The sequence below is a fragment of the Microbacterium oleivorans genome, assembly GCF_001691565.1.
Lineage (GTDB): Bacteria > Actinomycetota > Actinomycetes > Actinomycetales > Microbacteriaceae > Microbacterium > Microbacterium oleivorans_B.
Map to the genome: position 1 here is coordinate 2,147,952 of NZ_MAYO01000003.1, position 56,325 is coordinate 2,204,276.

Annotated in this window: 58 protein-coding genes, 1 tRNA gene and 1 pseudogene (2 of these 60 running past the window's edge); 24 read left to right on the forward strand and 36 right to left on the reverse strand. The window is 68.8% G+C overall.

The genetic code is table 11. From position 1 onward, the window contains the following. Together BBA86_RS13060 and BBA86_RS13065 are read left to right on the forward strand one after the other, a co-directional pair. On the forward strand, positions 1–209 hold the 3' portion of the coding sequence (locus BBA86_RS13060; protein WP_065571949.1) for a hypothetical protein. It extends 487 nt beyond the left edge of the window; 209 of the gene's 696 nt are visible here — the last part of the coding sequence; its start codon lies beyond the left edge, outside the window; its stop codon occupies positions 207–209. Between the two features lie 88 nt (positions 210–297). Then, positions 298–2,193: an amylosucrase gene (locus BBA86_RS13065; protein ID WP_065571950.1), complete on the forward strand. Its 1,896-nt coding sequence runs from the start codon at positions 298–300 to the stop codon at positions 2,191–2,193. 355 nt (positions 2,194–2,548) lie between these two features. Here the strand turns inward: BBA86_RS13065 and BBA86_RS13070 are convergent, their stop codons facing one another. The 11 genes from BBA86_RS13070 to BBA86_RS13120 all read right to left on the reverse strand — a co-directional run bounded on the left by BBA86_RS13070 (position 2,549) and on the right by BBA86_RS13120 (position 12,372). Next, entirely contained in the window at positions 2,549–2,839 is a 291-nt protein-coding gene (locus tag BBA86_RS13070) for a chorismate mutase (RefSeq protein ID WP_065572319.1), read from the reverse strand. A 38-nt stretch (positions 2,840–2,877) separates the two neighbouring features. Then, positions 2,878–4,419: an alpha-L-fucosidase gene (locus tag BBA86_RS13075; protein ID WP_065571951.1), complete on the reverse strand. Its 1,542-nt coding sequence runs from the start codon at positions 4,417–4,419 to the stop codon at positions 2,878–2,880. A 74-nt stretch (positions 4,420–4,493) separates the two neighbouring features. After that, positions 4,494–5,255, reverse strand: coding sequence for a ComEA family DNA-binding protein (locus BBA86_RS13080; RefSeq protein ID WP_065571952.1), 762 nt, complete (start codon positions 5,253–5,255; stop codon positions 4,494–4,496). Next, entirely contained in the window at positions 5,252–5,761 is a 510-nt protein-coding gene (locus tag BBA86_RS13085) for a hypothetical protein (RefSeq protein ID WP_065571953.1), read from the reverse strand. The genes BBA86_RS13080 and BBA86_RS13085 overlap by 4 nt, the downstream gene beginning before the upstream one ends. Then, positions 5,758–6,495 (reverse strand): 4Fe-4S single cluster domain-containing protein, encoded by a 738-nt coding sequence (locus tag BBA86_RS13090; RefSeq protein WP_065571954.1) that lies wholly within the window; start codon positions 6,493–6,495, stop codon positions 5,758–5,760. Before BBA86_RS13090 ends, BBA86_RS13085 begins: the two co-directional genes overlap by 4 nt. Then, positions 6,495–6,698: a DUF2997 domain-containing protein gene (locus BBA86_RS13095; protein WP_065571955.1), complete on the reverse strand. Its 204-nt coding sequence runs from the start codon at positions 6,696–6,698 to the stop codon at positions 6,495–6,497. The genes BBA86_RS13090 and BBA86_RS13095 overlap by 1 nt, the downstream gene beginning before the upstream one ends. A gap of 26 nt (positions 6,699–6,724) precedes the next feature. Beyond that, positions 6,725–8,371 (reverse strand): AAA family ATPase, encoded by a 1,647-nt coding sequence (locus BBA86_RS13100; protein ID WP_223247102.1) that lies wholly within the window; start codon positions 8,369–8,371, stop codon positions 6,725–6,727. Next, complete coding sequence (locus BBA86_RS13105) at positions 8,368–9,132, reverse strand: hypothetical protein (RefSeq protein ID WP_065572321.1); 765 nt, start codon at positions 9,130–9,132, stop codon at positions 8,368–8,370. Before BBA86_RS13105 ends, BBA86_RS13100 begins: the two co-directional genes overlap by 4 nt. Continuing rightward, entirely contained in the window at positions 9,129–9,863 is a 735-nt protein-coding gene (locus BBA86_RS13110; protein WP_223247103.1) for a hypothetical protein, read from the reverse strand. Before BBA86_RS13110 ends, BBA86_RS13105 begins: the two co-directional genes overlap by 4 nt. A gap of 100 nt (positions 9,864–9,963) precedes the next feature. Beyond that, positions 9,964–11,082 carry a lactonase family protein gene (locus BBA86_RS13115; protein ID WP_065571957.1) on the reverse strand — a complete coding sequence of 373 codons (1,119 nt, stop codon included), beginning with the start codon at positions 11,080–11,082 and terminating at the stop codon, positions 9,964–9,966. Between the two features lie 3 nt (positions 11,083–11,085). Then, entirely contained in the window at positions 11,086–12,372 is a 1,287-nt protein-coding gene (locus BBA86_RS13120) for an adenylosuccinate synthase (protein ID WP_065571958.1), read from the reverse strand. A 106-nt stretch (positions 12,373–12,478) separates the two neighbouring features. Here BBA86_RS13120 and BBA86_RS13125 point away from each other — a divergent pair, with 106 nt between their 5' ends. From BBA86_RS13125 to BBA86_RS13135, 3 genes are read left to right on the forward strand one after another with little or no spacing between them, the layout of a single operon-like run. Then, positions 12,479–12,826 carry a PadR family transcriptional regulator gene (locus BBA86_RS13125; RefSeq protein WP_065571959.1) on the forward strand — a complete coding sequence of 116 codons (348 nt, stop codon included), beginning with the start codon at positions 12,479–12,481 and terminating at the stop codon, positions 12,824–12,826. Beyond that, the gene (locus tag BBA86_RS13130; protein WP_065571960.1) at positions 12,823–13,764 is read left to right on the forward strand and encodes a hypothetical protein; all 942 of its coding nucleotides are present in this window, start codon (positions 12,823–12,825) and stop codon (positions 13,762–13,764) included. The genes BBA86_RS13125 and BBA86_RS13130 overlap by 4 nt, the downstream gene beginning before the upstream one ends. A 29-nt stretch (positions 13,765–13,793) precedes the next feature. Then, on the forward strand, positions 13,794–14,501 hold the full coding sequence (locus BBA86_RS13135) for a Pr6Pr family membrane protein (protein WP_065571961.1): 708 nt from the start codon (positions 13,794–13,796) through the stop codon (positions 14,499–14,501). Here BBA86_RS13135 and BBA86_RS13140 read toward each other — a convergent pair. The 6 genes from BBA86_RS13140 to BBA86_RS13165 all read right to left on the reverse strand — a co-directional run bounded on the left by BBA86_RS13140 (position 14,491) and on the right by BBA86_RS13165 (position 21,818). Then, positions 14,491–15,507, reverse strand: coding sequence for a LacI family DNA-binding transcriptional regulator (locus BBA86_RS13140; RefSeq protein WP_065571962.1), 1,017 nt, complete (start codon positions 15,505–15,507; stop codon positions 14,491–14,493). The two genes, BBA86_RS13135 and BBA86_RS13140, sit on opposite strands and share 11 nt — an antisense overlap. Further along, positions 15,504–17,027 carry a sugar ABC transporter ATP-binding protein gene (locus BBA86_RS13145; protein ID WP_065571963.1) on the reverse strand — a complete coding sequence of 508 codons (1,524 nt, stop codon included), beginning with the start codon at positions 17,025–17,027 and terminating at the stop codon, positions 15,504–15,506. Before BBA86_RS13145 ends, BBA86_RS13140 begins: the two co-directional genes overlap by 4 nt. Positions 17,028–17,076: 49 nt before the next feature. Then, the gene (locus BBA86_RS13150; protein ID WP_065571964.1) at positions 17,077–18,105 is read right to left on the reverse strand and encodes an ABC transporter permease subunit; all 1,029 of its coding nucleotides are present in this window, start codon (positions 18,103–18,105) and stop codon (positions 17,077–17,079) included. After that, on the reverse strand, positions 18,102–19,151 hold the full coding sequence (locus tag BBA86_RS13155; protein ID WP_065571965.1) for an ABC transporter permease: 1,050 nt from the start codon (positions 19,149–19,151) through the stop codon (positions 18,102–18,104). Before BBA86_RS13155 ends, BBA86_RS13150 begins: the two co-directional genes overlap by 4 nt. After that, positions 19,148–20,740, reverse strand: a complete 1,593-nt coding sequence (locus tag BBA86_RS13160; protein ID WP_065571966.1) for a sugar ABC transporter ATP-binding protein — start codon at positions 20,738–20,740, stop codon at positions 19,148–19,150. The genes BBA86_RS13155 and BBA86_RS13160 overlap by 4 nt, the downstream gene beginning before the upstream one ends. Positions 20,741–20,834: 94 nt before the next feature. Continuing rightward, complete coding sequence (locus BBA86_RS13165; RefSeq protein ID WP_065571967.1) at positions 20,835–21,818, reverse strand: ABC transporter substrate-binding protein; 984 nt, start codon at positions 21,816–21,818, stop codon at positions 20,835–20,837. A 281-nt stretch (positions 21,819–22,099) separates the two neighbouring features. Here BBA86_RS13165 and argG point away from each other — a divergent pair, with 281 nt between their 5' ends. Genes argG through BBA86_RS13185 form a run of 4 tightly spaced genes read left to right on the forward strand, consistent with a single transcriptional unit; the run spans position 22,100 to position 26,781 of the window. Continuing rightward, positions 22,100–23,530 (forward strand): argininosuccinate synthase, encoded by a 1,431-nt coding sequence (gene argG / locus BBA86_RS13170; RefSeq protein ID WP_065571968.1) that lies wholly within the window; start codon positions 22,100–22,102, stop codon positions 23,528–23,530. A gap of 52 nt (positions 23,531–23,582) precedes the next feature. Further along, a complete protein-coding gene (locus BBA86_RS13175) occupies positions 23,583–24,194 on the forward strand; it encodes a TetR/AcrR family transcriptional regulator (RefSeq protein ID WP_065571969.1) in 612 nt (203 codons plus the stop codon). After that, positions 24,191–24,889: a hypothetical protein gene (locus BBA86_RS13180; RefSeq protein WP_065571970.1), complete on the forward strand. Its 699-nt coding sequence runs from the start codon at positions 24,191–24,193 to the stop codon at positions 24,887–24,889. Before BBA86_RS13175 ends, BBA86_RS13180 begins: the two co-directional genes overlap by 4 nt. Next, positions 24,886–26,781 (forward strand): YhgE/Pip family protein, encoded by a 1,896-nt coding sequence (locus BBA86_RS13185; RefSeq protein WP_065571971.1) that lies wholly within the window; start codon positions 24,886–24,888, stop codon positions 26,779–26,781. Before BBA86_RS13180 ends, BBA86_RS13185 begins: the two co-directional genes overlap by 4 nt. A gap of 1 nt (position 26,782) precedes the next feature. Here the strand turns inward: BBA86_RS13185 and mnhG are convergent, their stop codons facing one another. From mnhG to BBA86_RS13220, 7 genes are all read right to left on the reverse strand, one after another. Continuing rightward, positions 26,783–27,139, reverse strand: coding sequence for a monovalent cation/H(+) antiporter subunit G (mnhG, locus tag BBA86_RS13190; protein WP_065571972.1), 357 nt, complete (start codon positions 27,137–27,139; stop codon positions 26,783–26,785). Next, positions 27,136–27,411 (reverse strand): monovalent cation/H+ antiporter complex subunit F, encoded by a 276-nt coding sequence (locus BBA86_RS13195; RefSeq protein WP_065571973.1) that lies wholly within the window; start codon positions 27,409–27,411, stop codon positions 27,136–27,138. Before BBA86_RS13195 ends, mnhG begins: the two co-directional genes overlap by 4 nt. After that, positions 27,408–28,007, reverse strand: coding sequence for a Na+/H+ antiporter subunit E (locus BBA86_RS13200; RefSeq protein WP_065571974.1), 600 nt, complete (start codon positions 28,005–28,007; stop codon positions 27,408–27,410). The genes BBA86_RS13195 and BBA86_RS13200 overlap by 4 nt, the downstream gene beginning before the upstream one ends. After that, the gene (locus BBA86_RS13205) at positions 27,997–29,568 is read right to left on the reverse strand and encodes a Na+/H+ antiporter subunit D (RefSeq protein WP_065571975.1); all 1,572 of its coding nucleotides are present in this window, start codon (positions 29,566–29,568) and stop codon (positions 27,997–27,999) included. Before BBA86_RS13205 ends, BBA86_RS13200 begins: the two co-directional genes overlap by 11 nt. Then, a complete protein-coding gene (locus tag BBA86_RS13210) occupies positions 29,565–30,086 on the reverse strand; it encodes a Na(+)/H(+) antiporter subunit C (protein WP_065571976.1) in 522 nt (173 codons plus the stop codon). Before BBA86_RS13210 ends, BBA86_RS13205 begins: the two co-directional genes overlap by 4 nt. Beyond that, the gene (locus BBA86_RS13215) at positions 30,083–32,998 is read right to left on the reverse strand and encodes a Na+/H+ antiporter subunit A (RefSeq protein WP_065572322.1); all 2,916 of its coding nucleotides are present in this window, start codon (positions 32,996–32,998) and stop codon (positions 30,083–30,085) included. Before BBA86_RS13215 ends, BBA86_RS13210 begins: the two co-directional genes overlap by 4 nt. A gap of 81 nt (positions 32,999–33,079) precedes the next feature. Beyond that, positions 33,080–34,120, reverse strand: a complete 1,041-nt coding sequence (locus tag BBA86_RS13220; protein WP_065571977.1) for a LacI family DNA-binding transcriptional regulator — start codon at positions 34,118–34,120, stop codon at positions 33,080–33,082. Positions 34,121–34,187: 67 nt separating this feature from the next. Between BBA86_RS13220 and BBA86_RS13225 the strand changes: the two genes are divergently transcribed. Next, entirely contained in the window at positions 34,188–35,402 is a 1,215-nt protein-coding gene (locus BBA86_RS13225; protein WP_065571978.1) for an MFS transporter, read from the forward strand. 7 nt (positions 35,403–35,409) lie between these two features. Here BBA86_RS13225 and nucS read toward each other — a convergent pair whose 3' ends face one another. Next, complete coding sequence (gene nucS / locus BBA86_RS13230; protein ID WP_065571979.1) at positions 35,410–36,096, reverse strand: endonuclease NucS; 687 nt, start codon at positions 36,094–36,096, stop codon at positions 35,410–35,412. 44 nt (positions 36,097–36,140) lie between these two features. Between nucS and BBA86_RS13235 the strand changes: the two genes are divergently transcribed. Continuing rightward, positions 36,141–36,818, forward strand: a complete 678-nt coding sequence (locus BBA86_RS13235) for an HAD hydrolase-like protein (RefSeq protein WP_065571980.1) — start codon at positions 36,141–36,143, stop codon at positions 36,816–36,818. 4 nt (positions 36,819–36,822) lie between these two features. Here the strand turns inward: BBA86_RS13235 and BBA86_RS13240 are convergent, their stop codons facing one another. Next, positions 36,823–37,029, reverse strand: a complete 207-nt coding sequence (locus tag BBA86_RS13240; RefSeq protein ID WP_018187833.1) for a cold-shock protein — start codon at positions 37,027–37,029, stop codon at positions 36,823–36,825. A gap of 184 nt (positions 37,030–37,213) precedes the next feature. Between BBA86_RS13240 and BBA86_RS13245 the strand changes: the two genes are divergently transcribed. From BBA86_RS13245 to BBA86_RS13255, 3 genes are read left to right on the forward strand one after another with little or no spacing between them, the layout of a single operon-like run. Continuing rightward, positions 37,214–38,869, forward strand: coding sequence for an FAD-dependent oxidoreductase (locus BBA86_RS13245; protein WP_065571981.1), 1,656 nt, complete (start codon positions 37,214–37,216; stop codon positions 38,867–38,869). A 9-nt stretch (positions 38,870–38,878) separates the two neighbouring features. Further along, the gene (locus BBA86_RS13250) at positions 38,879–39,274 is read left to right on the forward strand and encodes a VOC family protein (RefSeq protein ID WP_065571982.1); all 396 of its coding nucleotides are present in this window, start codon (positions 38,879–38,881) and stop codon (positions 39,272–39,274) included. Between the two features lie 32 nt (positions 39,275–39,306). Beyond that, positions 39,307–39,672 carry a VOC family protein gene (locus tag BBA86_RS13255; protein ID WP_065571983.1) on the forward strand — a complete coding sequence of 122 codons (366 nt, stop codon included), beginning with the start codon at positions 39,307–39,309 and terminating at the stop codon, positions 39,670–39,672. 4 nt (positions 39,673–39,676) lie between these two features. Here the strand turns inward: BBA86_RS13255 and BBA86_RS13260 are convergent, their stop codons facing one another. The 4 genes from BBA86_RS13260 to BBA86_RS13275 form a co-directional block, all read right to left on the reverse strand. Next, positions 39,677–40,711: an FUSC family protein gene (locus BBA86_RS13260; protein ID WP_065571984.1), complete on the reverse strand. Its 1,035-nt coding sequence runs from the start codon at positions 40,709–40,711 to the stop codon at positions 39,677–39,679. 77 nt (positions 40,712–40,788) lie between these two features. Next, a complete protein-coding gene (locus BBA86_RS13265) occupies positions 40,789–41,193 on the reverse strand; it encodes an arsenate reductase ArsC (protein ID WP_065571985.1) in 405 nt (134 codons plus the stop codon). Continuing rightward, entirely contained in the window at positions 41,190–41,945 is a 756-nt protein-coding gene (locus tag BBA86_RS13270) for an aquaporin (RefSeq protein WP_065571986.1), read from the reverse strand. Before BBA86_RS13270 ends, BBA86_RS13265 begins: the two co-directional genes overlap by 4 nt. Before the next feature lie 9 nt (positions 41,946–41,954). Then, on the reverse strand, positions 41,955–43,274 hold the full coding sequence (locus tag BBA86_RS13275) for an NAD(P)-binding domain-containing protein (protein ID WP_065571987.1): 1,320 nt from the start codon (positions 43,272–43,274) through the stop codon (positions 41,955–41,957). A 91-nt stretch (positions 43,275–43,365) separates the two neighbouring features. Here BBA86_RS13275 and BBA86_RS13280 point away from each other — a divergent pair, with 91 nt between their 5' ends. From BBA86_RS13280 to BBA86_RS13290, 3 genes are all read left to right on the forward strand, one after another. Next, positions 43,366–43,716 carry an ArsR/SmtB family transcription factor gene (locus tag BBA86_RS13280; protein WP_189318471.1) on the forward strand — a complete coding sequence of 117 codons (351 nt, stop codon included), beginning with the start codon at positions 43,366–43,368 and terminating at the stop codon, positions 43,714–43,716. Beyond that, positions 43,713–44,216 (forward strand): GNAT family N-acetyltransferase, encoded by a 504-nt coding sequence (locus BBA86_RS13285; RefSeq protein ID WP_065571988.1) that lies wholly within the window; start codon positions 43,713–43,715, stop codon positions 44,214–44,216. The genes BBA86_RS13280 and BBA86_RS13285 overlap by 4 nt, the downstream gene beginning before the upstream one ends. A gap of 388 nt (positions 44,217–44,604) precedes the next feature. Continuing rightward, on the forward strand, positions 44,605–45,456 hold the full coding sequence (locus BBA86_RS13290) for a hypothetical protein (RefSeq protein WP_141677881.1): 852 nt from the start codon (positions 44,605–44,607) through the stop codon (positions 45,454–45,456). Positions 45,457–45,722: 266 nt separating this feature from the next. Here the strand turns inward: BBA86_RS13290 and BBA86_RS14720 are convergent, their stop codons facing one another. From BBA86_RS14720 to BBA86_RS13310, 5 genes and pseudogenes are all read right to left on the reverse strand, one after another. Further along, positions 45,723–45,932 carry a hypothetical protein gene (locus BBA86_RS14720; RefSeq protein ID WP_065571990.1) on the reverse strand — a complete coding sequence of 70 codons (210 nt, stop codon included), beginning with the start codon at positions 45,930–45,932 and terminating at the stop codon, positions 45,723–45,725. Between the two features lie 19 nt (positions 45,933–45,951). Next, positions 45,952–46,185: pseudogene (locus BBA86_RS14790) on the reverse strand (helix-turn-helix domain-containing protein); the annotation flags it as partial. Positions 46,186–46,318: 133 nt separating this feature from the next. Next, positions 46,319–47,317: a hypothetical protein gene (locus tag BBA86_RS13300; protein WP_065571991.1), complete on the reverse strand. Its 999-nt coding sequence runs from the start codon at positions 47,315–47,317 to the stop codon at positions 46,319–46,321. A 21-nt stretch (positions 47,318–47,338) separates the two neighbouring features. Next, positions 47,339–47,959 carry a hypothetical protein gene (locus BBA86_RS13305; protein WP_065571992.1) on the reverse strand — a complete coding sequence of 207 codons (621 nt, stop codon included), beginning with the start codon at positions 47,957–47,959 and terminating at the stop codon, positions 47,339–47,341. A 389-nt stretch (positions 47,960–48,348) separates the two neighbouring features. Continuing rightward, the gene (locus BBA86_RS13310; protein ID WP_141677882.1) at positions 48,349–48,621 is read right to left on the reverse strand and encodes a hypothetical protein; all 273 of its coding nucleotides are present in this window, start codon (positions 48,619–48,621) and stop codon (positions 48,349–48,351) included. 267 nt (positions 48,622–48,888) lie between these two features. Here BBA86_RS13310 and BBA86_RS13315 point away from each other — a divergent pair, with 267 nt between their 5' ends. The 4 genes from BBA86_RS13315 (at position 48,889) to BBA86_RS14635 (ending at position 53,512) form a co-directional block, all read left to right on the forward strand. Next, entirely contained in the window at positions 48,889–49,947 is a 1,059-nt protein-coding gene (locus tag BBA86_RS13315) for a site-specific integrase (protein ID WP_065571994.1), read from the forward strand. Beyond that, complete coding sequence (locus tag BBA86_RS13320) at positions 49,944–51,632, forward strand: hypothetical protein (protein ID WP_065571995.1); 1,689 nt, start codon at positions 49,944–49,946, stop codon at positions 51,630–51,632. Before BBA86_RS13315 ends, BBA86_RS13320 begins: the two co-directional genes overlap by 4 nt. A 76-nt stretch (positions 51,633–51,708) precedes the next feature. Beyond that, positions 51,709–53,181, forward strand: coding sequence for an ATP-binding protein (locus tag BBA86_RS13325; protein WP_065572324.1), 1,473 nt, complete (start codon positions 51,709–51,711; stop codon positions 53,179–53,181). A gap of 175 nt (positions 53,182–53,356) precedes the next feature. Then, complete coding sequence (locus BBA86_RS14635; RefSeq protein WP_189318472.1) at positions 53,357–53,512, forward strand: hypothetical protein; 156 nt, start codon at positions 53,357–53,359, stop codon at positions 53,510–53,512. A gap of 143 nt (positions 53,513–53,655) precedes the next feature. On the opposite strand, the gene BBA86_RS13335 is transcribed toward BBA86_RS14635, so the two are convergent. Continuing rightward, positions 53,656–53,739: transfer RNA gene (locus BBA86_RS13335), tRNA-Leu, on the reverse strand. 143 nt (positions 53,740–53,882) lie between these two features. On the opposite strand from BBA86_RS13335, the gene BBA86_RS13340 reads away from it, so the two are divergent. The 3 genes in view from BBA86_RS13340 to BBA86_RS13350 are tightly spaced (at most 12 nt apart) and all read left to right on the forward strand, a layout consistent with a single transcriptional unit that may run on beyond the window. Then, a complete protein-coding gene (locus tag BBA86_RS13340) occupies positions 53,883–54,614 on the forward strand; it encodes an FhaA domain-containing protein (protein ID WP_065571997.1) in 732 nt (243 codons plus the stop codon). Then, positions 54,611–55,147, forward strand: coding sequence for an FHA domain-containing protein (locus BBA86_RS13345; RefSeq protein ID WP_065571998.1), 537 nt, complete (start codon positions 54,611–54,613; stop codon positions 55,145–55,147). Before BBA86_RS13340 ends, BBA86_RS13345 begins: the two co-directional genes overlap by 4 nt. Positions 55,148–55,159: 12 nt before the next feature. After that, on the forward strand, positions 55,160–56,325 hold the 5' portion of the coding sequence (locus tag BBA86_RS13350) for a PP2C family protein-serine/threonine phosphatase (protein ID WP_065571999.1). 64 nt of this gene lie beyond the right edge of the window; 1,166 of the gene's 1,230 nt are visible here — the first part of the coding sequence; it begins with the start codon at positions 55,160–55,162; its stop codon lies off the right edge, out of view.

Consider the following 56,325-nt stretch of genomic DNA (forward strand, 5'->3'; position numbering starts at 1 on the left):
GGGGCAACCTCGTCCTCACCATCGTCCTGGTCTCGCTGGGCTTCGTCATGATCGGCGCGATGTGGCTGGTCGGGCAGTTGCGGGCGTGGGACGACCTGTTCGCGTTCTTCGGCTCGCTGACACCGATCGCGCTGACCGGCGTCATGGTCCTCGTGGGCGCGATGCTCGCCGCTCTGTCGTATCGGATGCTGCGCCGCGCGATCGCCTGAACCCGCACCCACTGGCGCGGCCGGGGATCGCATCTGCGGTCCCCGGCCGCGCTACGATGCGGATCATCGACCCGACGCTGGGAGCCCCATGGCACGTCTGAGCCCCGATCCGACCCTCGATCTCCCCGCGGCCAGAGCCGCGGTCGAAGACGAGCTGGGTGGACCGGATGCGGAGTTCGACGCGCGACTCGACGACGCCCTCCCCGTCCTGCATGACCTCTTCCTTCAGCTCTACGGCGAGCGCGCGGACGGCCGGGAGGCTCTGGCCGCCGTGGTCGCATCAGCCGCCGCGAGTTGGCGTGACCGCCCCGACGATCTCAGGGCGCTCGACCGGAGGCGCCTCGCCGAGCCGGACTGGTTCCTGTCGGAGAAGATGCTCGGCGGCGTCTGCTACGTCGACCGGTACGCGGGGTCCCTCAGCGGCATCCGGGAGCGCATCCCCTACTTCCAGGAGCTGGGGCTGACCTACCTGCACCTGATGCCGCTGTTCGATTCCCCCGAGGGGAACAACGACGGCGGCTACGCGGTGTCGAGCTACCGCGCCGTCGACGACCGCCTCGGCACGATGGACGACCTCGCCGCCCTGTCGGCGGATCTGCGCGAGGCGGGCATCTCGCTCGTCGTGGACTTCATCTTCAATCACACGAGCAACGAGCACGAGTGGGCGCGGAAGGCCGTCGCCGGCGTCCCCGGGTACGAGGACTTCTACCTGATCTTCCCCGACCGGACGATGCCCGATCGCTACGAGCAGACGGTCCGCGAGATCTTCCCCGACGATCACTCCGGCGCCTTCGTGCAGCTGCCCGACGGACGCTGGATCTGGGCGACGTTCTATCACTTCCAGTGGGACCTGAATTATGCGAACCCGGCGGTGTTCCGGGCGATGGCGGGCGAAATGCTGTTCCTCGCGAACCAGGGCGTCGAGGTGCTCCGCATGGACGCCGTCGCGTTCATCTGGAAGCGCCTCGGCACCACCTGCGAATCGCTCCCCGAGGCGCACCTGCTGCTTCAGGCGTTCAACCAGGTGCTGACGCTCGGCGCGCCGTCGGTCCTCTTCAAGTCCGAGGCCATCGTCCACCCCGACGAGGTCATCACGTACATCTCCCCCGGGGAATGCCAGCTCTCCTACAACCCGCTGCAGATGGCGCTGGGGTGGGAGGCCCTGGCGACCCGCGACGGACGCCTCCTGCAGAAGGCGCTCGACGAGCGTCACGCCCTCCCCGCCCACACCGCATGGGTGAACTATGTCCGCAGCCACGACGACATCGGCTGGACCTTCGCCGATGAGGATGCCGCGACCCTCGGCATCGACGGATACTCCCATCGCCGGTTCCTCAACGACTTCTACGTGGGGCGGTTCCCGGGCACGTTCTCGCGCGGCGTGCCGTTCCAGGAGAATCCGAAGACCGGCGACGCCCGTGTGACCGGCACGACCGCGTCACTGGCCGGCGTGGAAGCAGGCGATCCGGGCGGCGAGGACCGCGTCATCCTCGCCCATGCGCTCGCGCTGTCGACCGGCGGCATCCCGCTGCTCTACCTGGGTGATGAGCTCGGGCAGCTGAACGACTACAGCTACCGCGACGACCCCGCGCACGCCGGGGACAGCCGCTGGGTGCACCGTCCTCCGGCGGACCCCGACGCGTTGGCCGCGCGACACGATCCGTCGACGGTGGCGGGCCGCATCCATTCGCGACTCACCGCGCTGATCGCGGCCCGTCAGCGCACACCGGAGTTCGCGGGCAACCCGCTGACGCCGTTTCACACCCTGCATCCGTCGGTGGTCGGGTTCCAGCGCATCGGTGAAGACTGCACGGTGCTCGTGCTGGCGAACGTCGGCGACGATGCGGTGACGATCGACCGCGAGACGCTCTCGGGGTTCCAGGCCGCGGCGACGGACGTCGTCACAGATGCCGCTGTCGATCTGTCCGACGGCCTCGAGCTCGCGCCTCACGGCTTCCGGTGGCTGCGGGTGCAGCCGGCCTGACGCGCGCCCGTGACGGGTGTCACGGGATGCAATGGATGCCGCGCGGGACGCCGCGGCATCCATTCATCCACCGGCGTGTCGCCGCGGATCCATTGCATCCGTGAACGCCGGCGGCCGGGGCTCAGCGCTCCTCGGCTCCTAGCTGTCCGCTCTCGCGGCACCCCCTCCCGGCTCGCAATGGTCCGCGAGAAGAATGCCGGCCAGGCGCTGGCGCGCGATCCGCTGCCGCTTGCGCGGGCGTCGACCGTCAACGGATGCAATGGATGCCGCGCGGCGCGCCGCGGCATCCGTTCCTTCACCGGCGTGTCGCCCAGAATCCATTGCATCCGTGAACGCCGGCGACGCAGCCAGAGGCTCAGCGCTCTTCGGCCGCCTCGGTGTGGTGGCGGATGACCTCGGCGACCACGAAGTTGAACCACTTCTCGGCGAACTCGGGGTCGAGGTCGGCCTCGAGAGCCAGCCGGCGCAGACGCGCCGTCTGCTGCTCCTCACGGGAAGGGTCGGATGCCGGCATCCCGTGCTCCGCCTTGAGGACACCGACCTGCTTCGTGCAGCGGAATCGCTCGGCGAGCATGAAGACGAGGGCGGCGTCGATGTTGTCGATGCTGGATCGCAGGGTCTGCAGCTGGACGTTCGGGTCGGTCATGATTCCTCCGGCGACGAGAGTACCGCGGTCGGTGATGGTCACCCGTGCAGGAAGTCCTTGCGTGCCGGCTCGTGCACGGGTTCGAGCCAGAGCTTCACGACGACGCCGACGGCGGACGGCGGCGTCTCGGGCAGCGTGACGCGCAGGGCGTCGGCATCCTGCGACCACTCCGCCGACCCCGCGCCGAGGACGGTGAGCTCCGCGATCCGGCGTCCCAGCAGTCCACTCGCCCGCCCCCACGAGCGGATCGTCGCAACGCCGTCCTCGGGCCAGCGCAGCACCGTCGCGTAGACGTAGTCGCCGGTGACGTGGGTCCGGGTCGTGAAGCGCACGTCCTCCGAGGTGTAGGGCGCGAAGGCGTCGTCGATCATCGACCCGGCGACGACTTCGGTGGGCCCCTCCCCGGGGATCAGCCACGGCCGCGTCCCGAAGATCGCCTCGCCGTTGACCGCGAGCCAGTCGCCGATCCCCTCGAGCAGCTCGCGCTCCGCGGGGGCGATCGTGCCGTCGGCCTTCGGCCCGATGTTGAGGAGCAGATTGCCGTTCTTCGCGACGACGTCGACCAGCTCGCCGACGAGGCCGTCGAGGCTCTTGTAATGGTGGTCCTCGATCCAGCCCCACGAGGTTTTCCCGACCGAGCTGTCGTTCTGCCACACGTCGGGACGGATGCCGGGCATCGCCCCGCGCTCGATGTCGTAGACCGCGCTCCCCTCGGCGAACGCCGTCCACTTGTAGTTGATGACGACCCCGCGGCCCCACTCGGCCGCGCGGTTGTAGTAGTAGGCGGCGAGCAGGCGGATGTAGGGCTCGAAGGCGGGCTGCTCGAGCCACCAGTCGAACCACAGCACCTGCGGCCGGTAGGCGTCAATGATCTCGACGGTCCGCAGCAGCCAGTCCTCGAGGAACTGTTCGTTCGGCGCCGTCTCCTCGCGTTGCGCCGGACCGTACAGGTCGAAGAAGCGCGCGTCGCGGACGTCGGAGTCGAACCGCATCCCGCCGTTCATGAAGAACCAGTGCTCCGCCCGGTGCGACGAGGCTCCGCGCACCATCCACGCGTCGTCGACGGCCGTCATGAGCTCGCCGAACACGTCGCGTCGCGGGCCCATCTGCGCCGCGCTCCATCGGGAGCGGGCGGTGTCGTACATCGCGAAGCCGTCGTGATGCTCGGCGACGGGCACGACGAACTGGGCGCCCGCGCGACGGAACACCTCCGCCCACTCGGCGGGGTCGAAGCGGTCCATCGTGAACGAGGGGATGAAGTCCTTGTAGCCGAACCGGTCGTGCGCCCCGTAGGTCGCGCGGTGGTGCTCGAACGCACGGTCAGCCTCGAGGTACATCAGGCGCGAGTACCACTCCCCCTGCGCCGGGACCGACGGGATGCCCCAGTGGATGAAGATCCCGAACTTCGCATCGCGGTACCAGAGCGGCGCTTCGTACGCGCGCAGCGATTCCCATGTCGCGTCGAACGGGCCGGCATCGATGACGGCCCGGACCGCGGCGAGCGCCGCCGAGTTGTCGCTCACGTCGACGCGGGGAGGGAGGGATGCCGGGTCGAGGGGCTCAAGGGGGGAGTCGGCCATGCCACGATCCTGGCCGCGACCCGCCACGATTGCAACGTTGGAAACGCGGTCCTCAGAGGTCGCCCAGGGATCCCTCAGAGATCCACGCGACGCCCGAAGCGTCGCTCGCCCCGCGGCCGCGGGGAGCACGTCGCCGCGGAGCGCAGGCGGACGATCTCGTGCGGCTGCAGGCCCGCCGCCTCGCCGAAGTCCTCGACCGACACGAAGCCGCCGTTCTTGGTGCGCACCTTCACGGCGCGACGAGCCTTGGTGCGGTTGAGCCCGGGCAGATCGGCGAGCTCGTCCGCGGTCGCGGTCTGCACGTCGACGGGCTCCGCCGGTTCCGCGGTCGCGGGCGTCTGCAACAGGTCCGAGGAGGTGGCGCCGACGGCATCGGCCAGCCGGATCGTCTCGGGCAGCGGTGCGACCTTCGCGGCGGAGGCGGTGCGACGGGAGCGCCTACTCGGCGCGGTGGCACGCTCGGACCGCGAGGCCGAACGACGGGAGTCGCGGCTCGACGACCGATTCGACGAGGGGGTGCGCCCGCCCGCGACTCGGCGCTCCCACCGGGCCCGCAGCCAACCGGGGTTGAGCATGAGCGCGCCGACGATGCCGCCGAGGTGGGTGATCGCGTTGACGATGCCCGTGAACGGTCCCCACAGCTCGACGAGGACCGTGAGGGCGAGCACGCCACTGGCCGAGCCGATCACCCATGCCGCACGTCTGCGCGACGCGGTCGCCACCACGAGGAAACCGAGCCACGCGACCGCCGGTCCGATGAAAGGGAGGAGGAGCCACGAACTGGTGCCGATCAGCCAGCCCCAGGTCGGGACGTCCTCGCGGGACGACGTGGTCACGCGTAGTCCCGCACATTCAGGACCATGGTGACCGTGTCGTCGTCATCGCGCGTCTCCGACACGAGCTCGAAGCCGGCTCGGTCGGCGCGGGAGCGGATGCGCTCGGCGACCGCGCGCTGCACGTGCCGGGCGTAGGCGGCATCCAGCCGCGTCATCAGCGCGGTCGCCTCGGCCTCGGTCACCTCGTGTCCGTCCACGCGCGACAGGTGCGCACCCCAGACGCCGTCCTCGGTGCGCGACATCACGACCTCGATGCCGTCGATGGTCGCGGTGAGGACGCCGTCCGAGATCGACGCATCCGTGGCGCCGAGGTCGGCGAGCGCGGCCTCGAGCAGGTCGGGGTCCTTCATCCGGGTCTGCACCGCGATCGGCACCGCCTCGGTCTTCCCCGGACCAGGCGTGTTCTTCGCGCCCGAGTTCAGGGCGATCGCGCCGAGGGCGCCCGTTCCGCCGACGGCTGCGGCGGCGGCGAGCGCGGCGGGCAGGAGGATCAACGAAATGCTCATCGGGTGGTTCCCTTTCCCACGGATGCGGCGCGGTCCCCGCGCACACCCAGATCGTCCAAGAGGTCGGCGAGCGCGGCATCCGTCGCCCATCCGTTGACCGAGACGGCGCCGTCGGCCGAGATGCGCACCTCGAGCGAGTCGCGCCCCCCGTCGCGCACGATGCGCTCGACGTCCGCCGCGTACCGAGGGGTGAGCGCGCGGATCGACTGATTGCGCGACCCGATCCACGGTCGTCGTGTGTCGGGGAGGTCGGCGAGGTACGGGCCGTCGCACAGGAGGTCGGTCGCCGCCAGCAGCCGCGCGACGTCGTCGCGGTCGGCCGACCACGACCGCAGTCGGTCGAGCGTGTATCCCGAGAAGGCCATGACCCCGAGACCTGCGGCGCGGAACGCCTCGGCCACGACGGCGAGCGCGCCGGCCTGGTCGAACGGTTCGCCGCCCAAGAGGGTGAGCCCTTCCGACCCGGCGGCCCGAGCCTCATCGACCCAACGCTCGGCGAGGTCGGCCGGATCGCCCTGCAGCGCACCCCGGGCGGCCCACAGGTGCGGGTTGAAGCATCCCGGGCACCGCACTGCGCATCCCTGCACCCAGACGGCCGCGCGCACGCCCGGCCCCTCGGCCGCCGTCGCCGGGACGAAACGTGACCAGCGCAGCGCCACATCGCCGCGCGGAGGCGGCACGCTCCCGAGAAGGCTCACCTCCCCACCGACGCCGAGCGACTGGGTGACGGTCATCAGTCCCGGTCCTCCTGGAAGAAGGAGTCGGATGCCGCCGTGCTGGTGCGCGTGTAGTCCTCGGTGAACTGCGACGAGGTCGTCTCGGCGTCGAGCAGCGCTTCGAGCTGCTCGATGTAGTCGAGGCACTCCGGCCCGGTCATCCCGAAGGTCTCGGCCGCGACGGATCCATCGGGCCGCAGCTGCACCACGAGCTTCTTCATATCGACTCCCGTTCCTCGCCCGACGATCAGTAGTCCACGGTACGACCGCCGCGGCGCGACGACAGGACGCCGTGGCCCTCCGCCTCGATCCCGGCGCCGTCGAGCGCATCGAGGTCCTCCGCGCCCGTCGCCCCGACCGCCCGCTGGGCCGCCCAGGCCCGGATGCGCTGGATCTCCTCCGCTTGGGTCACCGCGAGGGGGATCATCGTGTCGACGACCCGGGACACGACATCCGTCGTGATGGTCTTCCGGTCGCTGAAGCCGTCGTACAACGCCGCGACGACGGCCTGCTCGATCTCGGCGCCCGAGTGGTTCTCACTCGCGGCGACGAGAGACGAGATGGCCGCCGGATCGCGAGCGACCTCGCCGAGACCGTTCGCCGACGTGGCGTGCGCGGAGAGCTGCAGCGTCCAGATGGCCTCCCGTTCGACCGCGGTGGGCAGGTCGACGAAGAAGATCTCGTCGAAGCGGCCCTTGCGCATGAACTCCGGCGGCAGGGCGTCGATGTTGTTGGCCGTCGCGACGACGAAGACGGGGTGCTTCTTCTCCTGCATCCAGGTGAGGAACGTGCCGAATACGCGTGCCGTCGTGCCCGAGTCGCCCTGACCCGTCGTGTTCGAGAAGCCCTTCTCGATCTCGTCCACCCACAGGATGCAGGGCGCCACGGCCTCGGCGGTCGCGATCGCGGTGCGGAGGTTCTGTTCACTCGAGCCGACGAGCCCTGAGAAGATCCGGCCGATGTCGAGCCGCAGCAGCGGCAGCCCCCACGACGCCGCCGTCGCCTTCGCGGTCATCGACTTGCCACAGCCGGGGACGCCGGTGATCAGCACACCCTTCGGCGAAGGCAGACCGTATTCGTGTGCGCTCGGGAGCCACGATCCGTTGCGTCGCGCAAGCCAGCGCTTGAGGTTGTTCAGCCCGCCGACGTCGTCGAGGTCGAGCTCGCCGGTGACGAACTCGAGCACGCCGGACTTGCGGACGACCTGGCGCTTCTCGTGGAGGACGATCGTGATGTCGTCGGCGGTCAGCGTGCCGTCGTCGACCATCGCCTGCGCGAACGCGTTCTCGGCTTCGGCCATCGTGAGCCCGAGCGCGGCCTGGACGAGCGCCTCGCGCGCTGCGTCGTCGACATCCACGCGGATCTCGCCGGAATTGTTGGCGATCATCGTGTCGAGCAGCTCGCGGATCTCCGCCGCGGTGGGCAGCGGGAAGTCGAACAGGTGGGTGAGCTCGTCCAGCTCGGGCGGGATCACCCGCACCGGCGCCGTGACGACGAGGGTGCGCGACACGTCACCGTGGCGGAATTCGAGCGCCGTCTCGCGGACTGTCCGCACGATCGCCGGGTCGCCGGATCGGTGCTCGCTGCCGAAGTAGGCGTGCAGGTCGCAGAAGATGAAGACGCTCGGGTCGCTCACTCCCGCCGCATGCTGCAGCGCCCGCGCGGGATTCGTCGTGTTGGAGACGCTCTTGCCCTCGGGGTCGATCAGCCCCAGGGCGGACGTCCACGTCCACACGCGGCGGCGGTTGCGCTGGGCGTGCGCGGCATCCGTGATCGCCGCGACGGCGCGCACCTCCTCGGCCGTCTCGAGGTACAGCAGCGGCAGGCGGGCTTTGAAGGCCGCATCCAGCGTGGCGTCGAAGGTCACGTCGGTTCCCTTTCGTGTGGTGGTCATGGTGAGTCGGATGCCGGTTCGTCGAGTCGGATCGTCCACGTCCCCGAGCCGTCGTCCGAGTCGACACGGAAGACGACCCGATCGCTCGGCGGCCAGGACGATCTCGTGTCGACGTCGTCGAATCCCTGCGCGACGTCGGTGGCGGCCTCTCCGGGGTAGAGGGCTTCGACTCCGAAGAAGCCGTCGCCCTGGTAGACGAAGCGTCCGCTGAGGGCCTCGCCGTCGTAGACGAGGAGGGCGGGTCCCTCCCCCGACACGGTCCTGCCCTCGACGGGCGTCGGCGTCTTCCGGGAGACCGTCGCGCGCCAGTCGGTCAGCCGCGGGGCGAACCAGAGACGACTCGCGTGGTCGCCGGCGACGAAGGTGAGCGAGCGCGACCCGGTCACGAGGCCGATGTAGGTCGGCCGGTCTTCGGTGGTATTCACGTCGACGTCGGTCTGCTGATGGACGTGGAGGTAGTTCCGCTGGCCCTGAGTGAGCGGGCCGATGACCCAGACGTCGTCGCCCGCCGGGAGGTCGAGGTACCCGGTGCCCGCCGTCCCGATCAGCGTGTCGCCGTCGACGCGGACCTCCTGCGCACCGGGGTCCGCCCACGGGCGGTTCTCGTACTCGTTCGGATTGGTGAGCAGCAGGTCTCCCGTCGCCGGGTTGATGCCCACGAACGGCACGACCATGAACGCCAGGACGATGGCGACGACCGACCCCGCGAGGAAGGTGATCGTCGAGAAGCGTCGGATCCGGGCATCTGCGGCCGCCGTCATGGCGTCACCGTCGGCGTCGGCGTCGATGCGGCGTCGGTCGGGAACTCGATCCGCCACGCGGTGTCGTGCCAGGACTCGATGTAGAAGAGGACGAGGGGCGAGTCCCGCCAGGCGATCGACCGGTCGAACGGTGAATCTTCATTCAGCGGTCGTTCGCTTCCGTGGGCGGTGACGGCCTGAATCGAGAGGTTGTCGCCGCCGCGTGCGCTCACGCGCGCCGTCGTCGCGCCGCCGTCGTGGGTGAACATGAGGGTCTGCGAGCTCGAGAGCACATCATCGGCACGTAGGCCCCGGTCGAACCGCAACGACGCCTCCCACGTCTCGTCGGACGGGCCGTCGATCCACAACTCGACGTCAGGCTGCTCGACGAGGATGACGACCTGGCCGTCCCGCAGCGGTGAGAAGCGCGGCGGCTCGCCTCCCTCGCCCTCTGTGACCATGCGGCCGTCGGTACCCGTGACCCAGACGGCGCTGACGCGAGTGCCCTCGGCGGGGGTGAGGATGATGGGGGTGTCGACGTCGAGATCGGTCAGCCTGATCACCGCGCCGTCCGGACCCCGGTACGTGTCGGCTTCGGGCTCCTCCGCGACGACGGGGTCGGGGTTCGTCCACGGCGACAGCGCGTACTCACCACCGGCGCGACCGATCGGACCGGCCTCGAAATCGCCGGCACCGGCGTATCCGAGAGCGATCAGCCCGGCGGTCACCAGACCGACGGTGGTGATCAGCACGGTGAACCCCTCGAGGCTCGGCCCCGTGGACCGGGCCGCCCTCGTCCGCCCACCCGCGCTCATGAACCCCTCCGGTCCGACACGTTACCGGGACGCCCGATCACGCAGGGAAGGGTAGGAGCACGGTCGGCGCCGGTGCTATTGTCCGGTGCCGCACGCGACCCGGAACGCCCGTCCGGTCGTCGATCGCGAGCGACACGACCTCGTCGGCGTGCTGCCCGGCGACCAGCAGCGTGTCCCGTGCCACCACGTGATGACGCGGCCACACGGTACCGGATTCGGCCAGTGCCACCGGCGTCAGCGTCTCGCCCGCACCGCGCACCTTCACCGTCGCGATCGTGTCGCTGCCGCGCAGTCCCGCATAGAGGTGCACGCCGTCACGCGACATCGCGAGCTCGGCTCCGGCATCCCCCGGGTACGCGCCCAGCTGAGCTCCCCCGACCAGGCGCCACATTCCCGACGCGTCCGGCGCGAGAGCGAAGACCTCGTTCGAGTGCTCGGTCACGACGTAGAGATGCCCGCTCGGGTGCGCACGCAGGTGGCGCGGTCCGGTCCCCGCGGGCAGGTCGAGCCGCTGGATCTCGCGTCCGCCGCGCCAGAACCGAACCAGGTCGAGCCCGGTGTCGGTCGTCGCGATGAGACCTCCAGGGAGGGATGCCGCCTGATGGGCGCGCGAGGGGCGTCCCGACGTCTCGGCCTCCGGTTCGTCGTCGGTGTCGTCGTCGGCGTGCGGCACGAAGTCCGCGTACTCGTCGCCGACGATCGCGCGCAGGGCCCGCGCCGCGGAGGCGAGATCGGATGCCGGGGCCCCGTCGGCGACAGCCGCCCAGCGACGCGCGGCGCCGGGTCGCCCGTCGGGAGCCAGCGCGACCCGGACGACGCCGCCGTCGCCGTAGCAGGACACGATCACGGCGTCCTCGAGAGCGAGCAGGTGGCACGGGCTCTCCCCGACGGCCACCTCCGCACCCAGCGGCGCGAACGTGGTGTCGCCGGTGCGCCGGTAAGCGCGCACGGTGCCCCGGCCCTCGAGCGCGGCGTAGACGACGTCGAGGGATGGATGCCGCGCGATCCACGACGGCGACTCCGCCGCGACGACGTCACGGCCGACCCCGAGCGGACCGCTCGCGAGCGGTGAGTCGGCGCCACCGGCATCCAGCAGCCCGATGCCCGTCGCCGATCCGCCCATGTCGGCCGAGTACCCGCCGAGCAGGAACCGCACGGGTCAGTCGAGCAGGTCGTGGCGCACGATGACCGCGTCACGCGCGGGGCCGACGCCGATCACCGAGATGCGGGTGCCGCTCATCTTCTCGAGCGCGAGCACGTAGTCCTGCGCCGTCTGCGGCAGATCCTCGAACGTGCGGGCGGTCGAGATGTCCTCGTCCCAGCCGGGGAAGTTCTCGAGGATCGGCGTCGCATGGTGGAAGTCGGTCTGGTTGACCGGCACCTCGTCGAACCGCTCGCCGTCGACGTCGTAGGCGACGCACACGGGGATCTCCTTGAGCCCGGTGAGGATGTCGAGCTTGGTGAGCACCAGGTCCGTGATCCCGTTGATACGCGTCGCGTACCGCGTGATGGGAGCGTCGTACCAGCCGACGCGGCGCGGACGGCCGGTCGTCGTGCCGAACTCGAAGCCGCGGGAGCGCAGGAAGTCGCCGTCCTCGTCGAAGAGCTCGGTGGGGAACGGGCCCGACCCGACACGCGTCGTGTACGCCTTCACGATGCCGACGATGCGATCGAGACGGTTCGGGCCGACGCCCGATCCGGTCGAGGCGCCGCCCGCCGTCGCGGACGACGAGGTGACGAACGGGTAGGTGCCGTGGTCGATGTCGAGCATCGTGGCCTGGCCGCCCTCGAAGACGACGACGTCACCGGCATCCAGCGCCTCGCTCAGCAGCAGGCCGGTGTCGCAGACCATAGGGCGCACGCGCTCGGCGTACGACAGGAGGTCGTCGACGACCTCGTCGACCGTGATCGCGCGGCGGTTGAAGACCTTCACCAGGAGGTGGTTCTTCTGGTCGAGGGCACCCTCGACCTTCTGGCGCAGGATGTTCTCGTCGAAGAGGTCCTGCACGCGGATGCCGGTGCGGTTGATCTTGTCGGCGTAGGTCGGGCCGATGCCGCGACCGGTCGTGCCGATCATCTTCTTGCCGAGGAAGCGCTCGGTCACCTTGTCGAGGGTGCGGTGGTACTGCGTGATGATGTGCGCGTTGGCACTGACCTTCAGTCGCGAGACGTCGACACCGCGGGCCTGCAGGGCGCCGAGCTCGGCGAAGAGCACCTCCAGGTCGACGACGACGCCGTTGCCGATGACGGCGTTGACGCCGGGCGACAGGATGCCGCTGGGCAGCAGGTGCAGGGCGTACTTCTCGTCGCCGATCACGACGGTGTGGCCGGCGTTGTTGCCGCCGTTGAACTTCACGACCCAGTCGGTGCGCTCACCCAGGAGGTCGGTGGCTTTGCCCTTGCCCTCGTCTCCCCATTGAACTCCGACGATCACGATGCCTGGCATGGGTCTCCCCCGTTATCGGACGGTTACACCCCATCCTATCCGGCCGGGTGACAAGCGCCGAAGGCGGGACTGGTGCATACTCTGCCCGTCAGAGTATGGTCGCCTCATGACGCAGGAGATGCGGGAACCGACGTTCCTCATGCTGACGGCTCTCGCCGACGGCCCCAAGCACGGTTACGCCCTGATCGAAGAGGTGGACCGCGTGTCCGATGGTCACGTCCGCCTCAAGGTCGCCACCCTCTACGCCGCCCTCGATCGCCTCGAGAAGGAGGGCACCATCCGCATCGCTCGTGAGGAACGGGTGCAGGGGCGCGTCCGCCGCTACGTGGAGCTCACCCCCGACGGCGTCGGTCTGCTCGCCGAGGAGGTCGCGCGACGCGAGGTCACCGTCGCCGAGGCCCGGCGCCGCCTGTCGCTGCGGCCCGCGCGCCCCGCGTTCGGAGGTGCCCTGTGACCACGATCGACGACACCCCCTGGCGCCGCGCCCTCCGGGCCTACCCGCTCTCGTGGCGCGAACGCCACGGCGAGGCCATGCTCGGCACGCTGCTCGACGAAGCCGAGGCGCAGGGCCGGGAGGAGCCCTCCCGCGGCGAGCGCATCGCGCTGATGCGGAGCGGCCTCGTGGTCCGCGTCCTGGGGTGGATGCCGCCGGTCACCCGCGAGGCCCTCGCCACCGCGTCCGCAGCGACCGGGCTCGCCCTCGCCGTGATGTTCGGCGTCTTCAGCGGGTTCAGCACTCGTATGGACGGGCGTCTTCCCGCGGAGGGGCAGAATCCCGACCTGCAGGCGAGCCCCGGGCTCATCGTGGCCGGGCTGTGGGCGATCGCGTTCGTGCTGATCCTCTGCGGCGCGGCTCGGGCGGCGCGCATCGCCCTCGCGGCCACCGCCACGGCCGGCGTCGCGGTCTTCATCTACGCACAGCTCGACCCGCTGGCCGGTCCTCGCGCGATCACGACGGTGACGCTCACGGTCGTCGCCCTGCTCGGCCTGCTCGCGCCGGTGCGTGCCCGCGTCGCGGCGGCCGTCACGGCAGCGGTGACGACCGGCATCCTCGTCGCCTTCCACCTCTTCTTCGAGGTGGGTGTCGGCGAACCCTCCGAAGCGATCTGGCTGCGAGTCCTGACCGAGGAGTTCACCGGCTTCCTCGCGGCCGCCCTCTGGGGGCTCGCCCTGCTGGCGGCCGTCGCGCGCGCTCGCGCCGTCGCCCGTCGCATCGGAGGCGCCGCCGTCATCTGGACGATCGTCTGGCTGATCCGCTTCATGATGTGGGACCTCGCCACCGCGACGCTGGGGGTCGCCGCCGTCATCGCGGTCGCATCCGTGGGGGTGGCGATCTTCCGGGCGGGGGCACGTCGAGGGCGCGAGGTGCACCCTCGGGAAGGCGCCGCCTGACCCCGCCCGTCGCGCGCTAGGGTTCCGTCATGCGTACCCGAACGTGGCCGACAGTGTGGTCGGCTCTCCGGCTGATCGCGGCCGCTCTCATGATGTCCGCCGTCGTCGCCCAGTTCGTGACGACAGTCCGGACCGCGATCGCGAACGACCGCGACGTCGCGACGACGATCGCGAACTTCTTCAGCTTCTTCACGATCCTCTCGAACATCGTCGGCGTCCTCGCGCTTCTCGCGGCGGTCATCTGGTTCTGGATGCGGCCATCGCACGAGGAACGCGAACCCGCCGGTGTCGCGCTCGGCCTCGCCGCGGCGACGACGTACCTCTTCATCACCGGCGTCGTCTACAACCTGCTGCTGCGGGGGTTCCCGACATCCGACGACCACGTCGCGTGGGCGAACGAGATCCTCCACGTCGTCGCACCGCTGTTCCTCCTGCTCGACCTCTTCCTCGCCCCCACCCGCAGCGCCCTCCCCTGGCGATCGGTCGTCGCGATCCTCGCCGTCCCGATCCTCTGGATCGGCTACACGCTCGTGCGCGGACCCCTCGTGATCGACCCGACGGACGGGGTGGCGTTCTGGTACCCGTACCCCTTCCTCGACCCGAACGGCGTGGGCGGCTGGGGCGGAGTCGCCGCCTACATCGTCGGGATCGCGATCGCCTTCGTGGTGATCGGCTCGCTCGTCGTCTGGGTCGGACGCCTGCGCGCGCGGTCGACGCGCGTCGCCGTCACCGCCTGACGGCAGCGGAGGACTCCCGCACGATCAGGTGCGTGGGGAGGGGTGTGTCCTCGGTGAGGGCATCCGGTTCCTCCACCGCGAGGAGGACCTTCTGCATCATCAGTTCCCCGAGCGCACGGAAGTCCTGCCGCACCGTGGTCAGCGGCGGGGACAGGTAGGCGGCCTCGGGCACGTCGTCGAACCCGACGACGGCCACGTCGTCCGGAATGCGCAGGCCCCGGGATCGGAGCGCCGACAGCAGGCCGATCGCCATGTGATCGTTGCCCGCGAACACCGCGTCGCCGGGCGAGACGTCGAGGCTCCGGCCGATGTCGGCGCCGCTGGCCGCCGTCCAATCGCCGTGGATCGGCTCGACGACCGCGAGCTGATGCGCCGAGAGCTCGTCCCGCCACCCGCGGATGCGCTCGACCGCATCGGGATTCCGCGACGGGCCGGCGATGTGCAGGATGCGTCGGTGCCCCGATTCCGCGAGATGGCGCACGGCGGAGCGAGCGCCGCGGTACTGGTCGATGGACACGAGCTGGCGGTTCCGGCGCTGGGTGGCGGCAGCGGCCACCATCGGCACGCCGAGGTCGAGGCCGCGGACGACTTCGAGGACACCCAGATCCGTCACGACCAGCACGATCGCGTCGACGCGTTGCCGGAGCAGCCCCTCGACGACGGAGCGGATGCTGGCGGCATCCGTGTCGGGAGCCGTCACCGAATCGACGGAGTACCGCTCGACGCGGGCCGCGACGTTGAAGTGCATCGCGATGGAGGTGGGCCCGAAGTCCGCCGTCCCGGGCGTGATGAGACCGATCGTCCGGGTGCGCTTCGTGACGAGCGCACGAGCGGCCGGCGACGGGCTGTACCGCAGCTGCGCCATCGCCTGCTCGACCCGCGCACGCGTCGCCGGCCGGACGTTCGGAAGGTCGTTGAGGACCCGCGACACCGTCTGGTGCGAGACGCCCGCCAAGCGCGCGACGTCGAAGATGTTCGCGGACTTCGCGCCGCGCTCGTCGCTCACGTCTCGTCCTCCGGGCGGGCGACGAGTGCGAGAAGCGAGTCGACGGTGAGCGACTCCGCGGGGATCGTGTCGACGAGGCGCCCCCCACGCATGACGGCGACGCGGTTCGAGACGCGCAGCACCTCTTCGAGCTCCGCCGAGATGAACAGCACCGACAGCCCGTTGTCGGCGAGGTCGGCGACGAGTCGCTGGATCTCGACCTTCGCGCCGACGTCGATGCCGCGCGTCGGCTCATCGAGCACGAGCACGCGGGGCGAGAGGGCGAGCAGGCGCGCGAGCAGGACCTTCTGCTGATTGCCGCCCGACAGCGTCCCCGCGGGGCGATCGGGGTCGGCGGGCCGGATGTCGAGCGCCTCGATCCAGCTCATCGCGAGCTCCCGGCGGCGCGCGTTGCCGAGCCGGTGCAGGATGCCGCGGTCGGCCTGCAGCGCGAGCGTGATGTTGTCCTGCACGCTGAGGTCGCCGATGATCCCCTCGGTCCGGCGGTTCTCCGAGGAGTAGACGATGCCCTGACCGATCGCCCGCCGCGGCGTCGGAAGGTGGGCGGGAGCACCGCGCACCTCGAGCACACCGGCATCCGGTCGGTCCACCCCCGTGAGCGCACGAGCCAGTTCGCTCCGGCCCGAACCGAGCAGCCCCGCGAGCCCGACGACCTCGCCCTCGCCGATCGTCAGGGTCGCGTCGAGGAGTGCGGCCCCGGAGACGAGACCCCGTCCGGCGAGCGCGATCGGGACGGATGCCGCGGCATCGTCGCGCTGGTGGACGTCCATCTCGTCGGCCCCGCGACCGAGCATCTTCTCGACGAGGTCGATGCGCAGGAGCTCCGCCGGGACGTACTCGCCGATCAGGCGCCCGCCGCGGAGAACCGTGATGCGGTCGCAGATCTCGTAGACCTGGTCGAGGAAGTGGGAGACGAACAGGACCGCGACGCCCCGAGCGGTCAGCTCTCGGATGACGCGGAAGAGCTCGGCGACCTCGTCGAGGTCGAGGCTCGACGTCGGCTCGTCGAGGATGACGACGCGGGCGTCGACCGAGATCGCACGGGCGATCGCGACGAGCTGCTGCACGGCGAGCGAATGACCTGACAGGCGGGTACGCGGGTCGATCTCGAGCCCGAGACCCTCGAGGATCTCGGCCGCACGGCGGTGGGTCTCGCGCCAGTCGATCGCGCCGAAGCGTCGGCTCTCGCGGCCGAGCAGCACGTTCTCGCCGACCGTCAGGTTCGGGAGCAGGTCGATCTCCTGGTAGACCGCGCTGATCCCGGCGGCCAGCGCGTCGGCCGGCGAGGCGAAGTGCACCGGCTCACCGCCGACGCGGATCGTCCCGGCATCCGGTCCGAGCGCCCCCGTGATCGCCTTGATCAGCGTCGACTTGCCGGCCCCGTTCTCACCCATGAGCGAGTGGACCTCGCCCGGCAGCAGCCGGAAGTCGACCGCGTCGAGCACGGTCTCCGCGCCGAAGCGAACGGTCGCGCCGGTCACTTCCACGACCGGCGCGACCGCTGCTTCGCGCGCATCCATACGGACCATCATGCCCGCGGTGAGCCTCCCCCGAGGTTCGCCGCTGCGATCACCGTGACGTTCGCGCCGTTCGGGCGACCAGCAGACGCTGCACGACCACGAAGACGAGCAGCAGCGCTCCGATCGTGATGCGCGTCCAGGACTGGTCGACGCCGAGGAACGAGATCGCCGTCTTGATGGTGCCGTAGACGAACACACCGATCATCGAGCCGAGCACGAACCCGCTGCCGCCCGTGAGCAGCGTGCCGCCGATCACCACTGCGGCGATCGTGTCGAGCTCGGTCCCGATGCCGTTCAGCGGGTAGGAGGCCCCGGTGTACGCCGTGAAGACGACGCCGGCGAGCCCCGCGCACACCCCGCTGATGACGTAGGCCAGCAGCTTCGTCCGCACCACGGGCAGACCCATGAGGCGCGCCGACTGCTCGTTGCCGCCGATCGCGTAGATCGTGCGTCCGAACCGCGTGAACTGCAGGATCAGGATGCCGACGACCACCACGACGAGCGCGAGTATCCCGGTCGGGGTGATGTAGAAGCTGCCGGGACCACCCTGCATGCGGGTCGACTGGAGCCAGAGGATCGCCGGCTCCTCGACGCGGATCGACGAGAGGCTCACCATGAACGCGAGCCCGCGGGCCGCGAACATCGCCGCGAGCGACGCGATGAAGGGCTGCACCCCGAAGTACTGGACGAGCACCCCGACGAACAGGCCCATCAGAGCCCCGAGGACCAGCATGACCGGGATGACGACGGCCACCGGCATCCCCTGGCTCAGCATGCTGGCACCCAGCATCCCGGTGAACGCCATGACCGCCCCGACCGAGAGGTCGATGCCGCCGGTGAGGATGACGAAGGTCATGCCGACCGCGAGGATCAGCAGGTACGCGTTGTCGAGCAGGAGGGCCGACAGCACGCGCGGCGTGACGAAATTGCCGAAGTAGGCCTGCGCTCCGATGAGCATCGCGACGAGGATCACGACGGCCGCGAAGACGGGCACCCACGAGGCGTGCCGGCTGCGGAAGCGCTGGATCGTGTCGGCGAATCCGCCGGTCCGGCCGAGGTCTGCGGTGATCGCGCTCATGAGGCCACCTCCGCGGTGCGACGGGTGCCGCCCCGGACGGCATCGGCCCCCTTGGCGAACAGCGAGCGCGTGCGCGGCGACTGGACGAGCACGACGATCACGACGACGATCGCGAGGAACAGGGGGCTGACGGCAGGCGGCACCCCGAGGAAGGTGATCGTCGACTTGAGCGTCTGGATCGTGAAGACGCCGACGACGGTGCCGGCGATCGTGAACTTGCCGCCCATGAGGCTCGTTCCGCCGAGGACGACGGCGAGGATCGCGTCGAGCTCGATGTAGAGGCCGGCGGCATTGGCATCGGCGGCCATGATGTTCGACGAGTAGAGGATGCCGGCGAATCCGGCGAGCAGACCGCTCGCCGCGTACGCGCCCCAGATGATGCCGCGCGAGCGCACGCCCGCGAGGCGGCTGGCCTCGGGGTTGATGCCGACGGCCTCGGTGAGGACGCCGAGGGCCGTGCGGCGCTGCAGCACCGCGACGATGACGATCGCGATGACCGAGACGTAGAAGGCGAACGGCAGACCGACGAGGTACCCCTGCGCCATGAACCGGTAGGGGGCGCTCGTGATGGTCGTGATGAAGCCGCCCGTGATGAGGAGGGCGACACCGCGACCGGCGAGCATGAGCACGAGGGTCGCGATGATCGGCTGCACCCCGACGACGGCGACGAGGAAGCCGTTCCAGACCCCGAGCAGCAGAGCGACGAAGACGGCGAGCGCGATCGCGACGAGCACGGTCGACAGGTCTTCGGGAGCGGGCGAGGCGGAGATGTAGGTCAGCGCGACCGCGCCCGACACCGCCATGATGGCCCCCACCGAGAGGTCGATGCCGCGCGTCGCGATGACGAGCGTCATTCCCAGGGCCACGAGCATGAGGGGTGCGCTGTTGCGCAGGATGTCGAGCAGCGGGCCGTAGAGCTGCCCGTTCTGCACCGTGATCGAGATGAAGGACGGCCGCGCGATCGTGTTGACGATCACGAGCACGAGAAGTGCCGTGATCGGCCAGACGAGGCGGTGCGCCAGGAAGCGCTTCAGGGTCGGGTTCATGCCGCTGTCTCCGGGTTGAGGCGAGACGACGTCGTCTCGCCGGACTCTTGCGCGATGAGGGCGACCAGATCGTCGACCGTCACGTCGGTGGCGTCCAGTTCGCCGATCTTAGAACGGTCGCGCAGCACCACGATGCGCTGGGCGATGCGGACCACCTCCTCGAGCTCCGAGGAGATGAAGACGACCGAGAGGCCCTCGGCCGCCAGCTCGGCGACCTTGCGCTGGATGTCGGCCTTCGCGCCGACGTCGATGCCGCGCGTCGGTTCGTCGAGGATGATCAGCTGCGGGGCCGTGGCGAGCCATCGGGCGAGCAGCACCTTCTGCTGGTTGCCGCCCGAGAGGTTCCGCACGAGCGCGTTCGGGTCGGCGGGGCGGACGCCGAGCGCCGAGATGTACTCCGAGACGATGGCGTCGCGCTCTGCTTTGCCGATGGGACGCATCGCGCCGCGCTTGGCCTGGATGCCGAGGACGATGTTCTCGGCGACGGTGAGGTCGGCGATGATCCCCTCGGCGCGACGGTCCTCGCTCGAGAAGGCGATGCGCTTGTCGATCGCGTTCCGCGGGTTGACGATTCGCGCGGCATCCCCCCGTACTTCGTGGGTGCCGGCGTCGGCGCGGTCCGCGCCGTAGACGAGGCGGACGAGTTCGCTGCGGCCCGAGCCGAGCAGACCCGCGATGCCGACGACCTCGCCCTCGTAGACCTCCATGTCGACGGGTTCGATCACGTTCTTGCGTCCGAGGCCCGCGACCCGGAGGACCGGCGTCGCCGTGCGGTCGATCTCGCGCTCGGACGTGCGCGACAGGGCCTCGAGCTCGTCGAGCTGGCGGCCGATCATCTTGGCGATGAGCTCGCCCCGCGGCAGCTCCGCCGGCAGGTACTCCCCCACCAGCTGGCCGTTGCGGAGGACCGTGAGGCGGTCGGAGATCTCGTAGACCTGATCGAGGAAGTGCGTGACGAAGAGGATGGCGACGCCGCGGTCGCGGAGACCGCGGACGACGGTGAAGAGCTGGTCGACCTCGCTGCGGTCGAGGCTCGAGGTCGGCTCGTCGAGGACGAGCACGCGGGCGTCGGCGACCGTCGCGCGGCTGATGGCGACGAGCTGCTGCACCGCGATGGAGTGCGACGACAGCGCGGACCGCGGGTCGATGTCGAGCCCGAGGGCGGCGAGGTAGCGCGTCGCCTCGCGGTGGGTGGCCCGCCAGTCGATGAAGCCCGCTCGCCGCACCTCGCGGCCGAGCATGACGTTCTCGCCGACCGACAGGTTCGTGCAGAGGTTGACCTCCTGGTAGACCGTGGAGATCCCGGATGCCTCGGCGTCGGCGGTCGAGCGGAAGACCCGCTGCTCGCCCGCGACCTCGATCGAGCCGCCGTTGATCGCGTAGACGCCCGTGAGCGCCTTGATGAGCGTCGACTTGCCGGCGCCGTTCTCGCCCATGAGGGTGTGGACCTCACCGGCGCGGAGCGTCAGGTCGACCCGGTCCAGGGCGAGCACCCCGGGGAACCGGATGGTGACGTCCCGCATCCGCACGACCTCGTCGTGCTGCGGGGCGGTGGCCGGGGACTCCGGCGTGGCTGCGACATCGACCATGAGGCGCGCCTTTCCGTGATGACCGCCGGGGACCGGAATCCGGCCCCCGGCGGTGGTTCGGTGATCCGAGCGGATCGTGAGGGGTGGCGACCGATCAGTACGGGCGGGAGTCGAGGACCTCGGCGGCCTGCTCCTGCGTGAACGACTGGTCCTCGACGATCGTGCGCTTCTCGACGGTCTTGCCGTCGACGACGGACGTGACGAGCTCGGCCGCCTTCTCGCCGAGCAGCGGGTTGCACTCGACGATGAAGTTGAATTCGCCGTTCGCGAGGGCGGTCATGCCGTCCTTCACCGCGTCGATCGTGACGATCTGGATGTCCTTGCCCGGGGTCAGACCTGCCGCCTTGATGGCGTCGAGCGCGCCGAGGCCCATGTCGTCGTTGTGCGCGAACAGGACGTTGATGTCCTTGCCGTACTTCTGGAGGTAGCCCTCCATGACCTTCTTGCCGCCGTCACGGGTGAAGTCACCCGTCTGCGAGTCCATCACCTTGACGTCTGTGCCCTCGATGGCCTCGTTGAAGCCGGTGGCACGGTCGAGTGCGGCCGACGAACCCGTCGTGCCCTCGAGGACGACGAGGTTCGCGCCCTTGCCGTCGAAGTTCTCCTTGACCCACTCGCCGGCGGTGCGGCCCTCCTGCTCGAAGTCGAGACCGACCCACGACGCGTACAGGTCGTCGCTGGCCGAGACCGTGCGGTCTTCGAGGATGACCGGGATGCCGGCATCCTTCGCCTCCTTGAGGACGTCATCCCAGCCGTCGACCGTGATCGGGGCGATGACGATCGCGTCGACGCTCTGGTTGATGAAGTTGCGGACCGCGGAGATCTGCGCCTCCTGCTTGTTGTCGGCCGCGTTGAAGATCAGCTCGAAGCCGTTCTCCTTCGAGAAGGCCTTCTTCATCGACTCGGTGTTCGCCGCGCGCCAGCCCGACTCCGACCCGGTCTGCGCGAAGCCGACCTTGATCAGGTCGCCGCCCCCGCCGTTGCCGCCTGCGCCCGGTGCGGTGTTGCCTGCGCAACCGGTGGCGACGAGCGCCAGTGCCCCCAGCATGGCCGCTGCCGCGAAAACAGTCTTCTTCATCCCAAAACCTCCTTGTTCGGGTCCGGCTCACCGCCGGTGTTCCGGGCCGCCGTGGCCTTCGGTTGCTCGAATGTTAGCCTTCACATTTCTCGCGGCGCTAGATTGTGAGCGGTAACATTTGCGTAACGCGGCGGTAGGCTACGTCGCGGCCCGCGTGGATGCTTCCGCGCGAGCCTGAGCGATGTGAGCATTCACATGTCGAGGTGAGGCACGGACCGTGCACCCCGGGCCGCACGTAACCCCGCCGATCGCGGCACGGCCCCCTCGATAGGATGGGGACCATGTCGAAGGTCCTTCAGTCCCTGCCCGTCGGCGAGCGCGTCGGCATCGCCTTCTCGGGGGGTCTCGACACCTCGGTCGCCGTCGCCTGGATGCGTGACAAGGGCGCCGTCCCGTTCACCTACACCGGTGACCTCGGCCAGTACGACGAGGACGACATCGCGTCGATCCCCGGCCGCGCCCTTCAGTACGGCGCCGAGGGCTCCCGTCTCATCGACTGCAAGCCGATGATGGTCGAAGAGGGCCTCGTCGCCCTCTCATGCGGCGCCTTCCACATCCGCTCGGGCGGTCGCACCTACTTCAACACGACGCCCATCGGCCGTGCCGTCACCGGCACGATGCTCGTCCGGGCCATGAAGGAGGACGGCGTCGACATCTGGGGCGACGGCTCCACCTACAAGGGAAACGACATCGAGCGGTTCTACCGCTACGGCCTGCTCGCCAACCCCGCGCTGCGCATCTACAAGCCCTGGCTCGACGCCGACTTCGTCACCGAGCTCGGCGGACGCACCGAGATGAGCGAGTGGCTCGTCGCCCATGGGTTCCCGTACCGCGACTCGGTCGAGAAGGCGTACTCCACCGACGCGAACATCTGGGGCGCCACCCACGAGGCGAAGACCCTCGAGCACCTCGACGTCTCGCTCGAGATCGTCGAGCCCATCATGGGCGTCCGCTTCTGGGACCCGGCGGTCGAGATCGAGACCGAGGACGTCTCGGTCACCTTCGAGGCGGGGCGTCCCGTCGCGATCAACGGTGTCGAGTACTCGGATGCCGTGGCCCTGGTCATGGCTGCGAACGAGATCGGCGGGCGCCACGGCCTCGGCATGAGCGACCAGATCGAGAACCGCATCATCGAGGCGAAGTCGCGCGGCATCTACGAGGCGCCGGGCATGGCACTGCTGTTCATCGCCTACGAGCGCCTCGTCAACGGCATCCTGAACGAGGACACCCTCGCCACGTACCACGAGCAGGGTCGGCGCCTCGGCCGGCTCATGTACGAGGGCCGCTGGCTCGAGCCGCAGTCGTTCATGCTCCGCGAGTCGATCCAGCGCTGGGTGGGCTCCGCGATCAGCGGCACCGTGACGCTGCGCCTGCGCCGCGGCGAGGACTACACGATCCTGAACACCGAGAGCCGCAACCTCTCGTACTCCCCCGAGAAGCTCTCGATGGAACGCGTCGGCGACGCCGCCTTCGGCCCGACCGACCGCATCGGCCAGCTGACGATGCGCAACCTCGACATCGCCGACTCGCGCGCCCGCCTCGAGCATTTCGTCTCGCTCGGCATGATCGGCGGCGCGACCGCCGAGCTCGTGGGTGAGCTCGAGCAGGGCGGCGCGGACGCCATCACGGGAGGCTCCGGTGAGGTCGACCAGCTCGCGGGCGCCATCGACGAGGCGGGCGATTCGGCATCCTTCGACTTCGGCGCCGACTGAGAGGTCGCTGAATTAAGTTGCACACACTTGTGCAACTTCGTACGATCGTGGGGTGACCACGACCGCATCGCCGCGTCGTCCGAGAAAGGATGCCGCGTCGAATCGCGCGGACATCCTCGCGGCGGCAGCGGCCACCATCGCCCGAGACCCCCACGCTCCGATCGACGCCATAGCGCGCGCCGCAGGGCTCAGCCGCCGCGCCCTCTACGGACACTTCGACGACCGTGACACGCTGTTGCGCGCCATGATCCTCGGCGGCGCCGAACGCTTCAACGACCTCGCCGACGGCGTCGACGACGGCGGACCCGCGCCCCTCGCCCTCGCCCGCCTCGCCCTCGCCCTGTGGGACGTCGCGGCCGACGTGCAGTTCGCCGCGACGGTCGCACTCGACGATTCGCACATCGAAGAGACGGCCGCGGTGCTCACCCCCGTGCGTCGTCGGGTCCTCAGCATCGTGACGCGGGGTCGCGAAGAGGGCACCATCCGCACCGACATGCCCGCCGCGACCGTCGCGCGACTGATCGAGGAGGCGGCGCGCACCGTCATCACCCGGCTCGACACGGCTCGCCCTGAAGCGTCCTCGGTCGCCGTGCGGACGATTCTGGGCGTCGCCGGCCTCGGGTGGCGCGAGGCGGACGACGTACTGGAGGGGGCCCGCGCGTGAAGATCGTCCTCGACCACGTCGCGAAGGGGAGGAGGGGCGGCATCCTGCCCGCAACGGATGCGACGTTCACCTCCGGTCGCGTCACCCTCGCCACCGCCGAGACCGAGCAGCGCCCGTCCGTGCTGGGACTCATCGCCAGCGGACGCATGCGCCCCGACAGCGGCACCGTCACGATCGATGGACGCCGCAGCCCGCGGCGGATGCGGAAGGTCGTCGCCCTCGTCGACGCCCCCGACGTCAACGACCCGGCTCCCGACGTCGCCGTCGTGGGCGTGGTCGAGGAGGAACTCATGTTCGCCGGACGCCGCGCCGATCCCCTCTCGGCTCGCCGGTGGCTCGACGAGCACGGCTGGCGCACCCTCGCCCGCACGCCGATCGGCCAGCTCGACGCCGACGACCGCATCCGGATGCTGCTCGAACTCGCCGCCCTCCGACGCGGCATCGAGGCGCTCGTCCTCGTCTCCCCCGACCGTCACGGCGGCGACCCCCGGCACTGGCAGCGGATCGCCCAGGACTTCGCCGCCCGCGGTTTCGCCGTCCTCGTCGTCGCCGGCACAGCCGCCGCCACTGCCCTCGAGGCGGAGCCGCCCGTCCCGCGCGGACGCGTCGGTCGTCCCCGCATCCGCGCGACCTCGGCCCTGCGCCCCCGGCGCGGCGCTCTCGCCCCCACGTCTACCGAAGGCATCCTCTCGTGAAGATCCCCGCTCTGTTCGCGGCCGAGCTGCGCCGCCTCACCTCGACCCGCATGCGGGTCATCGCCCTCATCGCGCTCATCCTCGTGCCGGTCCTCTACGGCGGCCTGTACCTGTGGGCCAACCAGGACCCGTACGGCAACCTGTCCGAGGTCCCGGTCGCCCTCGTCGTGCAGGACGACGGCGCCACCCTCAACGGCGCCGACCGCAACCTCGGCGACGAGGTCGCGGACTCCCTGCTCGAGGACGGCAGCTTCGACTGGCACGAAGTGGATGCCGCCGGTGCCCGACGCGGCCTCGATGACGGCTCGTTCGACTTCGCCGTCACGCTCCCCGCCGACTTCACCGCCTCCGTCGCCTCCATCTCCTCGAAGCACCCCCGTCAAGCCGAGATCGACCTGACCACCAACGACGCCAACAACTACCTCGCCTCGACGATCGGATCCCAGGCGGTCTCGCGGATCCGCACGACGGTCACCGAGAAGGTCGTCCGCGAAGCCGGCCTCACGATGCTCGACGCGCTCAACACCGTTCGGGTGAAACTCCTCGACGCGGCCGACGGGGCCGGTCAGCTCACCGACGGCCTCGGCAGCGCCGGCGACGGCGCCGACTCGCTCGCCGGCGGTGCCGCCACCCTCGCGGACGGAACCACGAAGCTCCGGAGCGGCGCCGACTCGCTCGCGTCGGGTGTCGACACCCTCGCCGGCGGGCTGCGCGACCTCACCTCGGGCGCAAAACAGGTCTCCGGCGGTACGGCGAAGCTGCGGAGCGTCGCCGACCGGGTGGGCTCCGCAGCCGACCGCGTCACATCCGCGGTCCCGTCGCTGCGCAGCGACCTGACGGCGCGACTCCAGGACCAGGGGCTCGACGCCGCCCAGATCGCGCAGGTCCTGGACGTCGTCGACCCGATCGGCACGCGCGTCGCCGATCTCGACGCGCGTGTCCAGCAAGCCGTCGCACAGATCGACCGGCTGGACGACGGCGCCGCGCGGGTCGCCGACGGCAGCGCGAAGCTCGCGTCGGGAGCGGCGACGGCCGCGACCGGTGCGCACACCCTCGCCGACGGGGTCACGAGCGCCGACGCCGGTGCGCACAAGCTCGACAAGGGAGCCCACACCCTGGCCTCCGGCATCCGGAAACTCGACGACGGCGCCGCGAAGCTCCGCGACGGACTGCAGGACGGTGCGCAGAAGCTGCCCGACGACGGTCCCGACACCCGCAAGGCGCAGGCCTCGACCCTGTCGGAGCCGGTCGGGATCTCGGAGGCCTCGGTCACCCAGGCGCAGAACTACGGCGCGGGACTGGCCCCGTTCTTCGCAGCCCTCGCCGGATGGATCGGCATCTACGCCCTGTTCCTCATCGTGAAGCCGATCTCGAAGCGCGCGGTCACGGCGCTCCGGTCCCCCATCCGCGTCACCCTCGCCGGGTGGCTCACGCCGGCGGCGCTCGGCGCGGTGCAGATGGTGTCGCTGTTCGGCGTGCTCTCGATCGCGCTGGGCTTCTCGTTCACGCATCCGCTGCCGACCCTCGGCATCCTGCTCCTGGCCTCGGCGACGTTCGCGGCCATCATCCTCGCCCTGAACGTCTGGCTGGGCTCGGTGGGGCAGTTCGTCGGACTCGTGCTCATGGTGCTGCAGCTGGTCACCGCGGGCGGCACGTTCCCGTGGCAGACCCTGCCGGCGCCCCTCGCGGCGCTGCACCACGTCCTGCCGATGGGCTACGTCGTCGACGCGATGCGGCAGGTCATGTACGGCGGGGTGGCCGGGCGCGCCTGGACGGATGCCGCGGTCCTGGCGACCTGGCTGGTCGGCGCCCTCGTGGTCGCGGCCGCGGGCGTGACGCGGATGACGTTCCGCCGCACGGTTCGCGACCTGCAGCCGAGCCTGATCGGGTGAGTCAGCCGCCCGCCGCGGGCGGCGTCTCCTTCGCCTCCGCGAGCTCGTCGACGTGGAGGTTCCGGCGGTCGATCGTGCCGTTGCGGTAGGCCTGCCGACCGACCATGTGCGCAGACAGCGGTGCGGTCGCGAACTGGATGAGCAGCACAGGGACGAGGAAGGCGACGACCGCCCACGACTGCAGCTCGAGTCCGACCGCGATTGCGATCAGGAGCAGCCCCAGCACCTGGGGCTTCGTCGCGGCGTGGAGCCTCGTGGGGACGTCCCGGAACCGCATCAGACCGATGGCGGCTGTGAGGCACAGCAGCGCCCCGACGAGGATCAGCAGCAGGGCGACGACGTGGAGGATCTCGCTCATCGATCGACCTCCGAGTCGCGGCGGGCCACGAAGCGCGCGATCGACACCGACCCGAACACCCCGACGGCCGCGACGATGAGCAGCACCGGGAGTGTGCGGGTGTGGTGGTTGACGGCCATCTCGGCGCCCAGGGCGCAGATGAGGAGCGTCAGCAGCACATCGGACGCGACCGCGCGGTCGAGGATCGAGGGACCGATGATGATGCGCCAGACGGTCATGAGGGCGGCGACGCCGAAGACGGCGCAGATGAGGACGATGAGGACGGTGGTCACGAGCTCTCCTCCTTCACGCGGGTGCGGACGCCCGCGGCACCGGCCTGCGAGGCGCGGATCGCCTCGAGCTGCGCCCGCGAGCCGACCGCGCGTACGAGCCGCGCCTCCCAGCGCTGCACCATCCGGCGCTGCTCCTCGACCTCGGCATCCGTCGACGCCCCGAGGACGTGCAGGTACAGGATGCGGCGATCACGGTCGGTCTCGAGGACGAGCGATCCCGGGATGAGGGATGCCGTCACCCCGACGTGAGCCATGATCAGATCGTCGTCGGTCACGAGCGGCACGGCGACGACCGAGACACCGGGCTGCCGCCGCGGCGAGACGACCTGCCAGGCGACGACGAGTGAGCCCTTCACGACCGCGCCGAGGAACTGCAGCATGAAGACGAGCAGCCACCACGGGTTGAGTCGCCCCGACAGCTCGACGGGCGGCAGGCGGAAGACGCTCGTCACGAAGACGGCGACGACGACGCCGGTCAGGAAGGCGAGCACCGTGAACTGGCCCCACAGCAGCATCCAGAGCGCGACGAGCCACAGGAAGAACGGCAACTGTCGCCAGATGCCGGTCAGCGCACTGCGGCGGAGGTCAGTTCCCATCGTTCACCTCGTCCTGCAGCTGGGTGAGGCTCACGGGGTACGGCAGTGCGGCGCCGATGCTCGCGCACAGGTGGTACAGCGGACCGGCGAAGACGGTGAGCGCGATGGTGACGGCGACCATCCCCGTCGTCGACGCGGTCATGATGCGCGGGATGACGCGCCGTTCGGTCTGCACTCCGGCCGCGGGAGCGTCGCCGAGGTAGGAGATCCGATCGACGACGCCGGATTCTTCGGCCTGATCCTCCTCCTCGCGCCAGAACGACAGGTTCCAGGCGCGCATGAGGGCGTAAAGGGTCAGGAGCGACGTCAGGATGCCGGCGACGATCAGCGCGTACATGATCGGCGTGCCGACGGCGGCGGCCGCATCGAACAGCGCGTACTTCCCGATGAACCCCGAGAAGGGCGGCAGCCCGCCGAGGTTGATCGCCGGGATGAAGTAGAGGACCGCCAGCAGCGGTGCCGCGCGCATGAGGCCCTTGACCTTCAGGATCGACGTCGATCCGGCGCGACGCTCGACGAGACCGACCGCGAGGAAGAGCGTCGTCTGCACCACGATGTGGTGGACCATGTAGTAGATCGTGGCGCCCAGCGAGGCGGGTGTCGCGATCGCGAGCCCGAAGACCATGTACCCGATGTGACTCACGAGGGTGAAGGACAGGATGCGCTTGAGTTCGGCCTGGGCGACGGCGCCGAGGATGCCGACGACCATGGTGGCGAGCGCGACGATCAGCAGCAGCTGGTTCACGTCGTTGTCGCGGAAGATCTGCGTCTCGGTGCGGATCATCGCGTAGACGCCCACTTTGGTGAGCAATCCGGCGAAGACCGCGGTGACCGGCGCCGGCGCCGTCGGGTAGGAGTCCGGCAGCCAGAACGACAGCGGGAAGACCGCGGCCTTGATGCTGAAGGCGAGCAGCAGCATCAGGTGGAGGACCAACTGCACCTCGTCGGGGAGCTCGCCCATCCGATCGGCGAGCTGCGCCATGTTGACGGTGCCGAGCGCGCCGTAGATCGCCGCGATGGCTGCGAGGAACAGGATCGACGACACCAGCGAGACGACGATGTAGACGACGCCGGTGCGGATGCGGGACTCGGTGGACCCCAGCGTGATGAGCACGTACGACGCGACGAGAAGGATCTCGAATCCGACGTACAGGTTGAAGAGGTCGCCCGCGATGAACGCGTTGAAGATGCCGGCCGCGAGGATCAGGTACGACGGGTGGAAGATCGAGACCGGCGTCTCCTCGTCACCGTCCGCGGCACCCTGACCCACGGAGAAAAGGAGGACGGCCAGGAGCACGATGCTCGAGACGAGCACGAGGAGGGCCGCGAGGCGGTCGACGTACAGGACGATGCCGAAGGGGATCGGCCAGCCGCCGACCGACACGGCCAGCGGCATCCCGCTGATGTCGACGTAGTACAGCAGCACGGCGGCGACGGCAGCGGCGACCGTGAGGGTGACGATGGAGACCCCGACCTGCACCCGACGGCGACGACCGAAGATCAGCGCGATGCCCGCCCCGAGGAGAGGCAGCGTGACGAGCAGCGGGACGAGGGCGGTCATCGCGGCCCTCCCGGCTTGTCCGTGGGAGCGTCGTCGCGCAGTTCGGCGATGTCCTGCGCGTGGAGGATCACGATGGGGGAGGTCTCCGTCCCGATGAAGTCGGTCGTGGCGTCGTCGTCCTCGTCGGTGATCTCGTCGTCCATCGTCTCTTCGTCGCGGGCGCCGCGTTCGCGCACCTCGCGGTCGGCCTCGTCGTCGGCGACCGTGTCGGCCTGTCCCAGTTGCCACGAGCGGTAGATGAGGGCGAGCAGGAACGACGAGATCGCGAACGTGATCACGATGGCCGTCAGCGACAGGGCCTGGGGCAGCGGGTCGCTGAACGCCTCGCCGTCGGCGTTGCTGCCGAAGAAGGGGGCGACGCCGGGAGCACCCATGACGATCAGGAGGAAGAGGTTCGCGGCGTTGCCCAGGAGCAGGAAGCCGATGAGCACGCGCGTGAGGCTGCGCTCGAGCATCGCGTAGACGCCGGCGGCGAAGAGCGCACCCATGATGATGACGAGGACGAGCGAAACGGTCATGCGCTCACCCGATCCCGCTGGGCCTGAGTCTGCCGGTCGACCTCGGCGCCGAGCGAACGCAGCACGTCGAGGACGAGTCCGATGACGACGAGGTACACGCCGACGTCGAAGATCGTCGAGGTCACGAACTCGACCTCGCCGAGGAGCGGGATCTCCGCCTCCCAGTACGTGCTCGTGAGGGGAGCCGCGCCGAAGAACAGCGGCACGATCGCGCACGAGAGTGCGAGGACCATGCCCGCGCCCAGAAGCCGACCGGCATCCGTCGGCGCGGCCGCACCCAGCTCCCACCGTCCGCCGGCGACGTAGCGCATCACGAGGGCCATTCCGGCGACGAGGCCGCCCGCGAAACCGCCGCCGGGGAGGTTGTGGCCGGCGAAGAGCAGGTAGACCGAGACGACGATGATCGAGTGGAAGAGGACGCGCACGATCACTTCGAGCAGAAGCGATCTGTTCTCGGGCTTCACCTTCAGACCGCCCACGAGCCACGCCTGACGGGTCGAGCCCGGTGCCGTCGAGCGGGGACGCGGGCCGTCGGCCGTCTCGACGAGCGGACGGCGACTGCGTCCGGAGCTCGTCGGAAGTGAGGGCAGGACACGGCTGTCGGAGCGGTTGGTGACGAAGACGAGGGATGCCACGCCTGTCGCCGCGAGGATGAGGACCGACAACTCGCCCATCGTGTCCCACCCGCGCAGGTCCACGAGGGTCACGTTGACGACGTTCTTGCCGTGGCCGATCTCGTAGGCGAGGTCGGGGAACGGGCCAGAGACGGGGTCGGCGACGCGGGCCCCCGTGGCGATGAGGGCGACGGCCGCCATCGTCACACCGACGCCGATGCCGATGACGGCGCGCACGACCGGCAGCACCGAAGCGTTGTGGTCGCCCAGCCGGGCGGGGATGCGCCGCAGCACGAGCGCGAACGCGATGAGGGTCACCGTCTCCACGAGGATCTGCGTCAGCGCGAGATCGGGAGCGCCGCTGGTCGCGAACAGGAGCACCATGCCGAGACCCGTGACCGAGACGAGCACGACGCCCGTGTAGCGCTTGCGAGCGCGGATCGCCACGACCCCGGCGAGGATCATGACGGGAGCGGCGAGGAGCTGCGCCGGACTCTGCCACGCGTCGACGGCGATGCGCCACTCGCTCGAGGCCACGAGGGCTGTCGCCTCCGCGGCGATGAAGACGACGAAGATCGTGCCGACGTAGAACGGCAGGGAACCGCGCTGAGTGAGCGAGGTCGTCCAGACCGAGACCTTCGCGACGCCGCGCAGGGACAGGTTGTAGACGTCGTTCGCGGTGAACGGCAGCATGCGGGCCTTCAGCGGCCGGCGCTGCGTGATCCAGAACAGCAGCGCACCCAGGGCGATCGAGCCGAGCGACAGGAAGAGCGCGGGCTCCCACCCGTGCCAGAGGGCGAGGTGGTACTCCTTGCCGCCCTCCTCGAGCGGGATGCTGTCGGCGTAGCCCGCGAGGCCCGCGTCGAGGAGCGGCGCCGTCGCACCGGCGACCATCGTCAATCCGCTGAGGACGACGGGGGCCACGAGGAAGCCGATCGGCGGATCGGGCCACTCCGTGCGCTCGCGGGGCGCACCGGAGGCATCCTTCTTCGTCCAGAAGGCGCCCCACACGAAACGGATGCCGTACGCCGCCGTCAGAGCGGAGCCCCCGAGGATCCCGACGAGGGGGATGAGAGCCGCCGGCGACGCGCCGCCTTCGAGGAAGGAGGTGAGCGCCGCTTCCTTCGCCACGAAGCCGACCGTGGGGGCGACGCCGGCCATCGAGGCGATCGCGATGATCGTGAAGGTCGCGAGCGTCGGCGCCTGCCGTCCCACTCCGGACAGCTCCCCGATGTCACGTGTGCTCAGCTGGCGGTCGATGACCCCGACGACGAGGAAGAGCGCCGACTTGAAGAGGGCATGCCCGACCAGGAGCGCGAGACCCGCGAGCGCGCTGTTGCGTTCGCCGTACCCGAGGACCACCGTCAGCATGCCGAGCTGGCTGACGGTACCGAACGCCAGAATGCGCTTCAGGTCGGATTCGCGCATCGCCTGGAACCCGCCGAGCAGCATCGTGAAGATGCCGAGCCCGATGACGATCGGACGCCAGGGGTCGGTGTCGGCGAAGGCGGGCGCGAACCGGGCAATGAGATAGATGCCGGCCTTCACCATCGCGGCCGCGTGCAGATACGCGCTCACCGGCGTGGGGGCCGCCATCGCACCGGGCAGCCAGAAGTGGAACGGGAAGATGGCGGACTTGCTCAGGGCGCCGACCAGCAGCATGATGATCGCGGCGTCCAACGCGACGGCCTCGGCGCCCTGGAAGACAGGGCCCGTCTCGATCATCGTGGTGATGCTCGTCGTGCCGTAGAGGACGACGAGCATGACGACGCCGATGAGCATGACGAGTCCGCCCAGCGTCGTCACGAGGAGGGCCTGGAGGGCGGCGCGGCGACTCGCACCGCGGCGGTGGTAGAAGCCGATGAGCAGGTACGACAGGACGCTCGTGACCTCCCACAGCATGATGAGGACGACGATGTCGTCGGTCAGCACGAGGCCGTACATCGCGCCCGCGAAGGCCAGGAGGACGGCCGAGAATGTCGCGAGGCCCTCGCGCTTACCGGCGAAGTACCAGCGGCAGTACAGCATCACCAGTGCGCCGACACCGGTGACGATGAGCGCCATGACCCAGCCGAGGACGTCCATCCGCATCGACAGCTGGACCTTCAGATCCGGGATCCAGACGTATGTCTCGAACGGGATATCGCCGCCCAGCACTCGGGGCGCCTGGAACGCGGTGTGCACGAACGCGGCGATCGGAACGAGCGCCGCGACGATGAAGGTGCGCGATCCGAACCGTGCCACGAGCATCGGAAGGACGAGCGGTATGAGCGCAAACGCCGCGAGGAGGATCAGCAACCTGGCCTCCTTGTGCATCGCGGGGGTCGAGGATTCCAGTCTACCGGCTGAGGGATAGGCGGTGCCCGGCCGGTTCCCAGGTCAGCCCGATATCGGAGCGGTCGTGTTCCCTTTTCGGAATGTGCAGGTGAGGGTGAGGGATGCCGGCTCCCGGCCCTCGAGCATCGCGACGACGGCCTCCCCCGCCGCGCGGCCCTTCGCGCTCGCGTCCTGCGCGAGCGTCGTGAGCACGTACGGCGCGAGACCGTCCACGGTGATGCCGTCGAAGCCGGTCACGCTCAAGTCCTCGGGAACCCGGAGGCCGGCCTCCTCAGCGGCACGGATCACCCCGGCCGCCAGAAGGTCGCTCTGCGCGATGATCGCGGTCGGGCGATGCCCCGAGAGCAGGACACGGCCTGCCGCGAGTCCCTCGTCGATCGAGCTCTCGCGGACCGCGTACGCGGGAGCCTCGGGGAAGACCTCCCGCGCGCCGAGCAGTCGATCGCGCGTGACGTCGACGGTGATCCGCGAGGGGTCGTCGAGGAAGCCCCGGGGACGGGAGGCATCCTTCGTCAGCGTCACCAGCGCCACGTCCTCGTGTCCGAGGGAACGCAGGTGTTCGGCGGCGGTCCGTTGCGCCTCGACGTTGTCGAGCAGCACCCGCGGAACGTCGGCTCCGGCATCACCCTCGATCACGACGACCGGGATGCCGCGGCGGCGGAGCACGTCGACCGAAGACCGCAGGATCTCATTGCACCCGAGGAGGATCGCCGCGTCCAGGGGCGCGGTCGTGAGGGTCGGACCCGATTCGGCCGGGCCCTCGTCGGTGAGGAGGAGAATCCCGGCCCCGATCGGGCTGAGGGCGTCGGTGAGTCCGTCCATCATCTCGGTGGTCACGGGGTCGCGGAATGCGATGCCGAGACGCTCGCGGAAGAGCACCGCGACAACGCCGGCGCGACCCGTGCGCAGCGACGCCGCGCGGGGGTCGGGACCCGTGTACCCGAGGGCGTCGGCCGCCTGCATCACCTTGGCGCGGGTCGCGTCGGAGACGGCGACCTTGCCGCTGAAGACGACGGATGCCGTCGAGGCCGACACTCCGGCTTCGCGCGCGACATCCGAGATCGTCGCTCGGCGGCTGCTCATGCCTTCGATCGTAGCCGCACGATTGCGATTGTCGAATCGATTCGGGGATCCCGCTAGAGTGACCCTCATGACCCTCGAGCTCACTTCCGCACGCCTGTGGACCTGGCGCCTCGCCGTGTTCGCGATCTTCACCGCGAGCGGTTTGAGCATCGCGACATGGGCATCGCGGGTGCCGTCGATCAAAGCGTCCCTCGGCATAGACAACGCCACCATCGGACTCCTGCTGCTCGGCATGGGTGCCGCGTCGATCGTGGGGCTCTCGCTCGCCTCGCTCATCGCGGCCCGACTGGGCACGCGGCTCGGCATGCTCGGCGTCATGATCGTCCTGTCGGCAGGCCTTTTCCTCATCGGGATCGGGACCGACGTGGTGCCCTCGCTCCCCCTGGTCCTCATCGGGCTCGCGCTGTTCGGTTTCGGGAACGGCACCCTCGACGTCCTGATGAACGTCGACGGCGCAGCGATCGAGGTCGAGGTGAAGAAGACGATCCTGCCGCTGTTCCACGCCTTCTTCAGCCTGGGCACCGTGATCGGCGCCGGCATCGGGGCTCTCGCCGCGAGCCGACGGATCGACGTCTTCCCGCACACCGCCGTCGTCGCTATCTCCATCGTGGTGCTCGCGTTCATCGCGTTCGCCTACGTCCCGCACCGCGACTCCGGATCGGCGGAGGATGTACCCACCGGCTGGCGGGACCGGCTGTCGACGGCACTGTCCGCCTGGCGCGAGCCGCGCACGTACGTGCTCGGGATCGTCATGCTCGGCATGGCGTTCGCGGAGGGCGGCGCCAACGACTGGCTGGCACTCGGCGTGAGTGAGGACCACCGCGGCGGCCCGGCGCTGGGCGCGGCCGCGCTCACCGTGTTCTCGATCGCCATGACGGTCGTGCGCGTCTTCGGCGGCCCGCTCGTCGACCGCTTCGGCCGTGTCGCGACGCTGCGGGTCCTCGCCGCGACCGCCGTGGTCGGCATCCTGCTGTTCATCCTGGCCCCGAATCTGCCGCTCGTCTTCGTCGGCGCGGCCCTCTGGGGCATCGGAGCGTCGCTCGGCTTCCCGCTCGGCATGTCTGCTGCGGCCGATGATCCGGCTCGCGCGGCCGCGCGAGTGAGTGCGGCAGCGACGATCGGTTACATCGCATTCCTGTGCGGACCGCCGGTCCTCGGCCTCATCAGCACGCACATCGGCCTGTTGAACACCCTGTTCATCGTCGCCGCCCTCGTCGCGGCATCCGGCTTCGCCTCCGGTGCGGCGAAGCCGTTGCCCGGAACCCGCGGCACGAGCCACTGAACGCGGATCAGAACAGGCGGGGCGCCCCCGACTCGATGCCCTTCATCTCGTCGTAGTCCAGCGTGACGCAGCGGATGCCGCGATCGGTGGCCAGGACCTTGGCCTGCGGCTTTATCTCCTGAGCGGCGAACACCCCGGTCACGGGAGCGAGGTGGGGGTCTCGGCCCAGGAGTTCGAGATAGCGGGTGAGCTGCTCGACCCCGTCGATGTCGCCGCGGCGCTTGACCTCGACGGCGATCGTGCCGCCTTCGGGGTTGCGCAGCAGAAGGTCGACCGGTCCGATCGCCGTGGGGAACTCGCGACGCACGAGCGTGAGGTTCTCGCCGATCACGCCCACCTGCTCGGCGAGCAGTCGCTGCAGGTCGGCCTCGACGCCGTCCTTCACAAGACCCGGATCCACGCCGAGTTCGTGCGAGGAGTCGTGGAGCACCTCGTAGATGCGGATCGTCAGCTCATCGCCGGTCTTGGCGTGGGTGACGCGCCACTTCTCGACCACGTCGATGTCGTCCTCGCCGGGCTCGATGACCGTGAGGGTGCACGGCGGGCTCATCCAGTTCAGCGGCTGGTGCTGGATGTCGCGGTGGAACGCGACCGTCCCGTCCGCCTTGACCATGATGAGACGGGTGGCGGGGGGCAGATGCGTGTTCAGGCGACCGGTGTAGTCGACGGAGCAGCGGGCGATGACGAGACGCACGGCGACGAGCCTACCCGCGGCATCCGTCCCCGTAGGCTGGTCGCATGACGACGCGCTCCCCCTGGTCCTGCATCCTCTGGGACGTCGACGGCACCATCGTCGACGCGTCCGTCGGCATCCTCAGCCGCCTCGACCGCTGTCTGACCCACTTCGGATACCCGGCGCCGACGCGCGCGGAGCTGGTCCACTGGATCGGGCCGCCCATGTACGACTCGTTCCAGAAGAACGTCGGAATGACGCCGGAACAGGCCACCGAAGCGGTCACCTATTACCGGGCTCTCGGCAGGGCCGACGGGTACACCGCGAACGTCGAGCTCTACCCGGGCGTCGGGGAGCTGATCGCGGACGTCGCCGCGGCGGGCGTTCCACAGGCGACGGCGAGCTCGAAGCCCGAGGTTCAGGTCGTCGCACTCATGGAGCACTTCGGACTGTCCGAGCACATGCAAGCCATGGCCGGTGCAACACCGGATGAGATGACACTCGCCACGAAGGCCGACATCGTGGCCGAAGCACTCCGGCGCCTGAAGGCGGCCGGCGCGGACATCAGCCGTCCGATTCTCATCGGCGACCGCCACCACGACGTCGACGGGGCCGCCGCGAACGGCGTCCCCGTCATTTTCGTACGGTGGGGCTTCAGTTGGCCCCACGAGAGTGAGGGGGCGCAGGCGGCGGTCGACACGATGGCCGAACTCCGCCGCCTGCTCCTCACTGCTGAGGTGTGAAACCTCAGACGGGGCGAATGTTCTCCGCCTGCAGGCCCTTGGGGCCCTGGGCGATGTCGAACTCGACTCGCTGGTTCTCTTCCAGCGAGCGGTAGCCCGAAGATTCGATGGCTGAGTAGTGGGCGAAGACGTCGGCGCCGCCTTCATCGGGGGCGATGAACCCGAAGCCCTTTTCCGAGTTGAACCACTTGACGGTACCGCTGACGCTCATGAACTGCCTTACTGATTGTTGCCGGCGACACGTCCGCCGGTCCTTCCCCAACCTAGCCCTCGCAACCTGTACAGTCACCCCCTCCGTAGGAAGGTGACACAAACGTTGCCCGCCGGACACCGGTTGGTGGGCAATATGACAAGCATCGGCTACGTCGAGATACCCCCGGGGGTATAGTTGATCCATGCGCACCATCATCATCGGGGGTGTCGCCGCGGGGATGTCGGCGGCCACCCGCCTGCGACGGCTCGACGAGAGCCGCGAGATCGTCGTCTTCGAGCGGGGCTCCTATGTCTCGTTCGCGAACTGCGGACTCCCCTACTTCGTCGGCCGCGTGATCGAGGACCGGTCGTCGCTGCTGCTGCAGACACCAGCATCCCTCGCCTCGCGCTTCGCACTCCGGGTCCACGTGCGCCACGAGGTCGTCTCGATCGACACGGCGGCGCGGACCGTCACCGTGCGCGACCTGGACTCGGGGTCCGACCGCATCGAGCGCTACGACGATCTGGTGCTCGCGATGGGTGCGACGACGACCGAGGCGATCCCGGGTGAGGGGATGCCGGTGGTCACCCTGCGCAGCGTCGACGACGTCGACGCGATCACCGCCGTCCTCGACGGCATCCCGTCGCCTCGGGCGATCGTCGCGGGGGCGGGCTTCATCGGGATCGAGGCCGTCGAGAACCTCCTCGCGCGCGGCGCACACGTGACCGTCGTGCAGCGAGGGTCCCAGGTGCTGAGCCCGCTCGACCCCGAGATGGTCGCGCCCGTCCACCGCGCGCTCGACGAGGCGGGGGTCGACGTCCGTACCGGAACGACCGTGTCGAGCATCCACGCGGGCGGTGCGACCCTGTCGGACGGGACCGAGGTGCCTGCCGACCTCGTCGTCGACGCGCGCGGCGTGCGGCCCGACGTGCGTATCGCGGACGCCGCCGGGATCGCGCTCGGCCCGACGGGCGGAATCGCCGTCGACGACCGGCACCGCACGAGCGCGCCGGGAGTGTGGGCAGTCGGCGACGCGGTCGAGAAGACCGATCACCTCGACGGACGGGCGACTCTCGTCACGATGGCCGGCCTCGCGAACCGGCACGGGCGCGCCGCGGCCGACGACATCGCCGGTGCCGTCACGGCTCCCGCGACGCCGGCGCTGGGCACCACGATCGTCGGAGTGCTCGGCCTCACCGTCGGGCTCGTCGGGTGGAGCGAACGCCGACTCGTCGCGGCGGGCCGCGCGCACCGCGTCGTGCACACTCACCCCTTCTCGCACGCGACGTACTACCCCGGCGCCGAGCAGATGGCCATGAAACTGCTGATCGACCCCGAGACCGACCTGATCCTCGGCGCTCAGCTCGTGGGGCGGGCGGGAGTCGACAAGCGGCTCGACGTCCTGGCCGTCGCCATGACGTCGGGGCTCACGGCATCCGCTCTCACTCAACTGGAACTCGCCTACGCCCCGCAGTACGGGTCGGCGAAGGACGGGATCAACATGGCCGGGTACGTCGCCGAGAACCTGGCGACGGGTGCCGACCGCACCATCCAATGGCACGAGGTGGATGCCGCCCGAGCAGCCGGCGCGGTGATCGTCGACGTGCGCACGACCGGCGAGCATGCGGCGGGCTCGATCCCCGGGTCGATCCTGCTCCCGCTCGACGAACTGCGCGAGCGTCACGGCGAGCTTCCCGACGCGCCGCTCATCGTCCACTGCAGAGTGGGCCAGCGGGGCCACACGGCCAGCCGCATCCTGCAGCAGCTCGGCCACGACGTCCGCAACCTCGACGGTGGCTGGCTGACGTGGACGGATGGCGTCGAGACAGGTCTTCCGCGTCACGGGTCTGCGCAATAGCGTGACCGGATGACCGGACTCACCCCGTACCTCCACTTCCCCGGCGTCGCGCGCGAGGCGCTCTCCTTCTATCGAGAGGTCTTCGGCGGCGAGCTCGTGCTGCACACCTTCGCCGACGTCGGACGGGAGGACGGGCCGAGCGACTTCATCGCGCACGGCATGCTGACCGGACGCGTGGAGCTGTTCGCCGCCGATGGCGGACCCGGCGACGAACCCCTGGAGATCCGGGGCGTCATGTTCTCGCTGCTCGGCACAGCAGAGCCCGCCGAGCTCGAGAGGTGGTTCGCGACGCTCGCCGACGGCGGCAGCGTGATCGACGCGCTGCAGCTGCGCGCGTGGGGCGATCACGACGGCACCGTGACGGACCGCTTCGGGATCACGTGGCTGATCGGTTATCAGGGCTGACTCGATCTCGGTCGCGTGAGTATGCTCGCCGCGTGAGCGTTCTCGGAATCGGCGGGCTGTTCTTCCGCAGTCGGGACCCGCAGGCTCGCGCCGAGTGGTACCGCCGGCACCTCGACGTCGACGCTGGTGCCGAAGGCGAGGGTGCCGTCTGGCAGCAGGATGCCGGGATGACGGTGTTCGCGCCGTTCTCGGCTGACAGCGACTACTTCGCGTCAGACCAGCCCTTCATGCTCAACCTGCGGGTGAGCCATCTCGACGAGCTCGTAGCGGGTCTGCGGGCGGCGGAGATCGCCGTCGAGACGCGGCCGGAGTGGGACACCGAGTACGGCCGGTTCGTGCGGATCGTCGACCCCGAAGGCCTCGAGATCGAACTGTGGGAGATCGCGGGCGACGCGTGACGCGTCAGCGACCCGACTGGCTCCTGCGCCGGAGCAGCGCCGACGCGACGGCGACGGCGGTGCCCGCAACGATGCCGACCAGCGTCTCCCACAGCCGGTCGCTCAACAGGACGCCGACGGTAGTGGGCGCCGCGAGTTGCACCATCAAGAGGGCGAGCGGGGTGATGAAAACCATCGCGAGGGCGTAGTTGCGACCGACGAACAGTTCGGCAGCGGCCTGCAGCGCGACGGCGATCAGGATCACTCCGAGCGGGGGCACGTTCAGGGCGAGGATCCCCGCGGCGACCAGCACGCCGAGCCCGGTCCCGATGAGACGCTGCAGACCCCGGATGATGCGCGCCTTCACGTGCGGCCCGCTGACCGCCGCGACGGCGCCGACCATCGCCCAGTACCAGTGCGAGTCCAGTAGGAGAAGTCCGGCGATCCCGCCGAGGAGCGTCGCCGCGGCGACGGTGACGGCCATCTCCGACGCGACGGCGCCGACGGCGATGCGGTTCTTCGTCCGCGCGAGGCGGGGGACGCTCCGGGCGGACACCATCTCGTAACCGAGCGTGACGAGGATCGAGAAGACGACCGCCGCGAGGCCGACGGCGAGGACGTCGACCAGGCGGGTGGCATCGGCGGGAACGGATGCCGTGGCCCCCGCGGCGAACACGATGAACAGCGCGCCCGGCGGGTGCCACTGCGCCGAGTACGCGAGCAGGGTGACGACCGACGCGACGGCCGACACGACGATGATCGCCCACGGCGCCGCCAGATGGCCGACCGAGGTGGCCGTACCGATGAGCATGGCGGCGACCAGGACCGCGCCGGCGGCCGCCTGCATCCGGACCCGATCGCCGATCGGATCGGTACGCCCGTACAGAGAAGCGAAGGCTCCGAAACTCGCGTAGATGCTGAGGTCGAGCCGCCCGGTCGCCCAGAGGACGAGCAGAGGGACGCCGACGCTGATCGCTGCACGGATCGCGACCGTGTGATCACGGTCGTAGGGTGCGACGCGGATGACTCCGGTCCAGATCCGGCCGCGCGATGCACTCACCTGAAGAGCCTACGCGCGACGGACTGCCGCTCGGAGGTCTGTGCCTCTGCAGCGGCTCTCGTCAAACGGCGGCGAGATCAGACGAGGCTCGCCACCAGCGTCTCGACCCTTCCGCGGATGTCGTCGCGGACGTCACGGACGACGTCCATCGGCTGGCCCGCCGGGTCGGCGAGCTCCCAGTCCTCGTAGCGCTTGCCGGGGAAGATCGGGCAGGCGTCACCGCATCCCATCGTGATCACGACGTCGGCCTGACGTACGGCGTCGGTGGTCAGGATCTGGGGGACGGCGCCGGTGAGGTCGATGCCTTCCTCCGCCATGACGGCGACGGCGTTGGGGTTCACGGCGTCACCGGGCTCACTACCGGCGGAGAACACGTCGATGCGGTTCCCGGCGATCGCGCGGAGGTACCCGGCAGCCATCTGCGAGCGGCCGGCGTTGTGGACGCAGACGAAGAGGACGGCGGGTTTGGTGATGTCGGTCATGAGTGCTCCTGCGGGGTGGTCTCGGGTTCGGTGGGGATGACGGCGCGGTCGGCCGCACGGGTGGCTGTCGGGTGGAGGACGAGGAGGAGTGCCAGCCCGATGGTGGCGCCGACGAGCTGCGCCAGGACGAACGGCGGAGCGGATGCCGGGGCGATTCCGGCGAAGGTGTCGGAGAACATGCGAGCGATCGTGACCGCGGGGTTCGCGAACGATGTCGAACTGGTGAACCAGTAGGCCGCGCCGATGTACGCGCCGACTGCCGCCGCGGTCACGCTCGGCGTGCTCGTGCGGGCGAGGGTGAAGATCAGCAGCACGAGCCCGGCGGTGGCGACGACTTCTCCGATGAGCTGCCCGGGAGTTGCCCGCTGCTGCGTGGAGAACGCGGGCGCGACGTCGAACATCACACTGGCCAACAGTGCGCCGGCGACACCGCCCGCGGTCTGAGCGACAAGGTACGCGCCGAGGTCGGTCAGACGAAGTCCACCGGCACGGCGCCGACCGAGCACCCAGTCCGCGAGCGAAACGGCGGGGTTGACGTGGGCTCCCGACACGGGGCCGAGCATGAGAATGAGCACGGCGAGGCCGAAAGCAGTGGCGAGGCTGTTCTCGAGCAGTTGCAGGCCGACGTCGTTCGGGGAGAGTCGCTGGGCGGCGATCCCCGAGCCGACGACGACGGTGACGAGCATCCCGGTTCCGACGAACTCCGCCAACATCCGTCGCGCCAGCGGCGGCCGCGCCGACGCAGTCTGCATACCCACGGATCAGACGGATGCCGGAGCGCGGCCGACTTGCAGGAGCCCGACGGGCGGAGCGCAGCAGGCTCCGCCGAGCGAGACTCCGGATGCGTCGAACTGTCCCGCGCCGCCGCACACGCCGGTGTCCGGCAGGACCAGCTCTACGCGGCGGGCGGCTTCATGATCGCCCGCCAGCGCGGCCACGACGCTGCGCACCTGCTCGTACCCGGTGAGCGCCAGGAACGTCGGCGCACGACCGTAGGACTTCGCCCCGACGAGGTAGAAGTCCGGCTCGGGCTGCGCGAGGTCCGCCGCGCCCGTCGCGGCGACGGAGCCGCAGGAGTGGATGTTCGGGTCGATCTCCTCGGCGATCCGCATGGGCGCTTGGAGGGTCGGGTCGAGCTCCAGGCGCAGCTCGGAGAGGAACGACAGATCGGGACGGAACCCGGTCAACACCACGACGCGGTCGGCGGTGAGGGTGCGACCGTCCTCCGCGACCAGGGTGGGGCGCTCTCCGTCACGAGTGATCCGCTCGACCCGGAACCCGGTGACGAGGGAGACGAGACCCGCGTCGACGTACTCTTTCGCCCGGATCCCCAACGCGCCGCGCGCAGGCAGCTCGTCGGCATCCCCTCCGCCGAACGTGTTACCGGCGGTTGCCCGGCGCAACGCCCAGGTCACGGTCGTCGAGGGGTCGCGACGTGCCATTCTCGCGAGGGCCAGGACGGCGGTCACAGCGGAATGTCCGGAGCCGATCACGATCGTGTGCTTACCGGAGAAACCAGCCCGATCATGGACGTCGGGGATGCGGTACGAGAGCATGTCCGCCGCGGAGGCCTCCCCCAGCGCGGGCAGCCCGTCGGCTCCGGCTGGGTTCGGGTGGGCCCAGGTACCGGATGCGTCGATCACCGCCCGCGCCTGCAGCCGGTACTCCTCTCCTTCGGCGGGTGCGATGTGGACGGTGAACGGCTGATCGCCCCGGCCGGCATCCACGAGCCGGTCCCGCCCCTGCCGGGACACGCCCGTGACGCGGGAACCGAAGCGGATCCGGTCACCCAAAGCCGCTGCGAGGGGTGCGAGGTACTCCTCGATCCACTGGTCGCCCGTAGGGTATCCGGCCGCGGGGGCCTGCCATCCTGAGGCGTTCAGGAGGCGCGCTCCAGCCGCGTCGATGAGTTCGGGCCACTCGGAGAACAACCGGACGTGGCCCCACTCGGCGACTGCCGCAGCGGGAGCCGCACCGGCCTCGAGGACCACGACGGGCACGGTCCGCTCGACCAGGTGAGCGGCCGCAGCAAGTCCCTGCGGGCCGGCACCGATCACGACCACGGGCAACACGTTCCCCATCAGGAGCCTCCAAGACGTATCGATGAACCTCGATGGGTAGATCGTGCCCAACGTATCGACGGATGTCAATACGACGTGAGAGGATGTGGGTATGCCCGCACAGCTCCCGCTCCTCACCTCGACGGAGGGCGCGGTGTGCTGCGGCACTGTCACGGGCAGCGTGATCTCGGTCGAAGACGCGGAGCGAACCGCGCGAGTCTTCAAGGCACTCGGCGACCCCACCCGTGTCCGGCTGCTGTCCCTGATCGCCGCCTCCGCCGAAGGCGAAGCGTGCATCTGCGATCTCACCGAGCCCGTCGGGCTGTCGCAGCCGACCGTCTCCCATCACATGAAGCAGCTCGTCGACGCGGGGCTCGCAACCCGTGAGCAGCGGGGCCGATGGGCCTACTATCGCGTCGTCACCGACGCTCTCGACGCCGCCTCCCAGACTCTCCGCCCATGACCGACGCCACCGTCCGGGCCATGGCACCGCACGACTGGCCCCAGGTGGAGTCGGTCTACCGCGAAGGCATCGCACAGGGCAACGCGACTTTCGAGAGCGCACCCCCATCCTGGGACGAGTTCGACCGGGCGAAGCTTCACGTGGGACGACTCGTCGCCGCCGGTCCGGCCGGCGCGGTACTCGGCTGGATCGCCGCCTCCCCCGTCTCGACGCGGGAGGTCTACCGAGGAGTCGTGGAACACTCCGTTTACGTCGCCGACAGCGCGCAGGGCCGAGGCGTCGGCCGAGCCCTCCTCGACGCCTTCATGGCGGATGCCGCTGCTGCCGGCATCTGGACGGTGCAGGCGAGCATCTTCCCCGAGAACCTCGCGAGCCTCGCGCTACACGAACGAGCCGGCTTTCGCCGCGTCGGTCATCGTGAACGGATCGCGTACATGACGTACGGCCCATCGCGAGACACCTGGCGCGACACGATCCTCATCGAGCGCCGCCTCGGCTGAATCACGGGAAACGACGAAGCCGGTCGGGGTTCTCACCACCGACCGGCTTCGTGTCGCACTGTCTGTGGCTGTGTTCGCAAATCCCCGAGCCCTTGAGACTCAAGGCCTTGTGAGCATCTGATTCCAGCCGATTCCGGGCTAAGCCCTCAGCTTTTCCAGCGAGCGGCGTTTTCTCCAGGTCAGATCCTCTTTCGGTCAGGCGCTTTCGGACAGTCTTCGACGGGGTAACAGCGGTCGATTTCTGGGTTTCGGTTTGTGATTTCACCCTTGCTCCATGCGCGGCGCACGCGGGTCAATCGCGTCCTCGTCGTCGGTGTCACCAAGGCAGCCGCGCCGGCGTCGAAGGCGAGCGAGCGCACCACCCTGAGGTTCTGCGAGGATGGCGACCGTGGGGTTCCTGCAACGACTCTTTGGACGCGCGGACGCGTCAAACGCGAAGCGCCCAGAGCCGAAGTCGGCTGCGGTAATCCGCTCGGGAATGACTCCCGATCTTGTGAAGCTGGCGGGGACGACCACCAGCGGGAAAGCCGCCATCACTGCACTGGCGGCCCGGCTCGACCCAACAGACGATGGTCACTTCGAGTGCCGCGGCGTGATTCAGCGGGAGCCGAACAACCCGGCCGACCCGGCCGCAGTGGCCGTCGTTGTCGAGGGCGAGCGTGTCGGGTATCTACCCGGGTACCTAGCGAAAACCATCGACCTGCCGACTGGCGCTGCCCGCGTGGTCCACCTCCAGGTGTTCACACAGCTTCTCGAACGTGGCCTTCGAGCAGAGGCGTGGGCGTGGCTCGGCAAAGGTCGGGCGCAGTGGGAGTGGTCCGCGCAGCGGCGGCCACCTCTGTCCACTGACGCGAAGCGGCTCGCCGAGCACTCCGAGCGCGACAAGATGGTGAAAGAAGCTCTCTCCAGCGGGGGCGAACGCGCCGAGCAGTTCAGAGCCGGCATGTCCGATGGCATCCACTACCTGCAGACCGTCGAGCCCATCAAACAGCTCAAGCGCGAGGGGCGGCTCGAAGAGGCGTTGAAGCTCTGCTATCTCGCAATCGAGGGCGCAGAGCAGGCCGCAAAGCGGGAGAAGCTGCAGCCAGCGCCGTTCTACACCGAGCAAGCCGCAATCGTGCACCGCAAGCTCGGGCAGCGCGACAAGGAAATCGCCGTCCTCCGCCGCTACGTAGCAGCGTGCCCGCCGCGGTATCGCGACAACGCCCTGAAAGCACGGCTAGACAAGCTGCTCAACTGAGTCGAACATGCATCCTGGGCCCCTTCAACCTCGACGCCGCAGCCGTGGACCGGCCCCCTAGAGCTCGAGGTTCTCAGCCCTGATCTGCGCGCCTCCGTGAACGCGTCGTTCGCGACTCTTCGGGAGCAGTTCAGCGGCTCAGGAGTCCCGACGCACACGCCGTTCTTCGACGCACTCATGACGGACTTCGACGAGCATCACACCCACCGTTGACGACCGTGCGGAGGAGAATTCCACGCGGCAGCTCCCCGGTTCCCGCGACCCGCTCACCGCGTGTCTTGGTCCGCCTTCGCGAGGCGGCGGATGTCCCGCTGGCGCAGAGCGACGGCGGTGGAGGGGAAGAGGTTGCGCGCGACGATCACGACGATACCGACGACCTCGACAACGGTCGCACTGAGCCACGCAATCATCACGGAAGGCTCGAAACCGTCGTCCTTGGTCTGCCAAAGGTAGAACCCGAAGAAGACGTTGGCCACGAGGACCAGCGGCTGCCAGCAGCTCGGACACTTTCAAACCGAGCACCTGCGACAGGCCGACGAGGGTGAGCATGCGCGGGTTGGAGGGCCCAGACGTCTCTTTCAGACCGGACGAGCGTCCGTTCTCGATGAGCTGCAGCTGGTTCTTCGTGATGCCCGCCTGATTGGCGAGAGTCTCCTGCGAGAGCCCGCGTTCTTGCCGGAGCCGACGGATGGCAGCACCGAGCTGCTCAGCCGTCTCCGTGTCCCACACCTGTTAACGATGTACAACAGTCCCGCAAAAGAACACCCTATGTAGCGGGCCGGTTATACATGTCCAACGCGAAACGCGACACGGTGGTCAGAGCCACAGGTTGCTTGCGTCTCTGACCACCGTGGAGCGCCTCTTACCAGCCGAGTGAACGCATCAAGCGCGCCGATGTGCGTGAGCTCGTGGTGTAGCGGAGCGCGTTGTAGGCGGCGTGCTGCACGATGGTGTTGAACCCCGTGATCTGCAGGGAAACAGCAACCGCGCCGAGGCCGAATACCGCCGCACCGACCGTGGGGACCATCAGTGCTGCACCGGTTCCGATGATGACGGAGATGAGGTCATCGGTTCCCCACGTGGTCGAAAGGCGCGAGTGCATCCCGTCGACGATGTCCTCGGGCGTCGCGCCGGTGTCGAGCTGTGCACTGACGGTGCCGAGCTCTTCGACCAGCGTGCGGCCGGCCCCGAGCTTGTCGGCGAGATCCAATCCGCCGGCGAGACGGTCGACCGCGTCACCGTTGAAGATGTTGTCGATGGAGCTCGCGGGGTTGCTGGCGAGGGTCGTGGCGCTGAGGACCATCTGCCCGGTCGAAGCGGCGAGATCCGTCATCCCGGTCGCGGTCAAGAAGTTCCCGTACGCCTGACGGTCAGAGTTGGTGATCCAGCTCGGGTAGTACGCGGTGTTGCTCGCGCACGGGCTCGGGAGGTCGAAGTAGTGCGACATGTACATATACACGGTCTCTTCGTCCAGGCTCTTCGCACGGGTGTCGCGCGCTTTGTTCATCGCCGCCACCTGGCGCGCGTGAGCGACCAGCGCCCCCGTGTCGGAGCAAGCGACAGCCGCCGTGGTGACCGGCGAGGTCGCACTGACGTCATCGAGCGCGACCTGGATGACCGCCTCCAATGAGGCGGTGTGCGCAGGATCCACAGCCGGAATCTCGTTCGCCGCGATTCCGAGCTCGGTGTAGAAGTCGACGATGCGGCCGGACTTCGTGATGATGTTCGCAGCCGCGGGCGTGATGATGTCAGTGGCCGGCTGTGTGTTCGCAGCCGCCGGCTCCATCGGCGCGACCGCGGCGAGCGACCCGCCGACGAGCGCCGATACGAGCAGAACTGACGTCTTCCAAGTGGTGGTCACTTCTTTTCCGTTCTCTGGTTGTCACCGGCGCCGGGTTCGACGCCGTCCGGGGAGAGCCTTTGCGAGCGATGCCCGATGGGTCCCCAGGTCTGCTGGATTCAGCGTGAGCCCGGCGACGTGCAGGGCGAGGAGGGTGCCGCCGACGACGTAGTAGGTCGCCATCACAACGGGGACGGCTGAGATGAGGCTCGCGGGGTCGCTGTCCCACGGGAGCAGCGCAACGTACTCTGCGCTCGTGGCCCGCTCGTCGAACGTGGGGCGCAGCAACAGCTCGCCCCAGGCAATGACAATTAGGGCGTACGCCGTCGGTGCCGCGACGTCGACCCACGGTGCATGAGCAATCGGACGCTTTCTTGACCTCAGGTAGTAGACCTCGCCGTCGTGCACTCGCACCCCGATGAGAAGCAGGACGGGGAGCAGGAGCACCAAGGCGGTGGCGAAGTCCAGCGTCCCCCACCAGGAGCGGACAACCGTTGGCGCGCTCGAGAGACTTGCTCTCCGCGCGACCTCGAAGAAGACGAAGATCCCGGCGAACGCCAGGGGCACCGTCAGCAATGACAGCCACGCCTGCAAGTGGCCGTTGCGAACGCGACGCGCGAGGTCGACTGCACCCAGGCGCTCGAATGAGTCGCCGGTACTCACCAGCGCACGGCCATCCGGTCGTGCGTGCGCCGTTCCGCCATCGGCTTTCCCCCCCAGTCAGCCTGAGCCCGCCCTCAGCGGTTGCTCCCTTCGACCGTATGAGGTTTGGCGCGTTCCCCCTAGGCACTTCACTCGGATTTCTCCGAATACTGAGCGAGTGTTGAGTTTCCGTCCGCTGTGCGCTGACCTGGACACTGCGTTTGCGTTGGACATGTCCAACGGAAGTCACGCGGCGAGTTGTCCGCTGATCTGGGAAAGAATAGGTGTATACGGCCTTCTATACATGCCCTATGCTTCCGGCGAAGGGCAGCATGCACGACCGATGTCCAGCGTTCCTCGGCGCGCCGTGAGCTCCCGACTTGTTCATTGGAAGCGCCGTGGAGGATGCCTCAGATGTGTGGGAGTCGAGCCCGTGCTTCGTCGGACAGCGGCGGGACCCAGGATTCGATGTACCGCGCAACGGCTACGGCGACGGTCGGGAACACCGACGCCCAGAACGCGAGGTCGGCGAACTGCGCACCGGTCTCGCCGCGGAGCATGCGGCGCTGCCTGTCAGCACTGAGCCCGGGAAGACCTGGCGCCCTCTCGAGGAACTGCGGAAGCGTCTCGCCGCGCAATCGCAACCCGTCGTGAATCATGTCCGCGACCAAGTGCTGCACCATCGCCGCGCGGTATCGGTGGTCGCGGACATCCACCCCCTCGGCCGGCGGCAGGAGGTTGCGGACGCGACCGAAGGCTGACGGAACAGCAACAACGCTTCGCGGCTCGAACACCATTCCGGGACCTTTGGCGACCACCAGCTACCTCCTCAGCTCTACCCGGGTTCCGTTTCGACGAGGCGAATTTCAGGCATTCTTCGCTTAGCATCAGCGACTGCTGGAAATCCTACTCATTTGCGCAGGGTTTACGTCGGCACTGTGCATGAGGTGGTGGTGCAGACACCTACCTATCTCAACCGCATCACCAAGTTCGACGACAACTCCGAAATGCGTGAGCATTCGGAACTCCTCAGCGAGCACCTCGGGCGCTTCCGGTCCACGGAACCGGCGCCGAAGGTGCGCCGGCTTCTGGAGAAGCTCACCTATGCCGCGCTCACCCGAGAGGCTCGGGACGTCGTGACCGGCGACCGACTCCCAGGCGTCGAGCCTGGCTCCGCGCTCGACATCTTCATTCGGGACTGCGTTACCCTCGCCGCGCCGAACACGGCGTACGCAGCGAAGCTGCTGATGACCCAGGTCAGCCGCTACGTGATGTGGTGCACGCAGCAGGGGTGGCCATTGACCGCGGACGTCATCTTCTCGGTGCGAGCCATCGACATCTACTCGACGACAGCGAATCAGCAGCGCTCGGAGGGCACCCGCAGGAACTACCGCTCCCTGCTGATGCGGGTCAGCGAGGTGCTCGTGCCCGACGAGCACCCTGAGCGTCCCACACCCCTGTCATCCCGCCAGACTGCGGCGCCGTACACCGCATCCGAGATGGAACAGTTCCGCAGCTGGGCCGGCAGTCAGCTGACGACCCTCAAGCGCGACCGCGCGATGCTCATGCTGGTGCTGTGCGCCGGCGCCGGTGTCCGGCCTCGGGAGCTGCCCCGCGTCCGCCACGAGGACGTCCTCGTTGATGATGCAGGCATCCTCATCACCGCGGCTGGTCGCCAGGTCCCGCTGCTGGCTGAGTGGGAAGAGTGGATGCTCGTCCTCCTGGAACGTCGCCCGCGCGACGAGGCGCTCTGGGGTCCCCTCAACCGACGAAACACCTCGAACCTCACCTCCAACTTCACGGAGAACTCCTTCGGACGCGGGCCACGCGCCGACAGGCTCCGGCACACCTGGTTCACTCATCACCTCGCGGTCGGTGTCCCGATGAAGGACCTCCTGCGCGCTGCGGGCGTCGGAAAGCTGCAGCAGCTGCACCTCCTGCTCGAGTACGTGGACTACCGCGACGACGCCGAGTATCGCCGCATCTTCCGTTCGGAGGTCCAGCGATGACGCGCGCGGAGCGGGTCGCCGCGGCACTGACGAAGTTCGACCGCCACATGGTCGAGGCCACCGGGCACACCTTCGAGCGCTACGAGTACGTCCGCGCGGCAGGACCAACCTGCCTCGAACACGTGATGCTCTACGGTCAGCTCATCGACGAATCCGGCATCGTCGAGTACCTCGAAGAATGCGACCGCAAGGACCGCAAGTCCAACGCCGGCCGCCCGCCCCAGCTGCGATTCCGGACCGTTCTGGTCCTGCTGATGATGCATGTCGACGCCGGCGACGCCCGCTACCGTGCGATGGCCAAGACACTCCTGGCCCGGACGACGCCCGCGACGCGGGCCTACCTCGGACTGCCTACCCTGCTCAGCAACGAGAAGCAGTGGTACGGGCGGGTGGCCCGTTCACTGAACCGCATCCTCGACCTGATGGAGCCGTGGGAGGTGTCGAAGCGTCACCACATCACCGCGGAGGAGTTCCGTGCGGCGAAGGCAAGCTACTCGCAGGAGAAGCGCGACCGCGCGGAGGAGGTCACCAACATGCTGCTCCACGCCACCGTTCGACGCCTGCCCACCGAAATCATGGACAGGTACAAGGGCAACGTCGCCATCGACGCCACCCCCATCTATCTGGTCGGTCGCGCCAACTCGCGGTGGGGTGCGGATGAGAAGGAGCGATGGAACCTGGACGGGATGAGCACGCCCTACACGCGTGAGGGAAGCCACGAAGGGGACGGGAGTCGGACCGACGAGCCTGCCTGGGAACTCGAAACCGTCGTGACCGTCGCCAACAAGCCAGGCGACCCGCTGAGCTTCCCGGTACTGATGACAGGCGCCTCAATGCAGCACCCCGGCCGCAACAAGTACGGCCCACTCCGCGCCGTCCGCCAGCACAGCAAGATGTTCGACCGGATGCGACGCTTCCGGCTCATGGCAGACCAGATGTACAACTACTTCGTCCCGGAGCGCTTCCAGAACGAGATTCGCAAGCTCGGCTTCCGAGGTGTCTGGAACTTCGAGGGCAAGGGCCGCGGCGGAATCCGGGGCTTCTTCGAGGACGCAGTGTGCGCCGACGGTCACCTCTACCTGAAGTGGATGCCTCGCGACCTCGCCGTCGCGACCACCGACTACGAAGAGGGCAAGCTCACCCGCGACGAGTACCTCGCGAAGCTGGCATCGCGGTCGAAGTACGCGCTCAAAGACCATGGTCGCCCCGACGAAGACGGCTTCCAGCGATTCACGTACCCGCCCATCACGCGGGACATGATGCTGTTCGACCCGGCAACGGGCGAGCGTCTCAAGCGCACCCCCAAGCTCGCGAAGAAATCGCTGGAAATCGGTCCGAACACGAAGGAGGGGATGCGCATCATCAAGCACCTCTCCGCCGTGGAGTTCCTGTCAGAGGAGTGGCACGCGTGGTTCGGTCTGCGGAACCGCGTCGAAGAGAACAACCAGTGGTTCAAGGGAGATTCGGGCACCGACATCGGCAACCCCGAGAAGCGCCGTGCAGTCGGATACGCCTACAACTCCCTCGTTGTGGGCATGGCCGCGGCCGTCTCCAACATGCGCCGCATCGTCAGCCACATCGAAGCTGAAGCCTTGGAGGTCGTGGACCGTCCGACGATGCGGAAGCGCCGCCGTCTGGACATCGACGGCAACCCGCTTGAGCATATGGACGCTCTCGCCGCGTGAGTGTGTGAGGGGTCTGCTCTGTTCAGCGGGCCCCTCATCGTTGCGGTGAACGGGCAACAGTTGTTCTTGTCGGGTGGTGAACACGCCGAGCGACGAAGAAGTTGGTGAGCTGTTCGCTGCACTCGTAGCGACGCCGGCAGAGACCGAATGGCTGGAGTTCAAGGACTCTCTCAATGAACCCGAGAGGATCGCGCGATACATCTCAGCGATATCCAACGCGGCGACTCTGTTGAATCGAAGCGCTGGGTATGTCGTCTGGGATGTTGAGGACGTCACGCGCCGCGTCATCGGAACGAGGTTCTCTCCGCGGAAGACCAAAGTCGGGGGTCAGGAACTAGAACTCTGGTTGTCGCGCGCAACTGGCGCAGCAAGCTTCATGTTCATCGAATTTCAGATCGACGGCGCGCATCTTGTCATCCTGAGGATCGATGCCGCGTCGGGTCGCCCAACAGAGTGCAACGGCAAACCGTACATTCGTGTCGGGTCCGCGGTCACAGAACTGAAGATGGAAAAGAACAAGGAAGGGCGGCTTTGGGACATCCTCCGCAACCGAGGCTTCGAGGAAGCTCTCGCCATGGAGGGTGCGACCGGAGACCAGGTAGAGAAGCTGCTGGATCTCGACGCCTACTTCGCCCGTAGCCGCAGCCCGAAGCCGGCGGATTTCACCGAACAACTTGAGATCGCATCGCGGCTTGCTCTCGTCGAATCACGGGACGATGGCCGGTGGAACATCACCAACCTGGGCGCGCTTCTTTTCGCTCGTGACCTATCGTCTTTCACAAGCGTGACAGGCAAGTCAGTCCGGGTCGTGCAGTACGAGGGCACAACCCGCGCGCAGGTCATCAGGCGTCAGGAAGGCGCGAAGGGCTACGGGGTCGGTTTCACAGGGCTGCTTGCTTGGCTGAAAGCGCTGCTGCCTGCGCGTGAGGTCTATGTCAACGGCGAGCGTACCGAGCAACTCGTGTACAGCGATCTCCTGCTTCGTGAGGTGCTCGCGAACGCGATGGTTCACCAAGACCTCACCGTTCGCGGGGCGGGCCCGCGCGTAGAAGTGTTTGGCGACAGAATCGAGGTCACAAACCCCGGGGCATCGCTAGTGGCCGCCGACCGCCTCATCAACCATCCACCCATCGCCCGCAATGCCATGCTCTCGAACCTGATGCTTCAGATGCGACTGTGCGAGAACCATGGCACAGGGTGGGATCGGATCGCTATGGAAACCGAAGCCGCTGGTCTGCCGTCTCCTGTCATCCATATGGATGACGATGCGATGAGGGTGACCATCCTCGGTCCGCGGAAGCTCACCTCGATGCGTCAAGAAGACCAGACTTGGGCCGTGTACGCCCACGCCTGTCTCCAGTACGCCAACCACCAGCACCTAACAAACGGGTCTTTGCGTGCACGATTCGGCATCGCCACCCAGAACAGCTCCCAAGTCTCCCGCCTGATTAGCACCGCAATGGGGGACGGCCTCATCGAGTTGTTCGACGACACCGTCGGAACGAAGTCACGGTCTTACGTCCCGTACTGGGCGAAGTCCATCGGGTAGCACGCGCTCGTTTGCTTGACTGGTTCGTGTCGCGGAACAACTCCTAGGCCGTTTTCCCGCGTAATTACGGCCAGGATTTGCTTGACTGATATCGGCTTCGACAGATGAACACGCAAGCACAAGCGGGCAAAGGTTGAAGGAGCTGGCCGCACGAGCCGGGATCGAGACCTCGAACTTGCGACAGACCGAGTCCGGCACCGCCACCGGAACGAGCATCTTCACCGTGTTCCGCATCTTCGACGCGGCGAGCGCCTCGCTCACCGACATCAACGACATCTTCCCCACAGCGTGCGCAGCGCAAGACGGAGGCGGGGGCAGGCGGCGCCCGTGAGCCGCGCCGGGGACTCACGCCGGGGCGCGATGGCAAACAAAAAAGCCGGTCAGACTGATGATCTGACCAGCTCTTCGTTCACACGATGAAGCCTCGTGCAATTTACGAACACACGTGGCTGTATTTACGAACACAGCCGTCTGTGCGCGAGGGGGGAGTTGAACCCCCACGCCCTTTCGGGCACTGGCACCTGAAGCCAGCGCGTCTGCCTATTCCGCCACTCGCGCGAACCCGTGTCGCCACGGGATCAACTTTCCGAGGATATCATGGCGCGAGCCCGCCGGAGAAACGGCCGCAGCTGTGTTCCCCAGACCCTGCCAGGGTCGACAACTAGCATGTGAGCACCGGTCCAGACTGCCTGAGGAGCCCCGTGGGACTACTTGACAGCTTCGAGAAGGGAATCGAACGCGCCGTGAACGGCGCGTTCGCGAAGACCTTCCGCAGCGGTGTGCAGCCTGTCGAGATCGCGTCTGCACTGCGATCCGAGCTCGATGCGAAGGCCGCCGTCGTCTCGCGCGACCGCATCCTCGTTCCGAACACCCTCGTCGTCCGGCTCGCTCCTGCGGACCACGAGCGGATGGGCGCGCTGGGCCGAGCCCTGCACGACGAGCTCGTGCAGCTGATCGAAGGCCACGCGAAGGCGCAGCAGTACAGCTTCGCCGGTCCGGTCTCCCTCGCGATCAACCCCGACGAATCACTCCCGACCGGAACCATCCGGGTCGACTCCCGCTCCGCCAGCGCTGAGGACGTCTCCTGGCACGGCGTCGTCGAGATCGACGGCAGGCAGCATCCGCTGGCCGCGAGCCGTACCGTCATCGGACGCGGGACGGATGCCGACATCACGATCTCCGATGCCGGTACCAGCCGTCGGCACGTCGAGATCCTGTGGGACGGTCGTCGCGCCATGGTCCGCGACCTCGGCTCGACCAACGGCACGCAGCTCAACGGTGTGAAAGTCTCGGAGGCCGCCCTCGAGCCGGACTCCGTCGTCACCATCGGGCGTACCCGCATCACCTTCCGTGTCGTCGCGCAGGCATCCCGCATCCCCCCGCGGCCGCAGGATCCGGCGACCCGCATGTTCGACCTCGGAGGCCAGGCATGAGCGAATTGACACTCCTGCTGCTGCAGATCGGGTTCTTGATCCTGCTGTGGTTCTTCGTCTTCGCGGTGGTCTACTCGCTCCGCGCCGACCTCTTCGGCGTCAAGGTCCGCAAGATGCCCGAGCCGGCCGCGGCCGCCCCCGGCCCGGTCGCGACCGCACCGGCGAACGCCGAGACGTCGATCGTCTCCCCGATCACCAGCCGACCCGCCGCCCCCAGCGGCCCGCAGAAGGCCACGACGCACACCGTTTCGCGCATCGTCATCACGAGCGGCCCGAAGGCCGGGCTCGAGTTGCCTCTCGGCGATGAACCCCTCACGATCGGTCGATCCAGCGAATCGGGCCTCGTCATCCGCGATGACTACACCTCGAGCCACCACGCGAGGCTCGTGCTGTGGGGCGAGCAATGGATGGTCCAGGACCTCGATTCCACCAACGGCACCTGGCACGACGGCGAGCGCGTCGCCTCTCCCGTCCCCGTGATCGTCGGCGCACCCATCAAGGTCGGCGCCACGACGTTCGAGCTGCGGAAGTAACGGCCCGCACCGATGGTCTTCGAGGGCTCGAGCGCCGCCATCTCCCATACCGGGAAGGTCCGCTCCAACAACCAGGACTCGGGTTTCTCGGGCTCGAACCTGTTCGTGGTGGCGGACGGCATGGGCGGCCACGCCGGTGGCGACATCGCGTCGAGCATCGCGGTACATCACCTCGAAGGTCTCGACCACGCGTTCCCGACTCCCGCCGAGGCGGAGCGAGAGCTCCGTGAGGCGATCGTGGATGCAGCGCACGTCCTCGTCGACACCGTCGCCGAGCGCCCCGAACTCGCCGGCATGGGAACGACGGTCAGCGCCGTTCTCATGGTCGACGACTACGCCGTCATCGCCCACATCGGCGACTCGCGCGTCTATCTCTTCCGCGACGGCGCGTTCACCCAGATCACGACGGATCACACCTTCGTGCAGCGGCTCGTCGACTCCGGGCGCATCACACCCGAAGAAGCCCGCTACCACCCGCGACGCTCCGTTCTCATGCGCGTCCTCGGCGACATGGGCACCGACCCCGAGGTCGACGCGTTCATCATGCAGACCCAGCCGGGAGACCGCTGGCTGATCTGCTCCGACGGCCTGTGCGGCGTCGTGGATGACGCCCAGACCGCGAAGGTGCTGCGTCAGGACCTCGCTCCCGGCCGCACCGCCGACATGCTCTTGAAGCTGGCGCTGGATGCCGGAGCTCCCGACAACGTGACGATCGTCCTCGTCGATGTGGGCGGCCGGCATCCGATGTACAGCGGGACGGCGACGGTCGTCGGCTCCGCCGCCACCCCGAAGGGCATCGAGATCCCCGTCGCGCGGCCGGCGCGCACGGGCTGGTTCCAGACCGGACGCCAGGCGGCGAACGAGCCGAGCCACTTCGAACCCGCGGCCGAATACCTCGAGGAGCTGATCGAGGAGGACCGCCGCCGTGCCCGCCGGCGGCGCGTCTGGTGGTTCGTCGGCTTCATCGCGATCGTCGCCGTCATCGCGGCCGGCGTCTTCGCCGGGTATGCGTGGACGCAGAGTCGCTACTTCGTCGGCGCCGACGACGACAGCGTCGTGATCTACCGCGGCATCCAACAGGACATCGGTCCGATCTCGCTGTCGACGCCGTTCGAGGACACCGACATCCTCCTCGCCGACCTTCCCGCCTATCAGCGGCAGTCGGTGGAACAGACCAT

Coding starts and splice junctions, on each gene's coding strand:
- BBA86_RS13065 (WP_065571950.1), top strand. CDS start 298: ATGGCACGTCTGAGCCCCGATCCGACCCTCGATCTCCCCGCGGCCAGA.
- BBA86_RS13070 (WP_065572319.1), bottom strand. CDS start 2,839: ATGACCGACCCGAACGTCCAGCTGCAGACCCTGCGATCCAGCATCGAC.
- BBA86_RS13075 (WP_065571951.1), bottom strand. CDS start 4,419: ATGGCCGACTCCCCCCTTGAGCCCCTCGACCCGGCATCCCTCCCTCCC.
- BBA86_RS13085 (WP_065571953.1), bottom strand. CDS start 5,761: ATGAGCATTTCGTTGATCCTCCTGCCCGCCGCGCTCGCCGCCGCCGCA.
- BBA86_RS13090 (WP_065571954.1), bottom strand. CDS start 6,495: ATGACCGTCACCCAGTCGCTCGGCGTCGGTGGGGAGGTGAGCCTTCTC.
- BBA86_RS13095 (WP_065571955.1), bottom strand. CDS start 6,698: ATGAAGAAGCTCGTGGTGCAGCTGCGGCCCGATGGATCCGTCGCGGCC.
- BBA86_RS13100 (WP_223247102.1), bottom strand. CDS start 8,371: ATGACCACCACACGAAAGGGAACCGACGTGACCTTCGACGCCACGCTG.
- BBA86_RS13105 (WP_065572321.1), bottom strand. CDS start 9,132: ATGACGGCGGCCGCAGATGCCCGGATCCGACGCTTCTCGACGATCACC.
- BBA86_RS13120 (WP_065571958.1), bottom strand. CDS start 12,372: ATGCCAGGCATCGTGATCGTCGGAGTTCAATGGGGAGACGAGGGCAAG.
- BBA86_RS13125 (WP_065571959.1), top strand. CDS start 12,479: ATGACGCAGGAGATGCGGGAACCGACGTTCCTCATGCTGACGGCTCTC.
- BBA86_RS13135 (WP_065571961.1), top strand. CDS start 13,794: ATGCGTACCCGAACGTGGCCGACAGTGTGGTCGGCTCTCCGGCTGATC.
- BBA86_RS13145 (WP_065571963.1), bottom strand. CDS start 17,027: ATGGATGCGCGCGAAGCAGCGGTCGCGCCGGTCGTGGAAGTGACCGGC.
- BBA86_RS13150 (WP_065571964.1), bottom strand. CDS start 18,105: ATGAGCGCGATCACCGCAGACCTCGGCCGGACCGGCGGATTCGCCGAC.
- BBA86_RS13155 (WP_065571965.1), bottom strand. CDS start 19,151: ATGAACCCGACCCTGAAGCGCTTCCTGGCGCACCGCCTCGTCTGGCCG.
- BBA86_RS13160 (WP_065571966.1), bottom strand. CDS start 20,740: ATGGTCGATGTCGCAGCCACGCCGGAGTCCCCGGCCACCGCCCCGCAG.
- BBA86_RS13165 (WP_065571967.1), bottom strand. CDS start 21,818: ATGAAGAAGACTGTTTTCGCGGCAGCGGCCATGCTGGGGGCACTGGCG.
- argG (WP_065571968.1), top strand. CDS start 22,100: ATGTCGAAGGTCCTTCAGTCCCTGCCCGTCGGCGAGCGCGTCGGCATC.
- mnhG (WP_065571972.1), bottom strand. CDS start 27,139: ATGAGCGAGATCCTCCACGTCGTCGCCCTGCTGCTGATCCTCGTCGGG.
- BBA86_RS13200 (WP_065571974.1), bottom strand. CDS start 28,007: ATGGGAACTGACCTCCGCCGCAGTGCGCTGACCGGCATCTGGCGACAG.
- BBA86_RS13205 (WP_065571975.1), bottom strand. CDS start 29,568: ATGACCGCCCTCGTCCCGCTGCTCGTCACGCTGCCTCTCCTCGGGGCG.
- BBA86_RS13210 (WP_065571976.1), bottom strand. CDS start 30,086: ATGACCGTTTCGCTCGTCCTCGTCATCATCATGGGTGCGCTCTTCGCC.
- BBA86_RS13220 (WP_065571977.1), bottom strand. CDS start 34,120: ATGAGCAGCCGCCGAGCGACGATCTCGGATGTCGCGCGCGAAGCCGGA.
- BBA86_RS13225 (WP_065571978.1), top strand. CDS start 34,188: ATGACCCTCGAGCTCACTTCCGCACGCCTGTGGACCTGGCGCCTCGCC.
- BBA86_RS13235 (WP_065571980.1), top strand. CDS start 36,141: ATGACGACGCGCTCCCCCTGGTCCTGCATCCTCTGGGACGTCGACGGC.
- BBA86_RS13240 (WP_018187833.1), bottom strand. CDS start 37,029: ATGAGCGTCAGCGGTACCGTCAAGTGGTTCAACTCGGAAAAGGGCTTC.
- BBA86_RS13245 (WP_065571981.1), top strand. CDS start 37,214: ATGCGCACCATCATCATCGGGGGTGTCGCCGCGGGGATGTCGGCGGCC.
- BBA86_RS13250 (WP_065571982.1), top strand. CDS start 38,879: ATGACCGGACTCACCCCGTACCTCCACTTCCCCGGCGTCGCGCGCGAG.
- BBA86_RS13265 (WP_065571985.1), bottom strand. CDS start 41,193: ATGACCGACATCACCAAACCCGCCGTCCTCTTCGTCTGCGTCCACAAC.
- BBA86_RS13270 (WP_065571986.1), bottom strand. CDS start 41,945: ATGCAGACTGCGTCGGCGCGGCCGCCGCTGGCGCGACGGATGTTGGCG.
- BBA86_RS13275 (WP_065571987.1), bottom strand. CDS start 43,274: ATGGGGAACGTGTTGCCCGTGGTCGTGATCGGTGCCGGCCCGCAGGGA.
- BBA86_RS13280 (WP_189318471.1), top strand. CDS start 43,366: ATGCCCGCACAGCTCCCGCTCCTCACCTCGACGGAGGGCGCGGTGTGC.
- BBA86_RS13285 (WP_065571988.1), top strand. CDS start 43,713: ATGACCGACGCCACCGTCCGGGCCATGGCACCGCACGACTGGCCCCAG.
- BBA86_RS13310 (WP_141677882.1), bottom strand. CDS start 48,621: ATGGTGCAGCACTTGGTCGCGGACATGATTCACGACGGGTTGCGATTG.
- BBA86_RS13320 (WP_065571995.1), top strand. CDS start 49,944: ATGACGCGCGCGGAGCGGGTCGCCGCGGCACTGACGAAGTTCGACCGC.
- BBA86_RS13345 (WP_065571998.1), top strand. CDS start 54,611: ATGAGCGAATTGACACTCCTGCTGCTGCAGATCGGGTTCTTGATCCTG.